General features: G+C 41.5%; 53 protein-coding genes and 3 tRNA genes (2 of these 56 cut by a window edge). 18 read left to right on the forward strand and 38 right to left on the reverse strand.

The annotated features are described in order from the left end of the window. Positions 1-608, reverse strand: partial view of an aminoglycoside phosphotransferase family protein gene (locus AC6CHI_RS13220; protein ID WP_498121788.1) — the 5' portion only. The gene continues 409 nt to the left of window position 1, outside the view; only the first 608 of its 1,017 coding nucleotides appear in the window; it begins with the start codon at positions 606-608; its stop codon lies off the left edge, out of view. Positions 609-728: 120 nt separating this feature from the next. On the opposite strand from AC6CHI_RS13220, the gene AC6CHI_RS13225 reads away from it, so the two are divergent. After that, on the forward strand, positions 729-3,173 hold the full coding sequence (locus AC6CHI_RS13225; protein ID WP_498121790.1) for an LPS-assembly protein LptD: 2,445 nt from the start codon (positions 729-731) through the stop codon (positions 3,171-3,173). Positions 3,174-3,189: 16 nt separating this feature from the next. Then, positions 3,190-4,500 (forward strand): peptidylprolyl isomerase, encoded by a 1,311-nt coding sequence (locus tag AC6CHI_RS13230; RefSeq protein ID WP_498121792.1) that lies wholly within the window; start codon positions 3,190-3,192, stop codon positions 4,498-4,500. A 195-nt stretch (positions 4,501-4,695) separates the two neighbouring features. Here the strand turns inward: AC6CHI_RS13230 and hfq are convergent, their stop codons facing one another. The 4 genes from hfq to tsaE all read right to left on the reverse strand — a co-directional run bounded on the left by hfq (position 4,696) and on the right by tsaE (position 8,672). Beyond that, on the reverse strand, positions 4,696-5,220 hold the full coding sequence (gene hfq / locus AC6CHI_RS13235; protein ID WP_498121794.1) for an RNA chaperone Hfq: 525 nt from the start codon (positions 5,218-5,220) through the stop codon (positions 4,696-4,698). Between the two features lie 94 nt (positions 5,221-5,314). Then, complete coding sequence (gene miaA, locus AC6CHI_RS13240; RefSeq protein WP_498121795.1) at positions 5,315-6,259, reverse strand: tRNA (adenosine(37)-N6)-dimethylallyltransferase MiaA; 945 nt, start codon at positions 6,257-6,259, stop codon at positions 5,315-5,317. 6 nt (positions 6,260-6,265) lie between these two features. Further along, positions 6,266-8,203 (reverse strand): DNA mismatch repair endonuclease MutL, encoded by a 1,938-nt coding sequence (gene mutL / locus AC6CHI_RS13245; protein WP_498121797.1) that lies wholly within the window; start codon positions 8,201-8,203, stop codon positions 6,266-6,268. Continuing rightward, on the reverse strand, positions 8,193-8,672 hold the full coding sequence (gene tsaE / locus AC6CHI_RS13250) for a tRNA (adenosine(37)-N6)-threonylcarbamoyltransferase complex ATPase subunit type 1 TsaE (RefSeq protein ID WP_498121799.1): 480 nt from the start codon (positions 8,670-8,672) through the stop codon (positions 8,193-8,195). Before tsaE ends, mutL begins: the two co-directional genes overlap by 11 nt. A gap of 132 nt (positions 8,673-8,804) precedes the next feature. Between tsaE and AC6CHI_RS13255 the strand changes: the two genes are divergently transcribed. The 3 genes from AC6CHI_RS13255 to AC6CHI_RS13265 all read left to right on the forward strand — a co-directional run bounded on the left by AC6CHI_RS13255 (position 8,805) and on the right by AC6CHI_RS13265 (position 10,703). Then, positions 8,805-9,710 carry an RluA family pseudouridine synthase gene (locus AC6CHI_RS13255; protein ID WP_498121800.1) on the forward strand — a complete coding sequence of 302 codons (906 nt, stop codon included), beginning with the start codon at positions 8,805-8,807 and terminating at the stop codon, positions 9,708-9,710. A 109-nt stretch (positions 9,711-9,819) separates the two neighbouring features. Continuing rightward, positions 9,820-10,167 carry a type II toxin-antitoxin system RelB/DinJ family antitoxin gene (locus AC6CHI_RS13260; RefSeq protein ID WP_498121802.1) on the forward strand — a complete coding sequence of 116 codons (348 nt, stop codon included), beginning with the start codon at positions 9,820-9,822 and terminating at the stop codon, positions 10,165-10,167. 92 nt (positions 10,168-10,259) lie between these two features. After that, positions 10,260-10,703 carry a GNAT family N-acetyltransferase gene (locus AC6CHI_RS13265; RefSeq protein WP_498121804.1) on the forward strand — a complete coding sequence of 148 codons (444 nt, stop codon included), beginning with the start codon at positions 10,260-10,262 and terminating at the stop codon, positions 10,701-10,703. Here the strand turns inward: AC6CHI_RS13265 and AC6CHI_RS13270 are convergent. Continuing rightward, the gene (locus AC6CHI_RS13270; protein WP_498121892.1) at positions 10,696-11,406 is read right to left on the reverse strand and encodes a pseudouridine synthase; all 711 of its coding nucleotides are present in this window, start codon (positions 11,404-11,406) and stop codon (positions 10,696-10,698) included. The genes AC6CHI_RS13265 and AC6CHI_RS13270 overlap by 8 nt on opposite strands. Positions 11,407-11,532: 126 nt before the next feature. Between AC6CHI_RS13270 and AC6CHI_RS13275 the strand changes: the two genes are divergently transcribed. Beyond that, the gene (locus AC6CHI_RS13275; protein ID WP_498121806.1) at positions 11,533-11,985 is read left to right on the forward strand and encodes a DUF441 domain-containing protein; all 453 of its coding nucleotides are present in this window, start codon (positions 11,533-11,535) and stop codon (positions 11,983-11,985) included. 70 nt (positions 11,986-12,055) lie between these two features. Here AC6CHI_RS13275 and AC6CHI_RS13280 read toward each other — a convergent pair whose 3' ends face one another. Further along, positions 12,056-12,976, reverse strand: a complete 921-nt coding sequence (locus AC6CHI_RS13280) for a LysR family transcriptional regulator (protein ID WP_458892313.1) — start codon at positions 12,974-12,976, stop codon at positions 12,056-12,058. 1,015 nt (positions 12,977-13,991) lie between these two features. Here AC6CHI_RS13280 and AC6CHI_RS13285 point away from each other — a divergent pair. Then, positions 13,992-14,936, forward strand: coding sequence for a 3-carboxyethylcatechol 2,3-dioxygenase (locus tag AC6CHI_RS13285; RefSeq protein ID WP_498121808.1), 945 nt, complete (start codon positions 13,992-13,994; stop codon positions 14,934-14,936). Between the two features lie 241 nt (positions 14,937-15,177). Then, a complete protein-coding gene (locus AC6CHI_RS13290; protein WP_498121809.1) occupies positions 15,178-16,419 on the forward strand; it encodes an MFS transporter in 1,242 nt (413 codons plus the stop codon). Between the two features lie 81 nt (positions 16,420-16,500). Here the strand turns inward: AC6CHI_RS13290 and AC6CHI_RS13295 are convergent, their stop codons facing one another. The 3 genes from AC6CHI_RS13295 to AC6CHI_RS13305 all read right to left on the reverse strand — a co-directional run bounded on the left by AC6CHI_RS13295 (position 16,501) and on the right by AC6CHI_RS13305 (position 21,495). Then, entirely contained in the window at positions 16,501-17,484 is a 984-nt protein-coding gene (locus AC6CHI_RS13295) for an ion transporter (RefSeq protein WP_498121811.1), read from the reverse strand. A 99-nt stretch (positions 17,485-17,583) separates the two neighbouring features. Continuing rightward, positions 17,584-19,299: an AAA family ATPase gene (locus AC6CHI_RS13300; RefSeq protein WP_458892308.1), complete on the reverse strand. Its 1,716-nt coding sequence runs from the start codon at positions 19,297-19,299 to the stop codon at positions 17,584-17,586. 177 nt (positions 19,300-19,476) lie between these two features. Then, on the reverse strand, positions 19,477-21,495 hold the full coding sequence (locus tag AC6CHI_RS13305; protein ID WP_498121813.1) for a hypothetical protein: 2,019 nt from the start codon (positions 21,493-21,495) through the stop codon (positions 19,477-19,479). A 285-nt stretch (positions 21,496-21,780) separates the two neighbouring features. Here AC6CHI_RS13305 and mdh point away from each other — a divergent pair, with 285 nt between their 5' ends. Then, positions 21,781-22,992, forward strand: a complete 1,212-nt coding sequence (gene mdh / locus AC6CHI_RS13310; protein WP_498121815.1) for an iron-dependent methanol dehydrogenase — start codon at positions 21,781-21,783, stop codon at positions 22,990-22,992. Positions 22,993-23,209: 217 nt separating this feature from the next. After that, complete coding sequence (locus AC6CHI_RS13315; RefSeq protein WP_498121817.1) at positions 23,210-24,178, forward strand: alpha/beta hydrolase; 969 nt, start codon at positions 23,210-23,212, stop codon at positions 24,176-24,178. Position 24,179: 1 nt separating this feature from the next. Here AC6CHI_RS13315 and AC6CHI_RS13320 read toward each other — a convergent pair whose 3' ends face one another. Continuing rightward, on the reverse strand, positions 24,180-25,370 hold the full coding sequence (locus tag AC6CHI_RS13320) for a transcriptional regulator (protein WP_498121819.1): 1,191 nt from the start codon (positions 25,368-25,370) through the stop codon (positions 24,180-24,182). A gap of 196 nt (positions 25,371-25,566) precedes the next feature. Here AC6CHI_RS13320 and exaC point away from each other — a divergent pair, with 196 nt between their 5' ends. Continuing rightward, positions 25,567-27,078: an acetaldehyde dehydrogenase ExaC gene (exaC, locus tag AC6CHI_RS13325; RefSeq protein WP_498121821.1), complete on the forward strand. Its 1,512-nt coding sequence runs from the start codon at positions 25,567-25,569 to the stop codon at positions 27,076-27,078. Between the two features lie 125 nt (positions 27,079-27,203). Here exaC and AC6CHI_RS13330 read toward each other — a convergent pair whose 3' ends face one another. The 4 genes from AC6CHI_RS13330 to AC6CHI_RS13345 all read right to left on the reverse strand — a co-directional run bounded on the left by AC6CHI_RS13330 (position 27,204) and on the right by AC6CHI_RS13345 (position 30,276). Next, positions 27,204-28,154 (reverse strand): DMT family transporter, encoded by a 951-nt coding sequence (locus tag AC6CHI_RS13330; protein WP_498121823.1) that lies wholly within the window; start codon positions 28,152-28,154, stop codon positions 27,204-27,206. Further along, positions 28,151-28,729, reverse strand: a complete 579-nt coding sequence (locus AC6CHI_RS13335) for a TetR/AcrR family transcriptional regulator (RefSeq protein ID WP_498121825.1) — start codon at positions 28,727-28,729, stop codon at positions 28,151-28,153. Before AC6CHI_RS13335 ends, AC6CHI_RS13330 begins: the two co-directional genes overlap by 4 nt. A gap of 172 nt (positions 28,730-28,901) precedes the next feature. Next, the gene (locus AC6CHI_RS13340; protein WP_498121827.1) at positions 28,902-29,495 is read right to left on the reverse strand and encodes a 2-hydroxychromene-2-carboxylate isomerase; all 594 of its coding nucleotides are present in this window, start codon (positions 29,493-29,495) and stop codon (positions 28,902-28,904) included. Between the two features lie 28 nt (positions 29,496-29,523). Further along, positions 29,524-30,276 (reverse strand): SDR family oxidoreductase, encoded by a 753-nt coding sequence (locus AC6CHI_RS13345; RefSeq protein WP_498121829.1) that lies wholly within the window; start codon positions 30,274-30,276, stop codon positions 29,524-29,526. Between the two features lie 90 nt (positions 30,277-30,366). On the opposite strand from AC6CHI_RS13345, the gene AC6CHI_RS13350 reads away from it, so the two are divergent. Further along, positions 30,367-30,927: a TetR/AcrR family transcriptional regulator gene (locus tag AC6CHI_RS13350; protein ID WP_498121831.1), complete on the forward strand. Its 561-nt coding sequence runs from the start codon at positions 30,367-30,369 to the stop codon at positions 30,925-30,927. A 78-nt stretch (positions 30,928-31,005) separates the two neighbouring features. Further along, positions 31,006-31,719 (forward strand): glutamine amidotransferase, encoded by a 714-nt coding sequence (locus AC6CHI_RS13355; protein WP_498121833.1) that lies wholly within the window; start codon positions 31,006-31,008, stop codon positions 31,717-31,719. Between the two features lie 106 nt (positions 31,720-31,825). On the opposite strand, the gene AC6CHI_RS13360 is transcribed toward AC6CHI_RS13355, so the two are convergent. After that, on the reverse strand, positions 31,826-32,410 hold the full coding sequence (locus AC6CHI_RS13360; RefSeq protein ID WP_458892296.1) for a YceI family protein: 585 nt from the start codon (positions 32,408-32,410) through the stop codon (positions 31,826-31,828). Positions 32,411-32,699: 289 nt separating this feature from the next. Next, positions 32,700-34,688, reverse strand: a complete 1,989-nt coding sequence (gene tkt / locus AC6CHI_RS13365; RefSeq protein WP_498121835.1) for a transketolase — start codon at positions 34,686-34,688, stop codon at positions 32,700-32,702. An 840-nt stretch (positions 34,689-35,528) separates the two neighbouring features. Here tkt and metK point away from each other — a divergent pair. Together metK and AC6CHI_RS13375 are read left to right on the forward strand one after the other, a co-directional pair. Next, positions 35,529-36,695 (forward strand): methionine adenosyltransferase, encoded by a 1,167-nt coding sequence (gene metK / locus AC6CHI_RS13370; RefSeq protein ID WP_458892294.1) that lies wholly within the window; start codon positions 35,529-35,531, stop codon positions 36,693-36,695. 339 nt (positions 36,696-37,034) lie between these two features. After that, positions 37,035-37,238, forward strand: a complete 204-nt coding sequence (locus AC6CHI_RS13375) for a hypothetical protein (protein ID WP_016167644.1) — start codon at positions 37,035-37,037, stop codon at positions 37,236-37,238. 301 nt (positions 37,239-37,539) lie between these two features. Here the strand turns inward: AC6CHI_RS13375 and AC6CHI_RS13380 are convergent. The 5 genes from AC6CHI_RS13380 to AC6CHI_RS13400 form a co-directional block, all read right to left on the reverse strand. Further along, positions 37,540-37,624 (reverse strand) — tRNA-Leu (locus tag AC6CHI_RS13380). A 34-nt stretch (positions 37,625-37,658) separates the two neighbouring features. Continuing rightward, positions 37,659-37,732, reverse strand: a tRNA-Trp gene (locus AC6CHI_RS13385). Between the two features lie 31 nt (positions 37,733-37,763). Further along, positions 37,764-37,848, reverse strand: a tRNA-Leu gene (locus AC6CHI_RS13390). A 108-nt stretch (positions 37,849-37,956) separates the two neighbouring features. Continuing rightward, complete coding sequence (locus AC6CHI_RS13395) at positions 37,957-38,793, reverse strand: protein kinase domain-containing protein (RefSeq protein ID WP_498121837.1); 837 nt, start codon at positions 38,791-38,793, stop codon at positions 37,957-37,959. Further along, the gene (locus AC6CHI_RS13400; protein WP_498121839.1) at positions 38,771-40,282 is read right to left on the reverse strand and encodes a DUF3336 domain-containing protein; all 1,512 of its coding nucleotides are present in this window, start codon (positions 40,280-40,282) and stop codon (positions 38,771-38,773) included. The genes AC6CHI_RS13395 and AC6CHI_RS13400 overlap by 23 nt, the downstream gene beginning before the upstream one ends. Positions 40,283-40,460: 178 nt before the next feature. On the opposite strand from AC6CHI_RS13400, the gene AC6CHI_RS13405 reads away from it, so the two are divergent. Then, positions 40,461-41,333, forward strand: a complete 873-nt coding sequence (locus tag AC6CHI_RS13405; protein ID WP_498121841.1) for an ATP-binding protein — start codon at positions 40,461-40,463, stop codon at positions 41,331-41,333. A gap of 199 nt (positions 41,334-41,532) precedes the next feature. On the opposite strand, the gene AC6CHI_RS13410 is transcribed toward AC6CHI_RS13405, so the two are convergent. Together AC6CHI_RS13410 and tsaD are read right to left on the reverse strand one after the other, a co-directional pair. Beyond that, positions 41,533-42,156, reverse strand: coding sequence for a class I SAM-dependent methyltransferase (locus tag AC6CHI_RS13410; RefSeq protein ID WP_498121843.1), 624 nt, complete (start codon positions 42,154-42,156; stop codon positions 41,533-41,535). A 555-nt stretch (positions 42,157-42,711) separates the two neighbouring features. Beyond that, a complete protein-coding gene (gene tsaD / locus AC6CHI_RS13415; RefSeq protein ID WP_498121845.1) occupies positions 42,712-43,737 on the reverse strand; it encodes a tRNA (adenosine(37)-N6)-threonylcarbamoyltransferase complex transferase subunit TsaD in 1,026 nt (341 codons plus the stop codon). A gap of 145 nt (positions 43,738-43,882) precedes the next feature. Between tsaD and rpsU the strand changes: the two genes are divergently transcribed. Together rpsU and AC6CHI_RS13425 are read left to right on the forward strand one after the other, a co-directional pair. Next, positions 43,883-44,098: a 30S ribosomal protein S21 gene (gene rpsU, locus AC6CHI_RS13420; protein ID WP_001136722.1), complete on the forward strand. Its 216-nt coding sequence runs from the start codon at positions 43,883-43,885 to the stop codon at positions 44,096-44,098. A gap of 37 nt (positions 44,099-44,135) precedes the next feature. Further along, complete coding sequence (locus AC6CHI_RS13425) at positions 44,136-44,582, forward strand: GatB/YqeY domain-containing protein (RefSeq protein WP_458892288.1); 447 nt, start codon at positions 44,136-44,138, stop codon at positions 44,580-44,582. A 73-nt stretch (positions 44,583-44,655) separates the two neighbouring features. Here the strand turns inward: AC6CHI_RS13425 and AC6CHI_RS13430 are convergent, their stop codons facing one another. The 14 genes from AC6CHI_RS13430 to AC6CHI_RS13495 form a co-directional block, all read right to left on the reverse strand. After that, on the reverse strand, positions 44,656-45,021 hold the full coding sequence (locus AC6CHI_RS13430) for a hypothetical protein (RefSeq protein ID WP_458892287.1): 366 nt from the start codon (positions 45,019-45,021) through the stop codon (positions 44,656-44,658). Positions 45,022-45,094: 73 nt separating this feature from the next. Continuing rightward, positions 45,095-45,460, reverse strand: a complete 366-nt coding sequence (locus tag AC6CHI_RS13435; RefSeq protein WP_498121847.1) for a GFA family protein — start codon at positions 45,458-45,460, stop codon at positions 45,095-45,097. 50 nt (positions 45,461-45,510) lie between these two features. After that, complete coding sequence (locus tag AC6CHI_RS13440; RefSeq protein ID WP_498121849.1) at positions 45,511-46,950, reverse strand: M48 family metalloprotease; 1,440 nt, start codon at positions 46,948-46,950, stop codon at positions 45,511-45,513. A gap of 84 nt (positions 46,951-47,034) precedes the next feature. Next, a complete protein-coding gene (locus tag AC6CHI_RS13445) occupies positions 47,035-48,000 on the reverse strand; it encodes a 2-hydroxyacid dehydrogenase (RefSeq protein ID WP_498121851.1) in 966 nt (321 codons plus the stop codon). Beyond that, positions 47,993-48,682: a hypothetical protein gene (locus AC6CHI_RS13450; RefSeq protein ID WP_498121853.1), complete on the reverse strand. Its 690-nt coding sequence runs from the start codon at positions 48,680-48,682 to the stop codon at positions 47,993-47,995. The genes AC6CHI_RS13445 and AC6CHI_RS13450 overlap by 8 nt, the downstream gene beginning before the upstream one ends. Positions 48,683-48,779: 97 nt before the next feature. Then, positions 48,780-50,660 carry a M48 family metalloprotease gene (locus AC6CHI_RS13455; protein WP_498121894.1) on the reverse strand — a complete coding sequence of 627 codons (1,881 nt, stop codon included), beginning with the start codon at positions 50,658-50,660 and terminating at the stop codon, positions 48,780-48,782. A 100-nt stretch (positions 50,661-50,760) separates the two neighbouring features. Beyond that, complete coding sequence (gene purF, locus AC6CHI_RS13460; protein ID WP_458892283.1) at positions 50,761-52,302, reverse strand: amidophosphoribosyltransferase; 1,542 nt, start codon at positions 52,300-52,302, stop codon at positions 50,761-50,763. Positions 52,303-52,326: 24 nt separating this feature from the next. Then, positions 52,327-52,911: a CvpA family protein gene (locus tag AC6CHI_RS13465; protein ID WP_498121855.1), complete on the reverse strand. Its 585-nt coding sequence runs from the start codon at positions 52,909-52,911 to the stop codon at positions 52,327-52,329. After that, positions 52,908-53,918, reverse strand: a complete 1,011-nt coding sequence (locus AC6CHI_RS13470; RefSeq protein ID WP_498121856.1) for a quinone-dependent dihydroorotate dehydrogenase — start codon at positions 53,916-53,918, stop codon at positions 52,908-52,910. The genes AC6CHI_RS13465 and AC6CHI_RS13470 overlap by 4 nt, the downstream gene beginning before the upstream one ends. A 90-nt stretch (positions 53,919-54,008) precedes the next feature. Next, on the reverse strand, positions 54,009-54,488 hold the full coding sequence (locus AC6CHI_RS13475; protein WP_498121857.1) for a type II secretion system protein M: 480 nt from the start codon (positions 54,486-54,488) through the stop codon (positions 54,009-54,011). Continuing rightward, entirely contained in the window at positions 54,488-55,630 is a 1,143-nt protein-coding gene (gene gspL / locus AC6CHI_RS13480) for a type II secretion system protein GspL (RefSeq protein WP_498121858.1), read from the reverse strand. The genes AC6CHI_RS13475 and gspL overlap by 1 nt, the downstream gene beginning before the upstream one ends. A 28-nt stretch (positions 55,631-55,658) precedes the next feature. Continuing rightward, positions 55,659-56,114 carry a SixA phosphatase family protein gene (locus tag AC6CHI_RS13485; RefSeq protein ID WP_498121860.1) on the reverse strand — a complete coding sequence of 152 codons (456 nt, stop codon included), beginning with the start codon at positions 56,112-56,114 and terminating at the stop codon, positions 55,659-55,661. Positions 56,115-56,227: 113 nt separating this feature from the next. Next, a complete protein-coding gene (locus AC6CHI_RS13490) occupies positions 56,228-57,301 on the reverse strand; it encodes an NAD(P)H-dependent glycerol-3-phosphate dehydrogenase (RefSeq protein ID WP_458892277.1) in 1,074 nt (357 codons plus the stop codon). Between the two features lie 31 nt (positions 57,302-57,332). Continuing rightward, positions 57,333-57,671, reverse strand: partial view of a nitroreductase family protein gene (locus AC6CHI_RS13495; RefSeq protein ID WP_458892276.1) — the 3' portion only. 237 nt of this gene lie beyond the right edge of the window; 339 of the gene's 576 nt are visible here — the last part of the coding sequence; its start codon lies beyond the right edge, outside the window; the stop codon is at positions 57,333-57,335.

Consider the following 57,671-nt stretch of genomic DNA (forward strand, 5'->3'; position numbering starts at 1 on the left):
CCTTGCTCTTGCTCATCTGCCAAAAGCATTAAATTACGACTATGGAAATCACGGTGCACAATGACTTGAGGCTGCGCCAACGCTGAATTCGCTAAAATCGCAAATGTTCTTTTAATTAGGGCAGACTCTTCATCCGTAGGTTGAATCTGTAAACTTGGCAATAACCAATCAGTTAATAATGACATTTCAGCGAGCAGCTTCTCATAGGAATACGCTGGGAAATGTCCTTCGCCATTAATTGACTGCAATTGAATCAACTGTTTAAAACTTTGCTCATAATGCGCATCAACCGTGTTGTCATCTAGTTGTGTTGACAGCAGCACATCACCAAAATCTTCCAACAATAAAAAGCCTTGTGTTAAGTCTTTGGCCACAATACGCGGCACACGCACGCTATGTGCATCAAAAAATTCATCAATCGACACAAAAGGTACACAATCTTCTTTCTCAGGAGGTGCATCCATCAACATAAATGTTTTATTATTCAAATTGATTCGTGCATAACGACGGAAGCTAGCATCGCCTGCTAAAAAATTAATTTCAAATCGATCTGAACCAAGTACAGATGTAATCCAAGTTTGTATCAATTGTTCACGTTGTGTATTCATTTGCGATAAATTCTAATACAGGCTGAGTTTTTAAAGTACTAAGTGTAGCCACTTATCAACTTTTTCTCTATGATGCGACAATAATTAATTGCGATTAAGCATACTTGGTTAATGATACAAATGAAGCATCAGTTTAAATTCAATCCTTTAGCGACTGCTATTTTCAGCCTCTTATGTGGAAGCTCGATTACGGCATACGCCGATACATCTAATACTGTTTCATCCCTAACCAACGAACAACTTAAAGCAAGCATAAAAGAAGCCTATGCAGGGCAACACTTCTTTGAACAATATTATGTGGATAAATCCGCACCTGAAGCACAACAACGCCAAAGCAAATCCCTGACTGGTGCATATTGCCAAGGGGCTTGGGTGACACCTATTGCCGCCAATGCTGAAACAATAGATCCAAGCAAAGCCACTTCAGTAGTTACTGCTGATTATGGACATTATGATCCAAATGGCGATTCAGTGCTTGAAGGCAATGTGCTGATTGACCAACAAGGTCGCCAAATTCGTGCCGATAAAATTACCATTGATAAGACTCAGACCTATGCTAATGCGCAAGGTCGTGTGCAAATGGCGCAAGCTGGACTGCTCGCTCAAAGTGACCAAATTAATTACAACCTTAAGACACAGCAAGGTGACCTAAGCAATAGCTATTATATTGCTGAAGAACAGCATGCCCATGGTCGTGCAGAAAAAATCGCCCGCACTTCTGAAAGCGTCGTGGTTTTAAGCAATGCAACCTATAGCACGTGCCCACCTGAACAAAAACCGACATGGAAAATTCAAGCGAACAGTATCGAACTTAATCAGGATACTGGTCGTGGTATCACCAAAGGTACCAAACTCTATGTCAAAGATGTGCCCGTTTTAGCGGTTCCGTATTTCAATTTTCCAATTGATGACCGCAGAACCACAGGGATTTTAACCCCTGGTTTTGGTTATACCAACGATGGCGGTATTGAATTTTCAGTGCCAGTTTATCTCAATCTTGCCCCTAATTACGATGCCACTTTAACACCACGTTATATGAGTGATCGTGGTGCAATGATTGATGCTGAATTCCGCTATTTAACGGAAAATTTTGGAGGGGGTAAAATCTGGGGTGGTTATTTACCTTCAGATGAAAGCTATGAAAATCAAGATCGTAAAGACTTACATGTCTTACATCAATGGCAAATCAACGATAGCTTTTCAACCAATCTAGAATATAACTACGCATCGGATAAAGACTATTTTACCGACTTAAATAACAACCCTAACACTAAAACAGACTTAAACCTGCGTCGTGCTTGGGAGCTGAATTATAAAAATGGTGTTCCAGGACTTACAGCACAATTAAAGGTCGAAGACTTCCAGACTTTGGATAAAACCGTATCTGATGAAGACCGTCCTTATGCACGTTTACCACAATTCTTACTGACCTATAAAGGCGGTAATCCGCAAGGTTTCCAGTACGAGTTTAATAACGATACCGCTTACTTCAAGAAAGATATTAATAGCACATCTTCAGCCACTTCTGAGCCGAGTGGTACGCGTTTCTACAATGATTTCGCAGTTCGCTATAACTACCTTAATCAATGGGCCTTCGTTATTCCTGAAGTTTCAGTACGCAGTATCAATACCTTCTATGATCAGGACACGATTACGGCTCAGCAAAACCAGACCACCACTGTTAGCAATGCAGACCAAAATAAATCTGTGGTGGTACCGCAATTTAGTTTGGATGCGGGCTTAATTTTTGAAAAAGATGGTAAATATCTTCAAACCATCACCCCACGTGCATTTTACGCGTATGCACCGTATGAAAACCAATCTAACTATCCAAACTTCGACACGATTAGTGCTTCGATTAACTACGATCAGTTATTTAGTTCAAGACGTTTTTACGGGCATGACCGTTTAGAAGACAATAATTTCTTGTCTTTAGGTTTAAGCTACAGCTTATTTGATGAGATCGGACTTGAGCGCTTAAAAGCCAGTATTGGGCAAAGCTTCTATTTTGATGATCGCCGCGTGACCTTAGACGGTAACACAGACGAGCTAAACACAGAAACCCACACAGGCCCAATTATCAGCCTATCCAGCCAACTCTCAGAGCACTATCGCCTAAGTGCCAACTCAGCTTGGATGGCGAATGGTGATAATGCCCAACGTGATATTCAGCTTTACTATATGGGTGATCAAGGGAATGTTTATGGAGCTGGCTATTTCTACCGTAAAGAAATTGCCAATCGCCAAGATAAATATGACCAATTTGTTGCATCATTTATACAACCCGTTCACAACAACTGGCGTATTATGGGGCACGCTCAATATGACATGGATAACAATGTTGCACGTGAATACCTACTGGGTGTGAACTATGAATCTTGCTGCTGGGGACTTTCTCTCTACGGCCGTTCATACTACAACGACTTAGATGATGTTAGTGATTCAAGTGTTAAACCAAAACGTGCTTTCATGGCGGAAATTAACCTGAAAGGATTGGCTGGTTTCAACAACAAACTTGCATCCATGCTTGAAAATCGAATTTTAGGTTACGATCGTATTAATTAATTTGGACACGATGTTAATGAAGACAAAACAGTTAAAACAATTCTTTAAGGCAACTGCACTTGCGATTGCCCTTTCTTCATCAATGCCGACTTTTGCACAAACATCAGATGAAGTTGTTGCAGTGGTCGACAATAGTGTCATCTTACGAAGTGATTTAGAGCAAAGTGTCGCTGAAGTAAAACATCAACTAGAAGCACAAAAAAGACCTGTTCCACCCCAACAGTATTTGGAGCAACAAGCTTTAGAGCAATTGATTATTCGTCAAACTCAACTTGAGCAAGTCAAACGCTACAACATTAAAGCAGATGAAAAAAGTTTAAATGAAGCCGTTTTAAAAGTTGCCAATCAATCAGGCACCACCTCACTTGAGGCTTTCCAGCAAAAGCTCGATAAGATGGGGCCAGGTACCTATGATGCTTTACGTAGTCGTATTGCTGAAGACTTAGCCATTAACCGCTTACGCCAACAAGTCGTGATGTCACGTATTAAAATTAGCGACCAAGATGTTGCTAACTTTTTAAAAACCCCTCAGGGTCAAGCAGCGTTAGGTAGCCAAGTGCATGTGATCCACGCACGCGTATCAGGTGATACTAATGTCGAAGCGGTAGCCAAACAAGTTCGTAGTGCATTAAGCAATAGCAATGACATTAATGCTATTAGCAAACAATACAGCAGCAAAGATGTGACTGTAGAAGGCGCTGATATGGGCTTCAGAAATCTCTCTGAAATCCCGACAGAACTCGCAGCACGTGTAACGCCTTTACAAGTGGGACAGACCAGTGAGCTAATCACTGCACGTGATGGTATTCATATTATTAAGCTTTTAGAACGTAAAGGTTCTGAGCAGAAAGCCATTATTCCGCAGTATAAAACTCGCCATATTCTGATTCAACCCTCAGAAGTGGTAAGTCCTGATAATGCAAAACAAATGATTGATAGCATCTATAATCGCCTCAAAGCTGGTGAAGACTTTGCCGTACTCGCAGCAACCTTTTCTAACGATGCAGGCTCTGCACGTGACGGTGGTAATCTTGGCTGGGTAAGCCCAGGTGTTATGGTGCCACAGTTTGAAGAGAAAATGAAAAGCACTACAGTGGGTCAAATTAGCGAACCCTTCCAAACGCAGTTTGGTTGGCATATTCTCCAAGTGACAGATACACGTCAACAAGATATGACCCAAGAGTATCAAGAGCGTATGGCTCGCCAAATTTTAGGTGAGCGTCAATTTGATACCGAATTAGACAGCTGGTTACGCGAAATTCGCAACAATGCGTTTGTTGAAATTAAAGATCCTACTTTAGATCGCAAAAATAACAAGACTTCATAAAGTGATTTTGTTTTTTATGAAAGCCAGTCTCCGGACTGGCTTTTTTTTATGGCTTAGACAGCATATTTGAGCAATACCTTTAAATCATATTTTTAGACATAAGCCAGTTAAATAAATGGTTCTTTTAAGAATGCCATCACACGCAGGAATAAAAAAAAGCCTCTCATATTGAGAGGCTTTTCAAGCAACCATCAATTAACGATTGTTATCGTCTTCTTGAGAGTCATCAAATTTAGTTTCGCCATCAAAACCGCCTTGACCACCAAAGCCAGCGCCTTGACTACCAAAGCCACCTTGACCACCAAAGCCGCCGCCTTGACCACCAAAGCCGCCGCCTTGACCACCAAAGCCACCTTGACCACCAAAGCCACCTTGACCACCAAAGCCACCACCTTGAGCACCACCAAAGCCACCACCTTGACCGCCACCAAAGCCACCGCCTTGACCGCCACCAAAGCCACCGCCTTGACCGCCAAAACCAGCACCTTGAGCGCCAGCAGGAGCGCCAGCAGGACGTGGATTACGTGCAGGAACAACCGTAGAAATCGCATGCTTGTAAACCATTTGGCTTACAGTATTTTTTAGTAAAACAACATATTGGTCAAAAGATTCAATATGACCTTGTAACTTAATACCGTTTACAAGGAAGATAGATACAGGAATACGTTCTTTACGGAGAGAATTCAAGAACGGATCTTGCAAAGTTTGACCTTTAGACATGTTATACAACTCCAAAAATATTAAAAATCAGCGCAAAAAACTATCTTTATTTTTCAATTAAAAATTATAAAAAAGACAGTATGTAAATTTTGCTTTATCCGTAACAGTTTCGCAAGTCTTCTTGAGCCTGCTTTATTGTTAAATATGTTTTAAATTTATGCGACTGTTGCAAAGATCTTAACCAAGTATATTGACGTTTCGCAAGTTGTCGTGTCGCAAAAAGGGCTTTATCCTCCATTTCTTTCTTATTTTCGAGACTTTTGTCGCTTTTTAATAAAAAATCTAAGGCTTGTCGGTAACCTACTGATCGCATTGAAGGTAAATCATCAGATAGATCGTATTTTTCAATTAGGGATTCGACCTCATTTAAAAAACCGATTTCCCACATAATTTCCAAGCGTTTTTCAATTCGCTTATGCAATTCTAACCTATCTGGAAGCAAAGCATAATTATGAAAAGTGTAACGATATGGTACATTTTTAGGCTGCTCTGCTTGTAATTGTGTAATCGGCTGCCCCGTGATCCGAAACACCTCAAGCGCACGGATAATTCGCTGCTTATCACTCACTTTGAATTTCTGCCCTGCAAGTGGGTCAACCGCACATAACGTCTGGTAGACAGCTTCCCAGCCCTCACGTTCACCCTGCGCTTCAATTTCTGCACGAATTGAATAATCGGCGCTAGGCAAATTACTCGATAAACCTTCTAACAAGGCTTTGAAATAAAGCATAGTGCCACCCACCAAAATTGGTGTTTTGCCCTGAGCATGGATTTCATCAATCAAGTGAGATGCATCTTCGACGAATTGCGCAGCAGAATAGACTTCTAGAGGGCTGATGATATCGATCAGATGATGTGGGTATTGTTCCTGCTCCGCTTTACTCGGCTTGGCAGTACCAATATCCATATCGCGATAAACCAATGCCGAGTCGACAGAAATCAATTCGAAATTGCCCTGTTCATATAACTCACATGCTAAAGCCGTTTTACCGCTGGCTGTAGGTCCCATCAAATTGATGACAGGCAATTGATTCGACATTTAAATTTACTCTCCTCGAGCAAAAAGTTTATCTAGCTGAGCCAGTGGGAAAGCGCGCCATGTTGGTCGCCCATGATTACACTGACTCGCAAATTCGGTTTGCTCCATTTGACGAAGCAAAGCATTCATTTCGGAAAGACTTAATAAGCGATGCGCACGTACAGCACCATGACAGGCCATCCCTGCCAAAATCTGATCACGCTTAAGCAGCAATCCACGCACTTCATCATTCGGATCTAAATCATTGAGCAATTCAGGAATTAACGCAGAAAAATCCGCCTTATGCAGGATTGCCGGTACACCCCGTACAATTACCTGCTCATCTCCATATTGGTCAATTTCCAATCCTAGACGCGCTAAAGGGGTTTTTAAATCTTCAACGCGCAGTGCTTGCATACGATTGACACTCACTACTTTCGGAATCAACAATTGTTGCGATATCCAAAAATCAGGGTTATCCCAAGCCGATTTCATCTGCTGCAATAAAATTCGCTCATGTGCAGCATGCATATCCACAATAATCAGCCCCTCTGTATTTTGAGCCAGAATATAAATGCCATGTAACTGCGCAATCGCAATACCTAAAGGATGTTCATCCGTTTTGGGAGCAACATCGTTTTCCGCTATTTCCGTCGTAAATTGGTTGGCGGCTCTTAAAGGGGCAAGATAGCTCTCTAAGGCTGCTCGACTTGACTGTGTTGCATTTGCATGCACTTGATAAGCCTTGGTTTCTTGCCCGACATAATGTACTGATTGCGGCTGTGCAGATTCAAAATCAGTCAATAGCCCTGCAGAGGCGGGGTTTGCAGCCTGCTCCACGACCCGATGCAATTGAAACTGCTCTTGATAACGTGGTTGTTGAGTCTGTATTGGGCTAGAAGATTCAACTTTCAAGGCTTGTGCCAAATCCGCGCTCGCAGTTTGAAACTGTGCCAAGGTGTCTTTAGCAAAATGGCGAACGAACTCATGCACTTCACGTTGATTCAGAAAACGAATTTCATGCTTGGTCGGATGGACATTCACATCAATATTTTCAGGGTCAACTTCTAAAAAAAGCAAATAGGCTGCGTGTTGATGACCATGTAGAATCCCTTCATATGCCATGCGCAAGGCATGTGAAATGGTTTTATCTTTAACGATCCGTCCATTTACGTACACGTACTGCAAATCTGCTTGCGCGCGCGCATCAGAAGGATGTCCCAACCAGCCAGTCAAACGCATATTGACGCTATCAGCATCAATCCAGTAGGCATTTTCAGTAAATTGACGCCCCAGCAGCTGCTGTACACGCTGGAAACGCAATGCACCACTATCAGCCACAGGTAAATTTAAACGGATATTATTGTTATGCTCGAGAACAAAGCGAATATCGAAATGAGTAAGCGCCATACGACGCACAATTTCTTCGATATGACCAAATTCAGTACCGGGCTTTTTGAGAAATTTCCGACGCGCAGGCACATTAAAAAATAGATCCTGCACCCGAATTTGCGTCCCCTGTTGTGCAGCAACGGCTTGAATCTCTTGATGCTGAAAGGCGGTACCATTGACTTCAACCTGATAGCCAACTCCATCCTGAGTTTGACTACTGGTTAAGGTTAAACGCGAAACAGCCGCGATAGAGGCGAGTGCTTCACCACGAAAACCCAAACTCACAATCGCATGCAAATCTTCAGCCGTTTGAATCTTACTGGTGGCATGTCGCATGACGGCCAGTGACAAGTCTTCGGGATGAATTCCACGACCGTTGTCTATGATTTCAATCAGCGTGCTTCCCCCCTGTTCTACCCGAATAATCAACTCGGTCGCACCTGCATCAATGGAGTTTTCTAATAACTCCTTGACGACCGATGCAGGACGCTCAATCACTTCGCCCGCAGCAATTTGGTTGGCTAAGGCAGGATCAAGGGTCTGAATGCGACGCAATGCGAGTTCATTCTGCATGCTTAAAAGCCTGTTCTAAAACTTGAAGCATATCCGCCGATTGAAAACTAAGCGTTGCTTGACGCGTAAGCTCATCATCTGATTTTAAAATTTCAATGGTTAAATCTGCTGACGGGATTTCATCTCCGCCTTTACTTGGCCATTCAAATAAAAATAAAGCATGCGGGGTATCCAAATAATCACGGATCCCCATTAATTCAAGTTCATAAGGGTCATTCAGGCGATATAAGTCAAAGTGGAAAACCGCTTTCCCTTGAATCTGATAAGGTTCAACCAAGGTATATGTCGGACTTTTTACTGCACCTTGATGACCTAAATGCTGTAAAAAATAACGAGTGAATGTCGTTTTTCCTGCACCTAAGTCCCCAATTAAATAAACCACACCCTCAGTAAAAGATTGAGCAACAATTTGTGCAAGTTGCTGAGTCTCTGTTTCAGAGTTTAAGGGCAATTGAAATGAATACGACATATGACTCACGACATGATTCAAAAGTAGAAATATGATAGCATCGCCACGCTTTTAAAACCTATGCCATGCATACGAAATGTGTATTTTTAATACAGCACCTGCTTTACACTAACCTATTGTGATTGATAACTTATGCCAACGCATGACTTTGTACCGCCCATGATTCGTGGTGTGACTGCCAGTAAACTGTATTTACCCACACTGCAATCCGCACCTTTGTGTTTGTATGAGTATCTTTGTCAGGAATTTAGCCATATTTCAGCAACTGAGTGGCAACAGCGCTTTGATGATAAGTTGATTTATGCAGCGGATGGCACAATTTTAAGCTTCGACAGCCCATATTTAGCCAACCAACACATTTACTACTACCGCTTTCTTGCACATGAAATACCTGTGCCTTTTCAGCATCAAATCCTGTTTGAAAATGATGACTTATGTGTTGTTGATAAACCGCACTTTCTGACCATCAGCCCATCAGGTCAATATGTTCAAGAAACGTTGCTGGTTCGTTTAAAGAATCAAACCTCGAATCCAGATTTAACTCCAATTCACCGTTTAGACCGAGAAACTGCAGGGATTGTACTTTTTTCCAAACGTCCTGAAACTCGTGGCGCATATCAACAAATGTTTGCGCATCGAACGGTGCATAAAACCTATCATGCGATTGCAGCTTACCAGCCTCAGCTTGAATGGCCACGTACGCTTCAACTGAGAATGGAAAAAGGGCATCCCTTTTACACCATGCAAGTTACTCAGGGTGAAGCCAATAGTGAAACTGTTATTCACCTGTTAGAACACAATCAGACTTGGGCTAAATATCTGCTGCTCCCTTCTACAGGAAAACAGCATCAATTGCGCGTGCACTTGAATTACTTAGGTATTCCAATTCAAAATGATCCTTTCTATCCTGTGGTGCAGCATAAAGCTGAAGATGACTTTTCCCACCCACTTCAGTTGCTCGCCAAGCGCATTCAATTTCAAGATCCGGTTACTGGACGATCTATGGATTTTTCATCCAAATTTGAATTGACACTGTAATATGTTTGTCATTACAAATAAAGCTAGATTTCCATCTAAAAATATTGAAATTACAATCAAATTGATTAAAATGAAGGCTTAAATTTTAATCTTCAAATTTATAAAAATCATGAGAAAAACCGAAGTTTATCAAATTCGTCTTGATTCACAGGAAAAGAAACAGGCTTTTGCGGTATTTAAACAACTGGGGATTACACCGGCGCAAGCAGTTCGCCTGTTCTTCAAACAAGTTGTACTGACAAAGTCTATCCCCTTTTCGATTGAAAATCAGAATATCAATTTAGAGCAATTGATTAAATTAAGACGTCTTAAGCAAGAGCAAAAAGCAGCTGCGCCTATCACTGCTGAAAGCACTGACATTGTGAATCCTCAAAATATTGAAGACTATCTAGACGATGACCATTTAGATTTATTTGAAGAACTCAATGCAATTTTGGGTGAAAGTGACAAAAACTGAGCCTGTTGCATTTTTATACATAATTTAAATTTTTTCATTTAAAAACTTAGGTATGCTTCATGCAAGGATAATAAAAAAGCATGGAGCTATAAATGATTGTAAGAAAAGCGACATTAGATGACCTGAATCAACTTGCTGTTTTATTTGACGAATACCGTCAGTTTTATGGGGCTTCTTCTAATTTAAGTCTTTCTCAACAATTTCTAAAACAACGCTTTGAAAACCAAGAAAGTGTGATTTTCATTCACATTAAAGATGATGTATTTACCGGATTTATTTTACTATATTTAGGTTTCTCATCCGTTGCCTGCTCTACCTATTATATTTTAGACGATGTCTATGTGAGCCCCCGGTTTCGTCGGCAAGGCTCCGCTAAACAACTGATTGATACCGCCATATTATTTGCGCGCCATGAAAATGCTCTACGCATTAGCCTAGAAACCCAAAAGACCAATCTTGAATCACATCGTCTTTACGAAACCATGGGCTTTATTGCGGATGATGAGTTTCGCATTTACCACTGTTTCCTTAAATAGTTTCGCGAGTTCGCGCCAACTCAATCTGTTCAGGATTTAAATACATCCATTCGCCTTGCTCTAATTCAGCACACTGTAATGCACCGATTTGTACGCGATCTAACTGCTCTACTTTATTACCCACCGCAGCCAACATTCTTTTTACTTGATGATAGACACCTTGATGAATCGTCATTTGCAATTCACATTCTGCCAATTTCTTTACATCTGTAGCCGCAAATACCCCTTGCTCATTACGTAATTCAACACCCTGCTCTAACTGTGAAATCTGCTCTGCACTAATCGGGTCTGCCGTCTGCATCCGATAGACTTTTGCCACATGTTTTTTCGGGTGAGTTAATGCCTGTAAAAATTGTCCATCGTCAGTGAGTAATAACAGGCCTGTCGTATCCTGATCCAAACGTCCGACACACTGTAAACCACGATTTAAAAGCACATCATCAAACAGATCAAACACACTAAAGTGATGTGTGGCTTGATGAGAACATTCATAACCTGCGGGCTTATTCAGGGCAATATAGACCTTTTCCCGATATTGAAAAGACTGTCCGTACACCTCAAAGCTCAAGTCCTGTAAATTGAGTTTCTGCTTAGGATTTTGCATAATTTCTTGGTCAATGCTCACAGCACCAGATTTTATCAACTGCTGACAATGCTTGCGTGAACCAAAACCTTGAGACTGCAACATTTTTTCCAAATACATTTTATAAAACCCAATCAATGACCCAAGCATTTTAAACAATTTTGCCAGCTCAGGCTTATTTTCTAGCTGTTCAGGTTTAAAAATCGCTACAATAGTTGCATTTTCACACATTCTCCCCGCTTAATTATGCCCAATATAGATTTGAATTTGATCGTACTTCTGGTTTTATTGGCTTGTGGTATTTTTAGCCATAACACCGCTGTGACGATTGCCGCAGGTGTATTGATTGTCTTTAGAATCACCCCTCTGAGTGAGTTTTTCCAATTATTACAACAACATGGTTTAAATATTGGGATTATTATTCTCACCATTGGCGTTTTAACCCCAATTGCCAGTGGTAAAATTCCAGGGGAAGCGATTCTAAAATCCTTTCTTAGCTGGAAATCTTTACTGGCCATTGCGATTGGGCTATTTGTTGCCTGGTTGGGTGGTCGAGGGGTCAAGTTAATGACCCATCAACCCAATGTGGTGGCAGGGCTATTAATTGGAACTGTAGCTGGGGTCGCCCTTTTACGCGGGGTCCCTGTCGGCCCATTGATTGCTGCTGGGGTATTGTCATTATTTATTGGACAATCTTAGTTGTGTAAACATGATAAGAGTGAGGATATTGCACTGCATAGCCTCACTCTTTATCACCTTCCCCAAAGCATTAAGATAAGTAGTACTGATGACGTTTTTGCGAGAACTTTTCGAGTTGCTTTAAAAAACCTTCAAAGTAATTTTTCTCTTTTTCTTCAGTTCGGTAACCTGCATATAAGGTACGGCGTAGTCCTGTGGCAGAGACACAATCTAAACGACGTGATGTCACCCAACCTTTCTGTTCATATTCATTTACCACCCAATCAGGCAAGGCAGCTATTCCCCTGCCACTTGCGACCAACTGAATCAGCATTTGGGTTAAATCAGTGGTACGGATCTGCTTGGGTTGAATATTTGCAGGAAGAAACAACTTTGCCATGATGTCTAAGCGGTGTTTATCGACAGGATAGGTAATTAAAGTTTCTTCTGCCAACTCTTTCACTGTAATCCGTTCAGCACGCACCAAAGGATGAGTATTCGACAACACTAAGCGTGATTCATATTCAAAAATTGGAAAATAATCGATACCGCTTAAAGCAATCGGATCTGCGGTAATAAGTAAGTCAAATTCGCCATTTTGTAAAAGCTCATGCGGATTTGCCTCAAAGCCTGAAGCGAAATCCAAATCAACATCGGGATATTGCTGACGATATTGGTTCAGCAGTGGCATCAGCCAGTCAAAGCAACTGTGACATTCTGAAGAAAAAATAATCCGCCCAGTTTGACCATGCACAATACGTGTAATGTCGGTTTGTGCAATTTGAATCTGTGGCAAAACATCATCCGCCAGCTTAAGTAAACGCTGTCCGACATTAGAAAAGGTCACTGGACGGCTACGGCGATTGACCACTTCCACGCCATACCAATGATCAAGCTCTTTAAGCTGATGTGAAATTGCCGAAGGGGTCAGGCATAAATCATTGGCGGCGGCAACCAATGAACCATGTTCACGTAAAGCCAATAGTGTTTTTAAATGTCGAATTTCAAGCATGTTTATTTTAAATCCGCAAAAGGTCAAATCAAAAAGTGAGTCAAAAGAGTCATCAACTTTATGAATGAAAGCGCAAAATTAGGAGATCAATATCAAATCAGTGAACTGGCCGAATTTTCATAGCCTATTCATATGAACTGATTATATTCAATAAGTGAATTAATTTCATTTTATCATATAATTATTTAGTTTATTTCATATTTGGTTTTATTTCTTTATGGCTGCATCAAATGCAATCCATATTTAAATTCAGGCTCAGCAATGCAGCTGCAAACTCACATTGTCGTTACCTCATTTAAAGTAAAACCTGTGCGCTATTTTTTATATGACGCTGATTGGAACAGCAAAATCATCGCAGCGGCATTTTAACAGCTACATGACAAAGTATGCCTGCTCAATGTTGATGGATTAATCCCACCGATGGTTTTCGTTTTATCTTCATTTTTTAGGAACTTCGATGTTCTCACTTCTTTTAGTGAATTCTGAATACTTGGATTAAGAAGCGAGGAACAGCCCGTCAAAAGTATACTTAAGAAACTCAGTGCAATAACTGCTTTTTTCATAGGAATCATTTTACTTTTTTCATTTAAATTTCGTTTTAGATACAAAGAGTGTCTGAAAATCAGAGTGTCCAATTAAAAGAAGAATCTATGTCCAGTACGATATACTATTAAGTGTCCAATTGGACAAGAATATACATCTCTCATCTAAAAGCTAAAAGCTAAAAGCTAAATCGCGTGATCAAAACACTTTAGACCAGACAAGATTTTTCAACTTTGGTCGAATCAATATTGCTGGATTGACTCAAAACAAGCCTCAAGTTCGTTCAGATTTAATGACAAAGTCGATTAATAAGTACAAATCTTTACTTTGATTAAGATTTAATTGAGCAGTTATGCTGATTAGCGCTAAGGACAATCTTCCAGCTATGATTCTATCAGGGATAAATATTGTATTTTCATGAGGACTTCATTTTATGCTCAATGCCAATCAAACTGGAATTTGAGTGTAAAACATGGCTGTAAAATTAATTTGTGTTTCACACACCCCGCTTTTGGACTTCGCTTCACCGCCAGCTGAAATTGAAGCTTCTGCACGTGCCGCCTTTTCACAACTTGCAGAACAGGTTAAAGCTTATCGTCCAACTTTAATTATTTCGTTTGGTCCAGACCACTTTAATGGCTTCTTTTACGACTTGATGCCAAGTTTTTGCGTGGGCGTACGCGCAAGCGCAGCAGGCGACTGGAACTATGGTCCAGCAGCTTTAAATGTCCCAGAGCCTAAAGCTTTAGCTTTGATTGAGCATTGTCTAGCGCATGGGATTGATCTCAGCTATTCCTATCGGATGCAGGCCGATCACGGCATTACCCAACCCTTAGATTTATTCTGCGATGGAGCATTAGATCGCTATCCCGTTATCCCTATCTTTATTAATGCTGCTGCTCCCCCTATGCCACCAATCAAACGTGTCATCGCACTGGGGAAAGTGATTGGGGAATATTTAAAAACTCTGGATGAACGCATTCTCATCATTGGTTCAGGCGGCTTGTCACATGACCCTCCAACGCCACAAATCCAAACAGCCCCAGCCGAAGTACAAGAGTTCTTGATTGCAGGACGAAATCCCACGCCTGAAGCCCGTCATAATCGCCAATCCAAAGTGATTGCCGTCGGACAACGTCTTGCCAATGGGGATTTGAGTGCCGCCCTACCACTCAATCCCGAATGGGACAAAGATTTACTGCAACGCTTTAAACACGCAGATTTTGACTATCTGGCCTGCATGACCAGCAAAGAAATTCGTCGTGATGGTGGCCGTGGCGGTCAGGAAATTCGAGCTTGGATCGCAGCCTTTGCTGCATTATCGGCGTTTGGGGAATATGAGGCCGAAATTCAATACTATGAACCCATTCAAGAATGGATTGCAGGTATGGGGATGATGACTGCTGATCCAATCTAAATTACTTCTTTGAACTGAAAATCAGGCAAGTGTGTTATTACACTTGCTTCAGTCGATTACACCTTTCCCTATTCTTAGCCCATGTCATAAGACATATCCCTTGCGTAGTATTGCCTCTGTTTTAAGTGATATTTACAGTAATTTTACAAAATATTTGATAATTCCAAGTGCTTTACTCGGCTTATTTTTTTGCTTTCAATTATAATAACCAACTCTCCCACACCCACTTATATTGATTAAAATGACATCAATAAATACCAATCATTCTATCGATGCAAAGCCGACTTATTCCTTATTTTGGGTGATTTTAGCCCTCGCGGTTGGCGGTTTTTGCATTGGTACTACTGAATTTGTCGCTATGGGACTGATTCAGGAAATTGCACACAACCTGCAAGTGAGTATTCCTATTGCGGGCCATTTCATTAGTGCCTATGCCTTAGGCGTCACCATTGGTGCACCTATCATTGCGATTCTTGCCGCCAAAGTACCTCGTAAAGCTTTATTAATTGGCTTGATGCTTTTTTATGGCGTAGCCAATGCCATGACAGCCTTTGCCACAAATTATGACAGCATGTTGCTCTCTCGCTTTATAGCAGGACTACCACATGGTGCCTATTTTGGTATCGCGGCCCTAGTTGTTGCAGAATTTGCCGGAAAACAAAAACGGGCATCCGCTGTGGCAAAACTGATGATGGGCTTAAATGTCGCAACTGTGATTGGTGTTCCATTTGCCACTTGGCTAGGTCAGCACTATGGCTGGCGTGCAGGCTTTGAGTTTTCAGCCTCCATTGCTTTCTTGACGGTGGTTGCGATTGGTGTGTGCTTACCTCGTATGCCACAGCAGCAGAGCGCAAGTATTCGCAATGAACTGCAAGGGCTTAAAAATACGCAAATGTGGTTAACGCTTGCCGTTGGTGCGATTGGTTTTGGTGGGTTATTTTCCGTATACAGCTATGTATCACCTATCCTCACGGAATACACACATGCCAATATTCAAGTTGTGCCCTTCGCTCTGGCCAGTATAGGTCTAGGTTTAGTCATTGGTGGACTGATCGCAGGACATTTTGCTGATAAAAATTTAAATAAAGCAATTATCTGGGTACTGCTTTCCAATGCCAGCTCTTATGTGATTTGTGCCATATTTATCGGAAATTTATATACTGCTTTTGCTGCCTTGTTCTTGGTGAGTTTTAGCATTGCAGGTTTAGGTCCTTTACTACAAACCAGACTTATGGATGTTGCTGGCAACGCCCAGAGCTTGGCAGCCTCGCTCAATCACTCTGCTTTCAATATTGCAAATGCATTCGGTGCATTTTTAGGGGGCTGGCTCATTAGTCACGGTATGGGTTGGTTAGCCCCGATTTGGATTGGGATAGTTTTAAGTCTGGGTGGTTTGGTCATTTTATTATGGGCATTTCAGCATGAACGAAATTATCCAGTTGAAACGCACATTTGCCAAGAATCTACTGAGCAGCCACTCTAAGACATCAAAGTGAGTCCAACCGATTACAGCAATCAAAGCAGCATCGGCTTTTATTGCTGTATTTAGCCCAAACGAATATCGCTATTCGGGTAATTTTTTCCCACAATGTGGGCAATAAGCATACTGATCACGTTCTTGCCTCATGGATTCTTCTTTTTGCTCTCGAATCAATTGCAAAATAATATCTTGGGTCTGCTCACTGGTTAGCCCCACTTCTTTACGAATCTCTTCAATTTTTTCTTTATCTAAAATAAAATCAATTTCACTGTGCTGAATTAACTCTCGAAAGCGCAATTCTAATTCTTGTTTGCGTAACTCCAATTCATTGGCCAAACCATTCGCCAAAATACCTGCGGGCAAAGCAGCTAAACCAACCCCTAAAATGGTGATTAAAGCGCCAAGAAAACGCCCCAACGGCGTGATGGGTGTCACATCTCCATAGCCCACTGTGGTTAAAGTTACTACCGCCCACCACATTGAGGCTGGAATTGAACTAAACACATCTGGCTGTACGCGGCTTTCAATCAAATACACACCTGCAGCGGCCATAATGATCATGATAACCAAAATAAAAATGACCGCCTGAAAAGATCCCTTTTCCCGCTCAATCACACGCAGCAAAATTTGCAAAGAAACAAAATAACGGGTGAGTTTTAACAGTCGTAGCAATCGCACAATACGTAAGAAGCGTAAGTCGAAATGCACAAAGAAATTGAGATAGGCAGGTAAAATGGCCAACAAGTCAATGATGGCTCCACCACTGGTGACCCATTTCAGACGGTTTTTCCATGCTGATTCAAAACTGTTGTGCTCTGCGATCGACCAAAATCGCAATACATACTCAAGGGTAAATACAACGATTGAAAACAATTCAAAATAATAAAAATAATGATGATAAAGCTCATAATATTTTTGAATCGACTCAATCAGCACCGCTGCCGCGTTCGTCATAATCAGAGTGATCAAAAATAGATTCAACCCACGACTAAAACGCGTTTCATAGTCATCATTGTGCAAATTGTTATAGACAAATCTGCGAAGCGTATACCATGCCGTAAATTTCATCTTTAAACTGTTATTGTTCTTCCATACTCAGCAGTTTAGCTGAACTTTTTAGCAAAGTAAGCAAGAATCTTGCTTGCCTACTTTCGCAATAACATGTTCTTATTCAATATAAAGTAATGCCAACCGTACTTGGTCATATGCCATTCTCGGGTTGGTCGCTTCCACAATTGGACGTAATTTAATTGCGCCATCATCGGCAAAATGATCTGGGCTTTGACGCTTTTGTAAACGTTTATAGATTTTACGCACTTCTTCGACAATTTCTTCTCCCGGATGGGCAACTGAAATATCCAAACCTTGTTCTTTGTGCAACCGCCCCAGATGATTAATGATGGTTGCAGGAGTTAAACCACGTTCCTGCGCAATATCTTCAATGTCATAGCCCGATTCAAATAATTCACGGGTTTCATCCAAAGTGGCGGAAGCATAATTTTGCTTACCCGCATTGCGCGCAATTTTCTTTTCATTGCGTTCAATTTCGACGTCATTCAAAGTACCACCACAATGACGGATAAAGGCCTTATGTTGTACCGTTAAATCCTGTAGTTCAAAATGCGTCTCTGCCTCTTCGGACAATTCCTGAAAACGGCGATCGGCTTTAATGGCCAAACTATCCAGCTCTAAAGCCTGCATATTAAAGCCAAGCAGTTTTAAGCCTTGTAATGACTTTAAACGCGACAAGGCCACATAACCTTGCCCTTTTTCAAAGGTATGGCTTAAATTAATTTCGGCGGCTTCCAAAGTCATCCCTTGCGATTTATGAATAGTAATCGCCCAAGCCAAACGGAGAGGAATTTGCTGTAAGCTGGCAATACTTTTTCCTGCATCATTGTCTACAGACCATGTTTCAGGCTCTACCAATAACACCGTTCCATCGGTGAGTTTAACTTTCGGCAAAATGCCATGATCATCATCTTCTTCAAAGCCAATCACTTCACCTAAGCTGCCATTGATATAGCCCATGTCAAAATTGTTTTTGACAAACATCACTTTGGCATTTTTCTTTAAAGTTAAAGCTTCAGGTGCACGTACAGACGATTTCAAGGTTTCAATTAACTTGTCATTCCCGTCGCAGACTGCCATAAACTCATGACCTTGCTGCTCAATCGCATTTAAATGCTGAAAGTTAATCGAATCGACATCCATATTATGCGTGTACAAACGGGTAAAGGTTTCACCAATATCTTGTGTTCGCGTCTGCTCCAGCGCCTGTAAATGTTGCTGGGTAATACTTTGACTGCGAATGGCGTTAAGAATGTCATTTAAATAGTCATTGCCTTGACGGTGCTGCTCAGTCAGATAACAAACCCGAAACTTGGCTTCCACCCAGGCTTCCGACATAAAGCAGAATTTATCGCGATTGAGTTCTTCTTTTTTTCCGACCGGTGGTAACTGAAAGAAATCTCCAGCCACAATCACCTGAATACCACCAAAGGCCTCTTCGCTTTCTTTAAAGTACTTTAATACCTGATTGACTAAATTCAGTTGTTTGGCATGTAGCATTGAAATTTCATCAATAATCAACACTTGTGCATTTTCTAAATGTTCTTTTAAGTATTTGCGCTCTTTCATGCGCTTTAGGTCGTCGTCGCTTAGGCTATCTTTAATGCCGATACCCGCCCAAGTATGAATGGTCATCCCATTCATATGGGTGGCTGCAATCCCGGTTGATGCAGTAATGGCGACAGGAACTTTACGTGCTTTTAAATAATTGATGTATTGATTGAGGGTATAGGTTTTTCCTGCACCAGCGGAACCTGTAAGGAAAACATTTTCGCCAGCTTTAAGTAGCTTAAGTGCAGTTTCTTGTTTCATAAGACCATTCATCATTCAATAACGGCTATAGCCTAACGAGTTTTTTCGGAAATGTTAAGCCAGAAACAGTTCGCACACTTATATAAGCCGCTCCTGAACTCTGATTTAAAACAGGAAATGAATGTGAATATACAGACTAATCGCTTTAAATTTGATTGGATGGCCTTATTGATCTGACTAAAGTGATTTACTTTGAGCAGAAAACTGCTGATTGAACCATTCGATAAATTGCTCTGCAATTGTGACCAGTAGATGTTCAGCTTTTTGATTATTTGGATATTCCAATTGATCGAACACCAATTTTCCTGATTGTATATAACAGCCTAGCGTTAAAGACTGATCATAATGGGGTGCAGACATATGAAACGCCACATATTCACCCTGCATAATCCGTTCTGCATAACTGACTGCCAAACAGTGATGAAAAATATTCGATTCTTCAATAATTCGCTCAATATGATGTAACTCTTCAAAAGTCCACCCCGAATATTGCAAAATCGTTTGCGGGGAGACGGCGCTCCAAGTATTTACAGCAAAACTCTGTTTTAAACGCGCCAATATTTCATCTTTATGCAATTGCCGATGCCACTCGACCGCATGATGAAACAGGCCTAACCACGTTGTACTTTTAGCAATGTCCCGATTTTCATTAAAACAATAAATCAAATAGTCCCGTACATAGGCATCAAATACCGATACTCTCAAGTTCTGATACTTTAAATAAAATAAGGCTCTAAATTCATTCACTGGAACGTGATGACGGCGTAAGGTGCGATAAAAGCCTCGATTTTGATGGGTACTCGGATGCACATAACTCAGCAATTCTTGCGGTAAGTCCTGCACAATATGATGTAAATGCAGCATATAGGCTTGCATGACCCGACTGATTTTTTTATAGACCTGTTTGACAATCGCTTCATTCTCATCAGCCACATTTCTTAATAGATTCATCCACTCATCTAAATACAAAATTGAGGGGCTAATCGCGATTCTTTGGTCTTCTACCGCTTGCTGCTGGCCTTTTAACACCACGCTTTGATTATTCTGATGTTCAAACCATTGCTCGGTGGTGGCATGCATATCACAACTTTGAATAAACATCCGGGCACAGGTATGCTGAAAATATTGCAAGGTCAGTAAAATAATACAGGGATGAATCTGGCTGGTATCGACAAAACTTAAAGCAGTTACCGCCACACGAACATGACTGTGCTGGATATGAGTACTTAACCAGTCTAGTACCATGGCATCTTGTTTAAACAACCAGTTGACCGTACGTGAATAGTCAAAAATCGGGAGTCGCGCGACTTTCTTTTGCCAAATTTGCGCCTGTGGTTGTAAAAAATTCTGCTTTGCCAGTAAATTATCCTTATGCCAGAGCTCACGGTTCATTAAGCGCACAAAGGCTAAAACATGACTTTGTTGTATGGCATAGGGTTGTAGCAAAGCAAAATCCGCTTGATGATCGAGCAGCTCATCCAAATTAAATTTCTGCTCAAAAGTTAAGGTCGCAATACGGTATAAAGCGGTAGGCAAAAATTGTGCAGCACTATGACAAAGCTCATCATAGCTATCCATAAGTCCTTGCAAAGGCAAAAAATCCTCGCCATTCACAATATGCAAAGCACAAATCTGACTAAAATATTGTTTTAATGCTGGATCTAAACTAGTGTCTAAACCTTGGGCATGCGCAAAGCAGGCATATTTAGCCATCCCCAAAGCAGTCAAACGACGGTCTAATAAGGTGGCTTGCGCATCGGTCATCTGGTTTAAAAAAGCCAATAACCTAGCTGGCCCACCCACCCATTGATAAATCTGCTTGGAAATTAATTCGCGTAATTGCTGTGCCTTATTTTTTAAAAATAGTGAATGTTGCTCGTTCAGATGATCTGTAAGAAAACCCACATCATGCAAAAAGAAATCTTCCAGTAGCTCGGCATGCTGCCCTTGATAGCTAAAATTATGTTGAATAAATTGAGCTGGCATTGCGCCTTGTACTAATTCAAATTTAATCTCAAACATGCCATTCATGATTGAAATACGATGTTGTTCCTGATCAATCTGAAACATATTTTGCGCATTAAGATGCCCCAACAATTGTAATTGTTGTTGTTGCATTGCGCTTAGGTCTGAAGAAAACCCCAGCAGCAGTTGAGCAATTTGACGATGTTGCGGTATTAAACGCTCTTGTTCCATACACGCCCTCATTCTACTTTTGTATAATGCTTCTCTTTATTTTAATCAAATTTTGAAAAAAAACACCTTTCTGAAACATTCTTCATATTTTATTAATTTTCATATAGATAAAAACTAAATTCTCCAATCCATTCAAAAAATTCTCGGTTATTAGGATTCTTGGTGCGAGGTTTTCGATCGGATGGTAGGTATTTGGTAGGTAGGCTTTCACCGACCTTCGGACAATACTCGAATTACGGTGAGAGTCACCGCTCAAAACATAACAATGGTAGAAGGAATCACACCATGGCTTTTAAAAATATTGCGGATCAAACAAACGGTTTTTATATTCCATGTGTTTCACTCTTTGGGCCAGGCTGTGCCAAAGAAATCGGAACGAAAGCTCAAAATTTAGGTGCAAAAAAAGCACTGATCGTGACCGATGCTGGTTTATTCAAATTTGGTGTAGCAGACACCATTGCAAGCTATCTTAAAGATGCTGGTGTAGATAGCCACATTTTCCCTGGCGCAGAACCAAACCCAACCGACATTAATGTACATAATGGTGTACAGGCTTACAATGATCATGCTTGTGACTTCATTGTGTCTTTAGGTGGCGGTTCATCTCATGACTGCGCTAAAGGTATTGGTCTGGTTACTGCAGGTGGTGGTCATATTCGCGATTACGAAGGTATTGATAAAAGCTCTGTACCAATGACACCGCTGATTGCCGTGAACACGACTGCGGGTACAGCATCAGAAATGACACGTTTCTGTATTATTACCAATACCGACACGCATGTAAAAATGGCAATTGTGGACTGGCGCTGCACCCCACTTATCGCAATTGATGATCCAAAACTGATGATTGCTAAACCAGCAAGCCTCACAGCAGCAACGGGTATGGATGCGTTAACACATGCTGTTGAAGCCTATGTTTCTACTGCAGCAAACCCAATTACTGATGCCTGTGCAGAAAAAGCCATCTCAATGATCAGCGAGTGGTTACGCCCAGCAGTTGCAAATGGTGAAAACCTTGAAGCACGTGATGCGATGAGCTATGCGCAGTATCTTGCTGGTATGGCATTTAACAATGCATCACTAGGTTATGTCCATGCTATGGCACATCAGTTAGGTGGTTTCTACAACCTTCCTCATGGCGTGTGTAATGCGGTACTACTGCCTCATGTCTGCGAATTTAACCTGATTGCTTGCCCAGACCGTTATGCACGTATTGCAGAACTAATGGGTGTCAATACTGATGGTTTAACGGTCACTGAAGCTGCCTATGCTGCAATTGATGCGATTCGTGAACTCTCTGCGTCTATTGGTATTCCATCAAGCCTAGCTGAGTTGGGCGTGAAGGAACAAGACCTTGGCATCATGTCTGAAAATGCACAAAAAGATGCCTGCATGTTGACCAACCCACGTAAAGCTACTCATGCTCAAGTGGTAGAGATCTTTAAAGCAGCGTTGAAAAGCGGTGCCTCAGTAGTAGATTTTAAAGCAGCCGTGTAAGTTCTCTCCAATCTCTTACTTTTTGCTTTTGGCAACCCAGTTCTGGCTGAATCAGGCATGGGTTGCAGTCATTGTAGACTAACCAGTGATTGCAACCTAGATTCTCTACAGAAGAAGGCACTGGGTTGCATTTTTTTATTCTGTTTAGAATTCAGTTTGACAAACTCTCCGACTTCATCAAGGATTAAAGCCATAATAAATCCTGATGAGTATAACAATGACCTCACTTAAAATTCCAACGACCTACAAAACAGATGTGCTCGGTCCCGAATACCAACAACTCGTACTTGAATTTCCCGATGATTATGAAGGGAAAGTTATTGCCACCTTAGTGCGTAAAAAAGCAGCCCAAACCACAACCAAAGCAGTACTGTATATTCATGGTTTTATTGATTATTTTTTTCAAACAGAAATGGCCGAACAATTTAATCAACACGGCTTTGACTTTTATGCCCTCGACCTACGTAAATATGGGCGTTCGCGCCTAGGGCACCAACAACTTTATAATGTTCGTGATTTACGGGAATATGATGCTGAAATCAGCAAATCCCTAGAAATCATCCAACAAGAAGGTCATGAGTCGGTTTTGCTGTGCGGACATTCTACTGGTGGTCTGATCACTACGCTTTATGCAGCACATTTCCCCGATCATCCGCTGATTAAAGGCTTATGGGCAAACAGTCCATTTTACGATTTTAATATGAGCGATTTTGAAAAGACCAAAGCCCTCCCGCATCTCAGTAAACTTGGGCAACATTTACCCAACCTGCCCATGCCAAGCGGTCTAAACCCATGGTATGTGCCGAGCCTTCATTGTCATTATTCTGGGGAATGGAATTTTAATCTAGAGTGGAAACTCGCCAAGTATCCAAGGGTAAAACTGAGTTTCATACGTGCCATTCATGAAGCGCAAAAAGAGATTCATGCCGGTGTTACACTGACTGTACCAACTTTGGTGATGCACTCACATCAAACCACCAATCCTAAAAAATGGGGAATTGAAGCACAAACCAGTGACATCATTTTAAATGTAGCCGATATTCAAAAATATGCTGAGAAAATTCAAGGCGATGTCAGCATTGAAAGCATAGAAAATGGGTTGCATGATCTAATCCTGTCAGCAAAAAATGTCCGAGAACAGGTCTATCAATCGCTGTTTGATTGGATCAAAGAAAAAGGGATCTAAATTAAAGATCCTCTCTATCCTTCAGTTTCAAAAGCGTTTGATGGACTGGATGCGATTTTGGCATCAACTCGATCAAACGCTCAACAGCATCAATCGCTTCTGGGAAATGCGCGACATGCTTGAGTAATACATCGGTTTCATTGGCTCTAAAAATCGCATCACTTAACCGTGATTCCAAACAATCTCGCCAAGCACACAAGAACGGACTTTCGGTTTTCGCCAAGAACACACCGGTATACAGTTTAAGTGCTGTTTCCAAATAACCTGCATCTAAAGCCTGTTCCGCCTGTAAAAAGTCTGCATCGACATTCACCAATAAGCGATAAGGTCGTGAGCCTAACATGCCCCCTAAAATATCGCGTAATTGCGACATTTCTGCCTTTAGCGTGCCGATACTGACTTTACGTTCGCCATATAAGGCCTGATGCAAGGTATCTAAGGTTAAACCTTGTGGACAGAGTGCCAAAATCGCCAAAATTTCAATTTGGCGAGGCGTGAGCACCAAGACTTTGCCATTAAACAAAATCTGCGGCACTGCAAATGCCCGAATAAAAAGCTGCTGTTTCTGATGCTCCAATAGCGCCATCTGGATAATCGAAGCACAACGCTCTGCGGCCAATAAACCCAGGCTGTTGTGATTTTTCCAAGTCGTGGAGAGATCAATCACCCCCAAAACCTGCTTGGAGTACGGATCAATAATCGGGGCTGCATAACAGACCCAATCCTGAATCGAGGTCATATAGTGCTCATTCGAGAACACACAACTCGACTGTTGGGTTTTTAAGGACAATGCCAGAGCATTGGTACCAACCAATTCTTCACGCCACTGACCACCTTCAACAAAATGTACACTTTCCGCAGCACTTTGCATTTGATTGCTGGATGCTGACCACACAATGGTACTGCCGATATCACCAACAGCAACCACCATAGAAGACTGTTCAGCAATATGTTTTAAATCTTCCGTGCAGCGTTGTAATGCATGCTCTAATGCGGTGTTTAAACCACGGCGATGCTGATGATTGATCGGTGCTGCCATACGATCTTTCGGAATGGCTGCAGAAGCTGAACGTTGCCATGAACTCGCAATACTTTGCCCTAATTGCTCTGCATGTAAAGGCGAAAGACTGCTACTTTGGCGATACTGATCAATCCTTTGTCTTTTTTCTAATAATGCCTGCTTATTCATCATTGCTTTCTCTCAACAACTAATGATTCGACGTCCTGTACTTAACTGTTTTTGTAAGCATTTGTCGTCCTGTTGTAAACCTTCTACATTCCAACCTTTCTCCAACCTTATGCTAGTTATGCTAAACAAATAATGTACTCATGTACCTTATACCAAAGCTGTAGATGCTTAAATAAACAACAAGCAAAGGAAATTATATATGCGTTATGCCGATCCTAATCAACCTGGTTCTAAGGTTCAATTTAAAGCACAATACGAAAACTTTATTGGCGGGCAATGGGTAGCACCTGTTAAAGGAGAATACTTCGAAAACATCTCCCCTGTCGATGGCAAAGTATTTACCAAGGTTCCTCGCTCAACGGTTGAAGATATCGAACTTGCGCTTGATGCAGCGCACAAAGCTAAGGCTCAATGGAATAAATCCTCTCCTACTACTCGTTCTAACCTGCTTCTTAAAATTGCAGATCGTTTAGAACAAAACCTTGAATTACTCGCAGTTGCAGAAACTTGGGACAACGGTAAACCTGTTCGTGAAACGCTTGCAGCTGATATTCCTTTAGCAATCGATCACTTCCGTTATTTCGCGGGCTGTATTCGTGCGCAAGAAGGTGGTATTTCTGAGATTGACGAAGACACAATTGCTTACCATTTCCATGAGCCATTGGGTGTGGTAGGTCAAATTATCCCATGGAACTTCCCAATTCTCATGGCGGCATGGAAACTCGCTCCTGCCTTGGCAGCGGGTAACTGTATCGTACTGAAACCAGCAGAACAAACCCCTGTCAGCATTTTACTTGTGGCTGAATTAATTCAAGACCTACTGCCTGAAGGTGTTTTGAATATCGTCAACGGTTATGGAGCTGAAGTGGGTCGTCCACTGGCAACTAGCCCACGTATTGCTAAAATTGCATTTACGGGTTCAACCCAAGTGGGTCAGTTGATCATGCAATATGCAACTGAAAACATTATTCCGGTTACTTTGGAACTTGGCGGTAAATCACCAAACATTTTCTTTGAAGATGTAATGGACCGTGAAGATGACTACCTAGATAAAGCCCTTGAAGGTTTTGCTATGTTTGCCTTGAACCAAGGTGAAGTGTGTACTTGCCCTTCACGTGCGCTAGTTCAAGAAAGTATTGCCGACAAATTCCTTGAAAAAGCTATTGAGCGCGTGAAACGTATTAAAACGGGTCACCCTCTAGACACTGAAACCATGATTGGTGCTCAGGCATCTCAAGAGCAACAAGACAAAATCTTGAGCTGTATTGCAACAGGTCGTGGTGAAGGTGCTGAAGTGCTTACTGGTGGTGGTTCACGTAATGAAGTGGGCAGCGGTTTCTATATTGAACCGACCATCTTCAAAGGCAACAACAGCATGAAGATTTTCCAAGAAGAAATTTTCGGCCCAGTATTGTCTGTGACCACGTTCAAAGACTTTGATGAAGCAATCAAAATCGCGAACGACACCATTTATGGTTTAGGTGCAGGTGTTTGGTCTCGTTCTGCTCATACCTCTTACCGTGCGGGTCGTGCAATTGAAGCTGGACGTGTTTGGACCAACTGTTACCACATTTACCCTGCACATGCGGCATTTGGTGGTTACAAGAAATCTGGTATTGGACGTGAAAACCACAAAATGATGCTTGATCACTACCAACAAACCAAAAACTTGTTAGTGAGCTACTCAACCAAACCAGCGGGCTTCTTCTAATTCCTTCTTGAAACTTGTTTCCTTTGCAAGAAAACTGAAAACAGCGAACCACGGTTCGCTGTTTTCTTTTTAAGTTGTTCATTTTATTTCTTTATTTTGATGGCTTTTTTACAATGTCGCAGCCTTTAAGATTCAGCAGTCGGTTGCATCATCTGTTGAACCTCTGTTTGATCTTCAGCTTTAAATAATATTGCTAAACAGACAAAAATAAGTCCCATACCCAACCAACCTAAACCATCCAATTGCTCACCGACAATCAGCATCGCAAATACCGCAGCCATAAACGGTTCAAACAAGGTCAAGGTCACAGCACGACTCGCAGGCACAGTTTTAAGCCCATAGCCAAACAACAAATAGCCCAGAAACATCGGGATTAACATCATGTAGCCAACTACATACACATTGACAGCCTCATCAAACAGATTTGCTCCTGTATAGCATGCGGTTGGTAGCAACAACATCGCTCCGAAACCAAAAATCAGTCCGATGGAGGCTTTGGCATCTACGCCACGATCAATCATTTTCTTGGCTGCCCATGAATACAGCGAATAGGTCAGCCCTGCAACCAAGCCCAAAATGATGCCCAAAATTTTCTGATCAGTCGAATGGGCTTGTAGATTGCTTGAAGTATGAGACTCACCTAAAGACAATAACAGCACCCCCACTATGCCAAAGCAGCAGCTCGCAAACCAGCGTTTTGATAATTGCTTTTGGTCAAAAAACCGCTCGAATAAAGCAGTAAATAACGGCGCAGTACCAATAGAAACCACCGTACCTATGGTGATACCAGCCATATGCATAGAGCTATAAAAAGCCAAGGGATAGATAGCTACAGATACAGCACCTAAGAGCAAAATGCCTTTATGCTGCGGGATGTCGTGGAGATGTTGAATAATCTGTTTTCTTGCCAATAGTGCCTGTAGCAACCCACCACCGCCCATTGCCAAAGCACCAATCGCCAGCGGACTTAGATTCGGTGCAAACGAAGCCGCTGTACCAGTAGTTCCCCACAATACCGATGCAATCAGTACTGCAATAAAGCCATAGTGAGCCGTGAAATCAAATTTCAAGTTCACGTGTGCAACTCCTGCTGCAACAAACGTACAATCATTTGTTTCGCTGCATGCACCTTATTCCCATTGCCCTCCAGTCCTGCACGAGCGATAGAGCCTTCCAAAACAAAAGAAATTAGCAGTGCCAACTCCTGTACTTTGTTCTGGTCTTGCAACATCTCCCCCAAATGCCCCAGCACAATCTGCTCAACTTCATCTTTATGCTGTTTAACCGCCATACGCTCAGGGCTTGCCGCAGGAAATTCCGCGGCTGCATTCAATAAACCGCAGCCTCTAAATCCTTTTTCATAAGCATATTCGGCATGGTCTTGATAAGCATCAAATACCGCGAGAATCCGGTCAAATGGCGTATTGGCCTGAGATAATCGTTTGTCGTATAAATCTAACCATTCTTGATGCCGCGCTTGAATATAGGTCGTAATCAGATCGGATTTTGTCGGGAAATTGTTATATAAAGACATTTTTGCAACCCCAGCTCGCTCGGTAATTGCATTAATGCCAGTATTGGCAATTCCATCGTTATAAAACAAAACTGCTGCCGCTTCTAATATTTTTTCTTTTGCACTCTTATTGCCCATTGCCCCACCAAATAGATATACCGATCTACCTAATTTATAAAAAAGCACAAAAATTTGCAATCAGAAATGAACGCATGAATTTAATCTAAGCGTTTTTAAAGTTTAGAACATAGAAAAAAATAAGCTCTTGTACCACCACTGTCATACAAGAGCACTGAGGCTAATGTTGAATTTAAGCTTTAGCTAAAGCCTGTTCTAAAAAGTGCAGATGGTCGATTCCCCAGTAAATTTCACCTTGATTAAACCACGTCGGTGCTCCAAAAACTCCACGCTCAACGGCTTCCTCGGTCACAAATTTTAACTGCTGTTTAACCTGATCATCTTGCAACCAAACTTGAACCTGCTGCATCTCCAAGCCTAAATCCTGCAAGACTTGCTTTAGCACGTCCAAATCATTGAGATTTTTAGGCTCACCAAACATGGCATGAAAAATTCCTGTTAATACGGGCAAGAACTGCGCTGGCGCGTAAAGCTGTACAGCCGTGAGCAAACGCATAAGTTGCAAGGTATTTAGCGGGAAATAAGGATTCATTTGCATGGGGATATGCCACAGCTTCGACCAGCGCTGCAAATCATTCATGGCATATTGTGATTTTGCAGGGACGGTCATGGGGCTACTATTTCCCGTAGCTTTAAACACACCACCCAATAGCATCGGTTTCCATATAATTTTTGCGTGTTGCGCTTCAGCAATTTTTTGAATGCGATGGAAACCCAAATAACTATAAGGACTGCCTAAATCAAAATAAAACTCAATTTTTTTCATAACTCTCTCCCTGTTTATCTTAAGTCAATTACCAACGTTCCATCCATGGTCTAAGATCAAGCTCATGTGTCCAAGCATCACGTGGTTGGTGCGCTAAATGCCAGTAGTTTTCTGCAATATGCGCGGGATTCAAGATTCCATCTTGTTGTTTCAATGCATAAATTTCAGGAAAAGTGGTTTCAATAAAATCAGTATCAATTGCCCCATCCACCACAACATGCGCAACATGAATATTTCGTGGACCTAATTCACGCGCCATACTCTGCGCCAAAGCGCGTAAGGCATGTTTTGCCCCTGCAAATGCCGCAAAATTTGCTGCCCCGCGAATGCCCGCGGTTGCCCCTGTAAAAATAAGTGTGCCATGTTCACGTTGCACCATACGTTTAGCAACTTCCCGCCCCACCAGAAACGCACTAAAACATGCCATTTCCCAAATTTTAAAATACTTACGGGCCGTTTCCTCTAAAATACTGCAAGGCACATTGGCGCCAATATTAAAAACCATTACAGCAATTGGGCCTATTTCAGACTCGATTTGCTCAATTAACTCGACCACCTGTTCTTCTTGACGTGCATCAGAAGCAAAGCCATATGCAGTGCCGCCAAAATTATGAATCTCGTCAATTAACGGCTGTAACTTGTCTGCATTACGTCGTGTCATACACACGGTATACCCACCTCGCGCAAATCGTTTGGCAATTTCACCCCCTGTTGCGTCGCCTGCACCAATAATTAAAGCAACCCCTTGTGGGCGATTTCCCTGCTTATTTTCTTCTTTCATTTTAAAAGCCCATTAATATAACGATCGTTACTATAACGAATACTATGTTATTATTTTCACATCGTCAAACCTCCTTTTGGGTCTAGTGCTATGCGATATAAACCGGGATATAAACAAGAAAAACGCAAAGAATTGCTACAGATCAGTGGTCAACTGGCGAAACAACAAGGTTTTGCAGCGACAGGCGTAGATGGTTTTATGAAAGCTGCTGGCGTAACCAGTGGTGCCTTTTATTCGCACTTTTCATCCAAACATGAATTGTTTAAGGCACTGGTAGAAGCCGAGCTACAACACAGTCTGCGCATGTGGCAAGATAACCCTCACGATAATCCTCAAGACTGGATTGATTTTGAACTAAACCGTTATTTAAATATCAGCCATCTGCAACACGCTGATCGAGGCTGCATGTTGCCTGCTCTAGCCAGTGAAGTTGCGCGTTCTGATACAGAAGTGAAACAGCTTTATCAGCAAGAATTACAACGTGGTCATGCACTTTTTGCCCAGCATTTAGGCTGTGAAATTAAGGCTTGGGCTGTTCTCAGCCAACTGGTTGGTAGTATTACGCTTGCACGCGGCATGGCTGATTTAGCGTTACAAAAGCAAATCCTAGAATCTAGTCGCACATTCCTGAAAGCCAGCTTATTTAACTAAACAGAATTCCTTTCGGATTCAGCAGCATTTGATTTATAGTCAGCTGAATCTAATCGTATTTCTGACGAACCAAACCGCATGAGAACAACAGATCCCGACTTTCCTGAAACCATTTACGCCATTCAGCATCTTGCTTTTGAAGACCTCGGGGCTTTAGAAGATACTTTTTATCAACTCGGCTTTCGCGTGCGCTATGTCGAAGCGGGTGTGGATGATTTGACTAAAGCCCTTGAACACCCAGGCTTAACCGTCATTTTAGGTGGACCGATTGGTGTCTATGAAACAACAGACTACCCATTCCTTACACAAGAAATTGAACTTCTCAAGCAACGACTGACCCTTAATTTACCCACACTCGGTATTTGCTTAGGGGCACAGCTGATTGCCCATGCGCTTGGCGCTAAAGTCTATGCCGGTGCGCAAAAAGAGATTGGCTGGAGCTGTTTAGAAATTAAACCTGTCGCTCAGAACCCGCTCGCATTGCTTAAGGAGATCCCTGTTTTACACTGGCACGGCGATACCTTCGATTTACCCGAACATGCTGAACTTTTGGCCAGCTCCGCCCTCTACCCGCATCAAGCCTTTAAGCTAGGTTCTAATATTCTGGCTTTACAATTTCATCTCGAAGTGGCGGCAGATGCGATGGAAAAATGGCTGATTGGTCATACCTGCGAATTACGCCATGCCAACATAGATATTCAAACCCTACGGGCGGATAACCAACGCTTTGCACCTGCTTTAGAGCAAAATGCACCGCAAGTGCTTGAGTTTTTTATGCAACATATTGAGTAAAATTGCTAGATCAAATCGATCCTCCATGTCTTTCTAGTAATAAATAGACATAAAAAAGGCACTCCATCCGAGTGCCTTTTACTTTCCCGAAGAAATCGTGGGGAGATTATTTCTTCGCAGGAACTGATGCTTCAGTGGTAATGTTTACAGTAATTTTATCACCGACATTTGGTACATAAGCACCCACACCAAATGCAGAACGGTCAAACGAAGTTGTGGCATTAAAACCAATGGATTGTAGTTTGGTCATCGGATGCTCACCTTGTTTGTTCATTACCGCATCAAGCACCACAGGTTTAGTCACATCTTTAACAGTTAAGTTACCTGTAATTTTATATTGGTTATTGCCTAAAGCTTCAACTTTGGTACTTTTAAAGGTGATGTTTGGATAATTGATGGCATCAAAAAATTCAGCTTTTTTCAAATGTTCATCCAACACTTTTACATTGGTGTTCAAACTCGCCAAAGGAATCGTTACATCCACTGATGAATTGGCGGGCTTTTCATTATCGACATTAATAGTACCTTGAATATCGCTAAAGTTTGCAGATGGTGTAGAAAAACCAAAATGGCTCCATGAGAACACCGTTGCCGTGTGGGTCGGATCAATTTTATAAGCCACTGGCTTTGCCATCGATAGTGTTGCTACAGAAGCAACCGCCAAACCTAATGTTAATGTTTTCAAGTTCATATGATTCTATCTCATCTCAGAATGATTATTAGTGTATAGCTTTCCATTTTTTATTCACTGTTATGGATAAGACGATATGTTGCAATTATAGAACAGTTGATTGAATTTAGATTTTTTAAGATAAATCGCAACAATATTGATGACTGACAGCGAGTTTTAATCATGATATTAAAATACATGAAAAACAACTGAAACCGCCCATAATTAAACTTTAATTGTTCTGATTTAGATTTTTTTAACCATAAAAAAACGCCTCTAATTAGAGGCGTTTTTCTTCAGAATCAATAGATTAAGCTGTTAATTCTTTTACTGCATTTACAACCGCTTCAGTAGTAATACCGAAGAACTGGAATAAATCTTTCGCAGGTGCAGATTCACCATACGTTGTCATACCAATCACTTTGCCGTCTAGACCAACAAACTTCCACCAGTAATCAACGTGAGCTGCTTCAACCGCAACACGCGCACGAATATGCGCTGGAAGTACGGCTTCACGGTAAGCGGCATCTTGCTTCATAAATTCTTCAGCACATGGCATAGAAACGACACGTACGCCTTCTAATTGCGCATAAGCTTCCATCGCTAACGATACTTCAGAACCCGTCGCAATAATAATTGCTTTTAATTCGCCTTTTTCTTCAGCCAATACATAACCACCTTTCGCGACGTTCTCAATTTGTGCTTGAGTACGTGTTTGGAATGGTAAGTTTTGACGAGAGAAGATTAACGCTGAAGGACCGTCTTTACGCAACAATGCAGACTTCCAAGAAACTGCTGTTTCTACGGTGTCTGCTGGACGCCATGTATTTAAGTTTGGCGTACCACGTAAAGATGCAATTTGTTCGATTGGCTGATGCGTTGGACCATCTTCACCCAAACCGATAGAGTCATGGGTATACACATGAATGACACGTTGCTTCATCAATGCCGACATACGTACTGCATTACGCGCATATTCCATGAACATTAAGAATGTAGCCACGTAAGGAATGAAACCACCATGCAAAGCAACACCGTTTGCCATTGCAGTCATACCAAACTCACGCACGCCATAGTGTACGTAGTTACCCGCTGGGTTGTCTTGAACGCCTTGGCAACCTTTCCAAAGCGTTAAGTTAGAACCCGCTAAGTCCGCAGAACCACCCAACAATTCAGGAAGTAGTGGACCAAATGCTTGTAGAGTATTTTGGCTTGCTTTACGCGTAGCAATTGTTTCTGCTTTAGCATTGGTTTCTGCAATGAAGGCATCCGCTTGAGCAGCAAAATCTGCTGGTAAGTCACCTTCAATACGACGTAATAATTCAGCTGCTTCTGTCGGGTACTTCGCATGGTATTGAGCAAATACTGCATTCCAAGCCGCTTCAGCTTCAGAACCTTTAGCTTTTGCATCCCATACTGCATATACGTCAGCTGGAATTTCAAATGCACCTTCTGTCCAGCCTAATGCTTCACGCGTTAATGCAATTTCATCATTGCCTAACGGAGCACCGTGACAGTCTTCTTTACCTTGTTTATTTGGAGAACCTAAACCAATAATTGTTTTACAAATAATGATGGTTGGCTTTTGAGTTTCAGCTTTAGCATCCAAAGTCGCTTGACGAATTGCCGCAGCATCATGACCGTCTACACGAAGTACTTGCCAGCCATAAGATTTGAAACGTTGTTCTGTATCGTCAGAGAACCAACCTTCAACTTCACCATCAATTGAAATGCCGTTGTCGTCGTAATAAGCAATTAACTTACCAAGACCGAGTGTACCTGCAAGAGAACATACTTCGTGAGAAATACCTTCCATTAAGCAGCCATCACCTAAGAAACAGTAAGTGAAGTGGTCAACAACAGTAAGGTCTTCTTTGTTGAATTGAGCCGCTAATGTTTTTTCAGCTAAGGCAAAACCAACCGCATTGGCAATCCCCTGACCCAATGGACCCGTTGTCGTTTCAATACCAGGTGCATAACCATATTCAGGGTGACCCGGTGTTCTAGAATGAAGCTGACGGAATGCTTTTAAATCTTCAATTGAAAGGTCATAACCCGTTAAATGTAATAATGCATATTGCAGCATTGAGCCATGACCATTCGACAATACAAAACGGTCACGGTTTGCCCATTGTGGGTTCGTCGGGTTATGGTTTAAAAATTCGCGCCACACGACGTCTGCAATATCTGCCATCCCCATTGGTGCACCTGGATGTCCTGAGTTGGCTTTTTGCACAGCATCCATAGCCAATACACGAATTGCATTTGCAATACGACGTTCGTTCAAAGGGGTTGTCATAGATCAGAGTCCAATTAAAACAATTTAAAGAAGATGAATATCACATTCAAAACTAGGCACTATTGTCTTAAAAAAAGTGGGATGGGTAAAGCCTTATACGCAATTTTTACCGATTAAATGCTACTTAAGTGGACTTGAATGAATCAAAACTTTGGGATTCTGATTTCAGCTGCAAACAATGGGCTTAGTGCTTTATCAACACCATAAAATTTTTGATCTTTTAATTGTTATACTTTTTACAAAATCAGATTCCAAACGCATTGTGTTGGAATAATTGAATGATCAGGAACAATCTATAGGCATATTTTCCAAAGATGCAATGCATTACCTACCTTAGCACTTAGTTAATCTAGTCTTGATAAACGTAACCTCATCTTTTATCCATCTATGTATTTAAACCTCTACCCCCCCATTGAAATCTCCAGTTAATACGATGATGTACTTATTCCACCTAGCTTTAACTAAATAGCATGCGAAATACATTTCAGCACTGCAATTCACACACCACATCAAACTTTTATGTAAATGATTAACTAGAGTTAAAACAAACAAAGCGTTCACCGCAGAGGGCTGAAAAATCACTGTCTAAAAAATACCTTTTCTTGAATGATCCACCCGATGTACAAACACCTCAACTTGTATCAATTTGTGTTTATTTTCATCAATAACACCCCTTTTAAAAGGCAATTAAAGCTTCTTTATCAGTTTTTTAGATGCTTATATCAAATAAAAAGTCATTGAATTGAAATAAATTCATCCTTTTTTATACAAGATGAGCTAGTCCTAAAGTCTAACTCGATGTAACATATTGCGTCTTTAAAATTAACTGTGATAGGACTTATGCGCGAGTACGCTGTATTTACTTCGGAATCTGTAAGCGAAGGCCATCCAGATAAAATGGCTGATCAGATCAGTGATGCTATCTTGGATGCAATCTTAAAAGAAGACCCATATGCGCGGGTTGCTTGTGAAACGCTTGTAAAAACGGGTGCTGTCGTACTTGCTGGCGAAATCACAACAACTGCGAATATCGATGTTGAAGCGATTGTACGTCAAACTGTTAACGGCATTGGCTATCATCACTCAGACTTAGGTTTTGATGGTTCAACTTGTGCTGTCATCAACATGATTGGTAAACAATCTCCTGAAATTGCTCAGGGTGTTGACCGTCAAAAACCTGAAGATCAAGGTGCAGGCGACCAAGGTTTGATGTTTGGTTATGCAAGCCGTGAAACTGATGTGCTGATGCCAGCACCAATTTCATACGCTCACCGCTTAATGGAAAAGCAAGCTGAATTACGTCGCAACGGCTCACTACCATGGTTACGCCCAGATGCTAAAAGCCAAGTCACTTTTGCGTATGAAAATGGCAAACCAGTTCGTTTAGATGCTGTTGTATTGTCAACTCAACATGATCCTGAAATTTCACAAGCGAATTTAAAAGAAGCTGTGATTGAAGAGATCGTGAAGAAAATTATTCCTGCAGAAATGTTCCATGCAGACACTAAATTCCACATCAACCCAACGGGGATGTTTGTGATTGGTGGCCCTGTAGGTGACTGTGGTTTAACAGGCCGTAAAATCATTGTAGATACCTACGGCGGTATGGCACGTCATGGTGGCGGCGCTTTCTCGGGTAAAGACCCTTCTAAAGTTGACCGTTCTGCTGCATACGCGGGTCGTTATGTGGCAAAAAACATTGTTGCAGCAGGTTTAGCTGACAAATGTGAAATTCAAGTGTCTTATGCAATTGGTGTTGCAGAGCCAACTTCTATTTCAATCAACACTTTTAACACAGGTAAAGTGCCTGACGAACTCATCATCCAATTGGTTCGTGAACACTTCGACCTACGCCCATACGGCATTACACGTATGCTAGACCTGATTCAACCTATGTATAAGCAAACGGCTGCATATGGTCACTTCGGTCGTGAAGGCTCAGACACCGCATTTACTTGGGAAAAAACAGACAAGGTTGAAGCGCTTAAATCTTCTGCTGGTCTCTAATATTTTCCTTACAAAAAACGCTCACTTCGGTGAGCTTTTTTTGTGCCATTCGAAAAAAATTCTCATAACAAAATGTTTCAAGTGTTGTTATAGCATGCCGACCTATTCAACTCGCCATATAGAAAAATAATTGAATAAAATCGAAACATTAACCCACAAAGACACTCTCAACCACATCCAATTCAACCATTTCACTGCCATTAGATTCCGCCATTCCAATTTACACATCAGCATAGAAATTAGGCAAAAAAGAGCTTATAAATAAAAAAATAGGTTTTTGCCCTTTAAAAAATTTAGCCTATCCCTATTAAATATTTATATGTTTACAGGAGTTGTCTCGTGAAAAAGGTTGTGAAAGCAAAAAATTTAATCGCATTTCGTATTTGGTTAGAAAAATTAGGTTATTCAGTAAAAAGCTTAGCGGATGATCGCGGCTTTACTTTTAGTTTTAAAAAAGAATATGGCTTAGTAACTTGTGATTTGGCGGGCAATTCTTTAGCAATGCAACTTGGCGAAGAATTTGAAGACCATTTAAAAGCATAACATCTCAATTTTTCTGTTCGACCGTATAAGACCATCACACATCAGCGAGTCGCTATTCCTTTATATTTTAAGCCCTACGGGGCTTTTTTTGTTGAGGAGGAATACCCTTCACCAAACCCTTTATACTGCCCACAAAGCAGCGATTTCATCGCAGAATGGCTTAGATCCGTGAATGCTCCAACTTGTGTATTCTGACCGCAAGATATAAAAACTTTAAGTCATCAGACCCAACCACTTTCTTACAGGCAACAAAAAAGCAAGGTATTAACCTTGCTTCATTATTTTAACCCAAAGTATTAAGTGGTGGGGGCGAAGAGACTCGAACTCTTACACCTCGCGGCGCTGGAACCTAAATCCAGTGCGTCTACCAATTTCGCCACGCCCCCATCATACTGGGTTTCACACTGAGTGTGAAAAATTTGGCAGAGGATCAAGGACTCGAACCTTGACGAACGGTTTTGGAGACCGTCATGCTACCATTACACCAATCCTCTGTTACCTAAACACCATCAACTGATGATTAAGTGGTGGGGGCGAAGAGACTCGAACTCTTACACCTTGCGGCGCTGGAACCTAAATCCAGTGCGTCTACCAATTTCGCCACGCCCCCCGATGGCTGTGTATATTATAGAGATCACTCCCCTCTGGCAAGCCCTTTTTATGAAAAAATCTATTGTTTGATTAAATATAAAACAAAAACTGCAATTATGTACTTTTCTTAAGCAATTTCAGTGACTAAGGCACGTTTTATTGCATAAATATTGTCAAATCTAGCGGCTTTATGCTTTGCCAACATCTTCGACAAAAGTGATTGAAATACTAAATATTTCTCAGGCAGTACAATTTCTAAGCGCTGACAATGTAAATAAGCCCAATCTTGATAATTTTCTGCAGATAAGCGCTGCCCAGACAACCATTCATAGAAGATAATGCCTAAAGCATAGATATCGGTCTGTTCACTTTTAGCATCCCCATGAAACAGTTCGGGGGCCATATAGCGTGGGGTTGCATTCATTGCGATCTGGTTGAGCGCATGCATAGGCTGCGCCTGCTCAAAATCAATCAGCTTGAGCTGCCCCGCATATTCCACAAAATGTTCCCGCTTCAGATCGGCATGCAACCACTGCGCGTCATGCATCAGCTGAACCACGGTTAAGGCACGTAAAAAATGATGCTGAATAGCAGAAATATCCAGCCGCTGTGCATCGACGGCGAAGTATGCTGCTGCATCAGGCACAATCAGGGCTTGCTCGAATAGCGGTTCTGTTTCATTCGCTAGCCCCCATTCAAGCAGTGCCGACTTGGGCAGCGTTTTGAATGGTAAGGTTATTTTGGCAAGTTCAGCGGTATTCTGCCCCTGTCGATAAAACTCAAGCTCACGCTGGAATCCCTGTTGATACATCGGATGTCCCTGCTGTAATTGCAGCTTTAGCCAAAAGTTTTGATTGTTAGCTTGAAAAGAATACAGCCTGCGTCCAAATTGCAGGCTGTTGTGTTTGGTTTTTAATTGCAGAGCTTGCATATCTGAAACTTCAGGCAGTCTGGGCTTGAGCATGTGTTTGTGGATGTGTGAGTTGATAGTTGATTAACTCCAGCGCATGCTGAATCGTTTTGCCAATCCGTGCATGTGTTTCAATACTGGAAATTTTAGGCCATGTGGCGCGCTCACCTTCGCGTTGCAACAGCTTGAACAAATGTGGGCGTGGATTTTGTAGCATATAGCTATAATGCCGCAGACTATAATTTCCAATAATATTTACATCACCATAGTAACGCTGATCAACCACACCATAACCATGATCGAGCAAGCGCCTTACTGATGGAATTTTACCAACACGCTCTCGGGCAAAATCCATAATCCCCTTGGTAATCACCTCACCCTGTCGTCGAATAATCCGTTCAGGCCAACTCAATACATCTCGACGGAAGCGAGATAAATCATCTTGCATGAACGGGACAATATGTGGATTGACTTGACTGGCAATGCTGTAGTTCAAATTATATAAGCGTGCCATTTTTTCCTGCGGGAAATCGCTACGCACACTACCATCGACCCAACGCGTTGTTGCCATATAAGGGGTATGCTCACCATCATAGCGTTTACTGGTCAACTTTACGGGCGGAAATAGAATAGGAACAGCACACGAAGCCAAAACAGCGCTCCAAACCAATAAATCTGGAGATGTATAGGTATTCATAATGCGTGCATCTTGTAAGGCATCATAAGGCGCTACTGCAATATTGATATACAATCCTGATTGTTTATAGGCTTCATCAAAGGTGAGATCGCCCATATTTTCTATCAGGAATTTCTTTAAATACTTCACATCAGCTACGCCACCATTTCGCTTGAGCAAATCACCAAATTTACGAAAATGAAAAGCATCACTAAAGAAGTTATCACCATTTAAAATACTAGAGATATCTTTCGGCTTAGAAACCCCCAGCATCGCGGTCATGATGGCTCCCGCGCTAGAACCCGAAAGCACTTTGGGCATCAAGTCCTGCTCAATCAGCGCCTTACACACTCCCGTATGAAACAACCCTAAAGTTGCTCCCCCAGAAAACATCAATGCTGGCTGCCCATAGGCTTTTTCACAATGTCTAAAGAAATCGAGCTTTTCTTGTAAAGTGAGACAATCACACGCTTCTGAAGCCACGAAAGCCAGACTGGCACTCACCTCTTCAACATAATCTTCAATAATGGTTTTAGTGCCAACATAAGTTGCTGCAAACAACATTGGGTGGGCGATATTGGCAATATCGTAAGTTAAGCCTTCACGCAGCAAATACATCAAATCACGCGAACGGTGCTGAAAGCGGTAGCGTTTTAATAATTTAAGCCGATAGGAAATCATCTCGGCATCAAAATACGGTGAGCAATTGTCATACTTCCATTCTTGTGCACCAGATTCCTGATCAATTTTCAGCGCAATACTTTTCCACTCTTCATAACTTTCAGCTTGTTCTAATTGTCTTTTTAACTTTTTTATACGATAGGCTTGATGCGGATTCATGTCCTGTAAGAAATCTTGAAATAACATAGCTTCCCTCAAACACCTGTTCTTAAATACATAAACTTTAAATCTTCGACATTCATTATTTTGAAATTTACGTTCACGGATTGTGATTCGCTTTCACTCACATAATACTATACAGTCTAAGCCCAAGGCTGATGTTGGTCTTATGTGCTACTTTATCGTAATTATAAGCTGAATGACTATGGCAACTATTGAATTACCTGACGCGATTTTGCAATCCCTCTCTCAAGTGCTTTCGCAATTACAACAAAGCCTTCCTGCGCTTAAACAAGATCCCGATTTTTCTGCTCCTGCATTTAAATGGCAGAATCAACAACTGATTCCGATTTATCATCCCAAGAAAATTGAACTGGATGATTTAAAAGGCATTGAGCGCCAAAAAGCCAAAGTCATTCAAAACACCCTGCAATTTTTAAATGGGCTGCCTGCCAATGATGTCTTGTTGACGGGTTCGCGCGGTACAGGTAAATCCTCTATTGTCCGTGCGCTTTTAAGCCAATATCAAGATCAAGGTTTACGTTTAATTGAAATTGAGCGTGATGATTTATCTGACTTACCGCAAATTCAAGCCATTATTCAAAACCGTCCTGAAAAATTCATTGTCTATTGTGATGACTTGGCGTTTAACGCTGAAGATGAAAACTATCGTAGCCTCAAAAGCGTCTTAGATGGTTCATTACAATCTGGCTCAAGCAACTTTATAATTTATGCCACCAGTAACCGTCGTCATTTGTTACCTGAATTCATGCATGAAAATACGCCTGTGACCCGTGTAGATGTACCTCAATACACGGAACTGCATCCGCAAGAAGCGATTGAAGAAAAAATTTCCTTGTCAGATCGTTTTGGTTTATGGCTCTCCTTCTATCCGATGGATCAAACTCTATATTTAGAAATTGTGACGCATTATTTGGCGAAATCGAATATGCCAATGACCGATGAAACCCGAGCAGAAGCACTCAGATGGTGTCAGGCTCGTGGGCAGCGCTCAGGGCGTGCCGCCTATCAATTCTCCAAACACTGGGTGGGTTCGCAACAGTTAAATCAGCTCTAATTTTTTATAAAATAAGTTCACTTAAACAATGTGTGAAACGATATTTACTTTTATTCGCAATACATCATTTTTATAGCAAAAAGCCCAATCTTTGAAGATTGGGCTAGATTCAACACTATAAGAAATTGATTTATCTTTGAATATAAAAATAATTTCGTATAATTGCTTGTATGTTAATTATTAGAAATAAGAAACATAACTACCCATTAAACTTCCATACACTGGTCAAAAAATTTTGAGCAGAATCCCATGGCGTTTTATGCAGATCTTTTTGAAAATGCACCAAAGTAAAATCAGACCCGAGTCTCGTTTGTAATTGCTCAATACGATATCTTTTGACTGGCAAACCACTGCATTGTGTTGGACCATCCTCAGCAAAAATGGACATAACTAAATATCCACCCTTCTTCAATGCACCTTTTAAGTTTGCTAGATAGTGCTCTTGTTGCTCATCAGTGACCATAAAATGAAATACTGCTCGATCATGCCATAAGTCAAAGCACTGTTTTGGCAATGAAATAGCACAGATATCTCCAACCAACCAATGAATATTTGCTTTTGTTAAGCCTTTATCAACTAACCTTGATTGAGTCTTTTCAAGTGCTGTTTCAGATAGATCCAATACATACAAGTTGGCATATCCAGATTCAACAAGTTGGTCAATTAACATCGATGCACCACTGCCAACATCAATAATTTGTTGATTGTGTTGGATGCTTAATCTTTTTAAAATATCTAAAAATTGATCATCTCTAGCCTGATACCAGCTGACCTGATCCACTTCTTTTGTTTGATAAACATTTTCCCAATGGTTTTGACTCATACTTAATCACGACCTACACCTTCTTCATGCTCTCTAGATTAGCAGCGTTTCAAGTTAATCAGAGTATGTATTTTTCTACGCCATTTAACCTACTCGCAATTATACGAAATTCCCATAGTATCCAAATATAAATCAATACTTTAATTAAAAAGATTAGCCATTAGAAAAGTTTACCTATCTTTCTTTTAAACATCTTTGAAACTTTTAACGAATAAAATAGAACAAAAAACACTCTAAAACTTAATAAATCCAGTTAAATCAATGCTTAACACCCCAAATTTTATCCGCAATTTCTGTGGATAACCCTAGGGGTAAATATTTTACAGTGACGTAATCCAAAGCTTACAACAATTCAGGTTTATAACGGCTACACCTCTATCTCAAATATTTATAGGATTAATCTCATAGAGAACAGGATGTTCCAAAACATAAAACAACAATCATAAGTTCAGCATCAGGACGTGAGGTACGACAGGAGTTATACCTAATTAAGTAATACGAAAAAGCCCGACAGGATGTCGGGCTTTTTTACTTTTCTAAACAAAAATTGGTTTTTTATATTCCTGATGTATCAGCAGGATTCGACAATTCAGTCATTGGCCAACGCGGTGTTGTGGTAACTGACAATCCATCATGCTGCCCAGCCTTCAAACGTTGGTAGCCTGCAAAAGCAATCATGGCACCGTTGTCCGTACATAAAGCGGGTTCTGCATAATACACTTGCCCACGAATCTTAGTTAAGTCGGCTTCTAAACGCTCACGTAAGCGTTTATTCGCACTTACACCACCTGCAATCACTAAACGCTTTAAACCTGTCTGTTTCATTGCTTTTACAGATTTCTTCACCAAAGTATCAACCAGCGCCTCTTGGAATGACGCAGCAATATCGGCTTCGCGCCCTTCGCCTTGCACTTTTTTTAACTGAACAGAAACAGCTGTTTTTAGACCACTAAAAGAGAAATCTAAACCTTGATGTAACATTGGACGCGGGAATTCAAACGCAGTGCTGTCGCCTTGCTCAGCCAATTTAGAAATATTTGGACCGCCTGGATAAGGCAAACTCATCATTTTCGCCACTTTATCAAAAGCTTCACCCGCAGCATCATCAATTGACTCACCGAGTAATTCATATTGCCCAATACCGTAGGCTGCCATTAATTGGGTGTGCCCACCCGAAACCAGTAAGGCCACAAATGGAAATTCAGGCGGAGTTGCAGACAACAATGGTGCCAGCATATGTCCTTCCATATGATGCACGCCAATTGCAGGCTTATTCAAAGCAAAGGCCAAAGTTCGTCCAAATAACGCACCTGTCATTAATGCCCCCATTAAACCCGGTCCACGAGTATAGGCAATCGCATCAATTTCAGATTTTTTTACGCCACTGTCTAACAACAGTTGATCTAACAAAGGAATAAGTTTACGCACATGGTCGCGTGAAGCCAATTCTGGAACAACTCCGCCATATTCTGCATGCAGCTTAATCTGACTATACAAAACCTGCCCGCGTAAGCCGTTTTCACTGTCATACAGTGCCAAACCTGTTTCGTCACACGATGTTTCTAAGCCTAAAACGATCATTAAACTGCCTACAACCTATATCAAATCTAAAGCGAAACCTATTATAGACTTGTGATATGAGATGTAAATGAGTAAAATACTGACCTTCACTTGTGATCAAGGCAATCATGCCGAGATCTTATCCATAACTTAATGAGGATTCTTCATGCCACAAGTTAAATTGAAAGAAGGCGAACCAGTAGACGTAGCTATCCGTCGTTTCAAACGTTCATGCGAAAAAGCGGGTGTTTTAGCTGACGTACGTAAGCGCGAGTTCTACGAAAAACCAACTCAAGAACGTAAGCGTAAAAAAGCTGCTGCTGTTAAGCGTTACCAAAAGAAATTGGCGCGCGAATCAGTTCGTACTACACGCCTTTACTAAGATTTATTTGTGATTGATTGACGACTTGGAAAAATAAATGACTACTTTAAAAAACCAAATAACTGAAGTTTTAAAAGCAACAATGCGTGCTAAAGAAATGGATAAGTTAACGGTCATTCGTAGTCTACAAGCCGCAATCAAGCAAATCGAAGTCGATGAGCGCAAAGAGCTTGACGATGCTCAAACTCTTGCGGTCATTGAAAAGCAAATCAAACAACGTAAAGAATCGGTTAAAGCCTTTGAAGGCGCTGGCCGTGATGATTTAGCTAGTAAAGAACAAGCCGAAATTGAAATTTTATCTCAATTTCTACCAGAAGCTATGACTGAGGAAGAGCTTGATTCTATCATTGAGCAAACTATTGCTGCTCAAGAAGCTACTAGCATGAAAGATATGGGTAAGGTGATGAACTCTCTGCGTCCGCTCATAGCCGGGCGCGCCGATCCTGCTCAAGTTTCTGCTAAAATTAAAGCAAAACTCGCATAATCTTTCCTAAAATTCCCTTCTTTATCGTTGAACTGCCTTAATAATCAATAAGACAGTTCTTAGATAACAGCTTTTAAGTCAAGTTACACTGCACATTATATTTCTTCAAAATCATCATTTCTTTTGATGACATGACTTGTTGAATGACATCCTGTTTGTTGAGATTTCGATACTGAGCATCTAGCGAACTTCTATTTTTATCCGCTGCTGTATAAAGCTGATTGACATAACGCCCCACTATGCTGCAATAACGCACCTGCTGGTCTGCCGTAAAACTGGTCTGCTGCGGACTCAATTGACCAAAAAATTGACGCATATCCGCCTTGTAGGTCTGATTAATCTTATCCACCGCAATCACATAGTCTTCAACACTAGCAACTGCCGAACCAGAGCACAGAACAAGTGAAACTGCCGCCCAAAATCGTATTTTATTTTTCATGCGAACCATTAAAAATCAAAAAAAATGATTAAATGCCATCATACCGTTCTCAGTATTGCAAAACTAGCGTTGTTTATTTAATTTGAATAAAATCAGGCTTATATTGCTTATATGCTTCTTCAGTTGGTGCTGGTATCTTGCCCAAGGTTACCGTACCTAAGCGTAGTCGAATTACATCTGGCAGGTCTACTCGATATGAAAAAATAGGACTTCCACATTCCTGACAAAATACCCGTGCTTTATTTGGACTATGAAAATATTCCTTCAGCACCTTGACCCCGCGCACAATTTCAAACAAAGACTTCTGCAATGGACTATTCCAACCCGCAAAACCGCCTTGCGCTCTCTGACAATGCAGACAATAACATAAAATCGATTTTTCAATTTCTCCATGATAGCGATAGCTCACCGTACCGCATAAACACTGCCCCTCAATCATTTTTTACTCCTTTATTCTTATCTATTATTGGTATTATTTTATTCACAGCATTAGATTTTATACTGACGCTCTTTTTGCATTTGATCAATACGTTGTTTTAATTTCTCAGACATCGCCATATTGTCTTTGGCCAACCGCTGAGCGTGTAACAACGATTTGATTGCTCCCTCTTCTGAACCACTCCAATACTCAACCTCAGCACGATAACGCAATACATTGACTGCTCTAAGTGGAGAGTCCAGATCTGCATTTGCGGCCTGCTGCAGCAAATACCAACCCGTGATATCTCTAGGATTTTGCTTCACAAAATTTTGCACCAATGTCGTCGCTTGTGCAGCTTGCTTTTGCCGAATCAATACTTCTGCCAACTTATACGCCAATGCTCGGTTTTCAGGCATAATTCGTGCAGGTGAAGCAATGGTCTGATACGCATCATCCAACTTATTTTGCCCCAAATAAATATCTGTTTGAATTAAAGTCTGCAAATTATGTAACTTTTTTTGTTTCTTCAATTGCTCAAGCTGAGTTTGTGCAGCTGCAAAATCTCCCTGTTGTGCATAAAAAGCCGCTAAAGCCAACTGTCCTGCATAATCGCCTTGCTTGGTTAAGGTCTGCAATTGAAGCTCGGTAGCCTGATTCGTGACCACTAGGGTATACCATTTCAAAACTTCAAAATTTTCATCGCGCATCTCACTTTTAACTTGCGGAAGCTGATTTGCACGTAATCGCGCTTCGCTCATACGCTCTGTGGTCAGTGGATGTGTTAACCAAAAATCCGGTAAAAAACTGACTCGGCTGGTGGCACGGTGCATAACTTCAAAAAAATCAGCCATGCTTTGCGGATTATAGCCAGCAGTATACATATATTGCATCCCGATACGGTCGGCTTCTCGTTCCTGATTGCGACTATAGGTTAACTGGTTATCCAGTAAAGCTGCTTGAGAGCCCATTATTACCGCAGCACCTGCATTACCATCGGCCTGTGAAGCCACCAATGCACCAACCAGAATTCCAGCCAATGCCAGCAAGCCTTGCCCCTTAAAGGCCTCTTGCGAACGACTGTAATGTCGCTGTGTCACATGGGCAATCTCGTGTGCCATCACCCCCGCAATTTCATCCATATTGCGGGCAGAGGTAATCAGACCTGTATTTAAGGCAAATAATCCGCCAGGCACAGCAAACGCATTAATTTGCGCATCATTAATCAAGACCATCCCTATAGGCTGTCCCAATTGCGTCTGACTTAAAATATTTGAAAAGACACCAAATAGCTGATCTTCCAACCAAGGATTATGCGCAACAGGCATTTGCCGCTGCACTTCCCGATACACTTTCTCGCCAATCATTTTTTCATTTTGGCGATCAATCAAACCGATACCACTTCCGATTTCAGGAACATTAAACTGAGGAGATGATGAAAAATGTGTAACCTCCGCCCATGCTACATGGGAAAGTACACACAAACTACCTACAAGCAAAAACCGTTTCAATGTTAAGTCTCAAAATCATCCGCGATCTGCATAAACTATAACATTGAAACTCAGTCTCATTTGCAATGATGTGTTATCAATATTTTAAAATTCTGGATTCACCAGATAGCGCGGCTGTTTACCTTGCAAAGCATCGACCAAATTACGATAAGCCAGTTCTGCCATTTTTTTACGTGTTTCTGCCGTGGCTGAGCCTACATGAGGTAAAGTTACCACGTTGTCTAAAGTAAACAATTCAGAATGTTGCAGCGGTTCCTTTTCATAAACATCCAGACCTGCCGCAAAAATTTTTCGCTCCTTAAGAGCCTGAATCAATGCTTGCTCATCAATCACTGAACCACGGGCAATATTCACCAATACCGCATGCGACTGCATAAGCTCCAATTGAGCCGAAGAAATCAATGCTTTAGAGTCTGCATTTAAATCCACCGCAACCACCACAAAGTCTGATTGCTGTAACAACTGCTCCAATGAGCAATATTGTGCATTCAACGGCTGCGCAAGCTCTAATTTTTCTCGGCGACTATGGTACAGAATATTCATATTGAAACCATACAAGCCACGACGGGCAATTGCAGCACCAATATTACCGAGACCAATAACCCCTAAGGTTTTCCCATAAATATCTTGACCAAACTGCGCCTGTGAAACGGTGCGTTTCCACTCTCCCTTTTTAGTCCATTGGTCCAAATAAGGCACTTTACGCGCAGCGCTCATTAATAAAGTAAAAGCGAGGTCCGCAGTCGTTTCCGTCAACACATGCGGCGTATGACTTAACCAGATATTTTTTTGGTTTAAATAAGCTACATCGTAGTTGTCATAACCTACACTTACACTGGAAATAATTTTAATTTGTTGCGCTGTGGCAAGGTTCGATTCATTTAACAATCTCCCCGCCCCAATCATGCCATCAGCATCCTGCACCTGTTGTTGAATTTGCTGATTAACATCCCCTTGTTTCGGATCAATCACCACAACCTGAAACTGTGCTTGTAAGCGTGTAAGAATTTCAGGATCAATTTGACTAAAAACAACAACTTTCTTATTCATCAGGCATCCGTGTATTTAATGATTTTTGCATAAACTGCCACAACCGTTTTTTTAAGATCGGTTGATCCAACATCTCTTGTAAGCCAGCCAAACGATGCACATCTGCCTGCTGTAAATATGGAACCGCTCCCAAAGCAATCAGATCTTTGTCCACACTGATTGCATCAACAAAACCTTGCACATAACAGCTAGCACCCCGCCCATCTTGCATTTCTGCAAGTGGAAATGGCCACTTAAGCTCTGCATATTCAGCAGGAATGGCCTGTTGAATATTCAACCAAAGCTCGGCTTGCGCTTCCGTGAGTGAACTTGTATCCAACAGAATGGTACAACTGGTTAAACTGATTGCCTGAATGGCAAAGGCAGCAATTTGGATTGCAGGTTCAGGTTGTAACTCGGGAGGCTGTGGCGCTATTAACTGTTCATCTCTATTCTGTTCTGGCTCAACTTCAATAAACTGTGTGAGTTCAACTGCAATATCCTGCTTCTGCGGGGTCACCAACTCAGGAGAAGCAAGCACAGTTTGCGGCAATTCAAGTAAAGGCTCAGGTAATGCCTGATCACGCCACAATGTAGATGACGGTGATTGTTGCAGACGAGCAGCATGCTGAGGAATCCAAATATCAATTCCCATCGTTGCCAATATATCGCGCTGGTGCCCCATCATCTGTACATTCAACATCTCAATCTTTGACGCTATTTTAACGACATTTGCACGAATTTGCTGTGCTTTATTACAACACTCATTTATACCTATGCAGCCTAGAGCTATTGATAAATTACATAATCATTAAACTATTCTTTTTCTGCATTTGCTCTACAATTTCAGAGGTTTCGAAACCAAACCGCCAGTACAACAACTCCAAGACATCCAGCTCATCTTGGGTAATGATACGATCATTCCATAAGCACAACTCAGCAATCCCCAAGATAATTAGACGGTCTCGCAATAGCAATCCAGAAATATCATGAACAATTTCCGCCAAATCAATTGGCTCATCTGAAATTTCTTCATAAATTTCCAGTTCTTCAGGCGTTAAAATACGCTTCAGAATTTTTTCTCGCACGTCTAACTGATTATCACTGTTAATTTGTTGTACATGCAGCAAAGCATCGATCAGCCGGACAATTTGCGGCTTGACCTCATCTAATGCCGTAGGGGTATGCACTGGCAATAAATTGAGTTCTAATTTAACGCGTTCCAAAAGCAGCGCATCGAGTAATCCAATTTCACCATCTTCCTGAATAATTCGTGCCAGTTTAGTCACAAATTGGCGCGCAATAGTTGCAGGCATTCCCCCAATATTGGCGCAGGCTTCATGAAAAATGGATAAATGCACTCGCCCATCTAAATGCAACAAAGCATCAATAATCGCGCGACTGACTTCGGCTTCCGCAGGAATAAATTCACGATACTGGCGAATCATTAAAATCGCCACCATAACCTCTCTAGAGCCCGTCGCTGTTTGTAGAGCACGCTCTATCAACTCAGGGCGTTGCATATTGCTGCGCACATCTGGGTTTAAGGGTTTAATCGCATCTTTAATCGCAAAACTAATTGGCGATAAGCGCAATAGTGGCAGCGGCTGTGGTGAACTCCATGGGGTATGGTATTCCGCATTAGTTTCTTCCAAAGAACGAAACAAGCTAAATAGTGGCTGATTACGTAAACGCTTAAGATTCTCCAGCTGTAAATCTTGCACCAAACCTGAATTTAACTCATAAATGCGTTGCTCAATACTCGGATGAATATTCATCCAGCTTTGTGGGCTTAAGGAGTTAGCAAAGCACATGTGTGAAATCGATTCTGAGTATTCACTATGAATTTGTGAACCAGCATGATGCACATAAATCCTCAATAGGGTTTGAATATTGGCATCATTCTGAATGAGACGTTTGGTTCTTAAATCATTTTTAAAGGTTCGGCTTCCCAAGGTGAGGTATTTAATGAAACGCGTCATTAACACCCCTAGACTACCCACCAACCAAACAACACCCCCCAAGGCCACCAAAATGGTTTCAAATTTTTGCGGCTGATCATATCCGTGCCGGCTAAAACCCAGTTTAGCCACCTTACTTCCCCACTGGCTAAACGTGGTCAAACCACTATATAAAATTTTCAGGCGAGTATTGTCTGCCGTTTCTCCAGAAAGGATTTGATTAAATTCATGACTAAGCAGCCCATACAATTCAAACTCATCTAAATTCTGTAAAGCACCCCACGTTAAAATAATCGCAATATCTCGCGGCAAAAAACCAGCGGTCAAGGCATTCACGCCAACTTCATCAGGTAAAACATAGACTGCGGGTGTATCAATTAAAAACCGTTCTGAAAGTTGTTCCGTAATTTTGAGTGCAACAAATTCTTCAGGGGTACTTTCAATTAGACTTAAACGTCTCGCACGCAATTGCTTGGCGAGCGAATGCCCACCAGAACGAAATACATAAAATTCATATAAAATTGATGAGCCAATGATCAGCAGCAACAACCCAATCACATAAGGACTCAGCTGATGCCAGACGATAGATTGCGTTTGATCAAAATAATAGACCAATAAACCAAGTACGGTATTAAGAATAAACATGGTCAATAGGACAGCCAAAGCACAAATACTGGCAGACCACAGCATATTTTTATTTTTGATCAAAAAGCCACCCATTTCTGTCAATGTAAAGTTCCTTCATTACATTGTAATTCAGCCACATCATAAATGAAAAAGGCGGGTAATACCCACCTTTTTCACGCAGAATAATTGAAAATTATTGCTCGGTCACACCGGTTAAATCTACCGATGCCGCATCGATATTTACATCAATATAACCATCTTTAGATTTTTTCGCTGAGTCATTGCGCTTCTGTTCCAATTCATCCAGATACGCAGCATCAATTCCACCAGCCACGTAAACACCATCAAATACAGAACAGTCAAATTCTTGTAAATGCGGGACTTTGCTGGTACGAATAGCCGCTTTTAGGTCTTCCAAGTCTTGGAAAATTAAGCGATCAGCTTCAATAATTTCACGAATTTCTTCAACACTGCGTTCAGAAGCAATCAGCTCTTTTTTCGCAGGCATATCAATACCGTAAACGTTTGGATATTTCACCATTGGCGCTGCCGAAGCGAAGAATACTTTTTTCGCACCTGCATCACGTGCCATTTGAATGATTTCATTACACGTCGTACCACGTACAATCGAGTCATCTACCAGCAAAACATTTTTGCCTTTAAACTCAAGCTCTACAGGGTTGAGTTTTTGACGAACCGATTTTTTGCGTTGCTGTTGACCTGGCATAATGAAGGTACGACCGATATAACGGTTTTTCATAAATCCTTCACGGAATTTTACACCCAAGGTATTTGCCAATTCTAAAGCTGAAGTGCGTGATGTATCTGGAATTGGAATCACCACATCAATATCATGCTCCTCACCCCATTCGCTCAGAATTTTGTGCGCTAACTTCTCACCCATTTTCAAACGCGCTTTATAGACAGAAATACCGTCAATCGTTGCATCTGGGCGGGCAAAATACACATATTCAAAAATACATGGACGATATTCTGGGTTTTTAGCACATTGCTGTGTGAACATTTCCCCATTGGCATTAATAAAAATTGCTTCACCTGGCGCAATATCACGCTCAACTTTAAAGCCAAGTGCAGTAATCGCAACGGACTCCGAAGCAATAATATATTCTTTCTCACCGGTTTCAATTTCACGCGAACCATAAATCAGTGGACGAATACCATTTGGATCACGGAAGCCCACAAGCCCCTGACCCGTAATCATCGCTACAACACCATAAGCACCTTTACAACGCTCATGTACACGTGAAACTACATGGAAAATATCTTCTGGAGTTGGCTCTAATTTGCTACGTTTTTGCAACTCATGTGCAAACGCATTCAATAACACTTCAGAGTCAGAATCGGTATTCATGTGACGTAAATCTGTTTTAAACAAATCATCATGAATTTCTTCAGCATTGGTTAAGTTACCATTGTGTGCCAAAGTAATACCGTAAGGTGAGTTTACATAAAAAGGTTGAGCCTCAGCACTGCTCGATGAGCCTGCTGTAGGATAACGCACATGACCAATACCGTAATTACCTAGTAATGCACGCATGTGACGGGTATGAAATACATCACGTACCATGCCATTGTCTTTGCGAAGAAATAAACGTCCTTCGTGGCAAGTTACGATCCCAGCTGCATCTTGTCCACGATGTTGTAACATCGTTAATGCATCAAACAACATTTGGTTAACGGGTGATTTACCAGCTATACCAACAACTCCACACATAGCAACCTCGCAGACAAGCTAGGATTAATAAAAAGGATTATTTGTTGAGTTGCCTGAACGCGAATGATCTTTTTGCGTTGGTTCAGACAAGGAGTGGGAAGATTGCTGAGCACCTTCCGACTGAATATGTTCAAGCGCTTCGTGCGCTGCATCTTTTGACATTTGGGCAGCCCATGGCGCATAAGGCAATAATGATTGCACCACTTTAGATTGTTTCCAATGCGGAGAACTTTCTACCCATGGACTCAGGCCCTGCATGGTAATTAGAACCACCAACAACCCCTTCAGCGTACCAAATGCACCACCCGCAAGGCGGTTCAAAGGTCCCAACTTCAAGCTGCTGAGCAAACCATTTAATAGTGCCGTAGCCAACCACGTCAGTACAATAATGACCAATACAATAAAGGCAAATGCTGCTATTTTCTGAACCACTGGATCTTGACTGAGCACACTCATTGAGGGAGCAATGATAGCGGCATATTTAGCACCAACAATGAGTGCAAAAATCCAACCCACCAAGTTCGCAAAGGCTTTAACAAATCCTTGTCGCAAACCGTTTAGCCCTCCAATGAGCAAAATGATCAGTATGAAGATATCAATGGTATTCATTTTGCAAGCATAGCATCAACACAATCTTTAATCAGCTTTGGTCCTGTATATATGAGGCCACTATACACTTGTACAAGTGTTGCCCCTGCATTTTGCTTAATCAGTGCTTGTTCACCAGCTAGAATCCCGCCTACCCCGATTAATGGGACTTGACCATTCAAGGCTTGCGCAAAAGCCGACAAACAAGCTGTGCTCTTTTCAAATACTGGTGCACCAGAAAGACCACCTGCTTCATCACCTTGAGGTAGATTTTCTACACCTTCACGGGATAGCGTCGTATTGGTGACAATCAAACCATCAATTTTGTTTGCAATCAGTTGCTGTGAAATAAAAGTAATATCTTCTGGAGTTAAATCTGGCGCAACTTTCAAGACCAAAGGCACATAATGCTGATGCTCATCCGCCAATTCAAGCTGACGTTTCTTTAACGTCACCAACAATTCGGTCAGCGCATCACCGCTTTGCAAGCTGCGTAGGTTTTTGGTATTTGGAGATGAAATATTAACGGTGACATATGAAGCGTAGTTATAGACTTTTTCCAAGCAGATTAAATAATCATCTACTGCTTTTTCTACAGGGGTATCGGCATTTTTACCAATATTAATCCCTAATACGCCTTTAAATTTGGAAGCTTTGACATTTTCAATCAGCTTGTCCACACCATCGTTATTAAAACCCATACGGTTAATAATCGCTTGTGCTTGCGGCAAACGGAAAAGACGTGGTTTTGGATTACCTGCTTGAGGACGCGGTGTAATGGTACCAATTTCGATAAACCCAAAACCTAGACTAGCCAAGGCATCGATATAAGCACCATTTTTATCTAAGCCAGCAGCCAAACCTACAGGATTTGGGAATTCAATCCCCATGCAGGTCACAGGTTTTGCCGCAACACTTTGTCGCATCAAACCCATCGCATGAGCTGATTTTAGCAAGGATAATGTGAGCTCATGTGCACGCTCTGGTGCTAAAGAAAACAACAAAGGGCGGGCTAGAGAATACAACATATCTAGAAAAGTCTACTGCTTTTTAAGTCGGTACATTATAGGCATAGCCCACTCAAAACACCATGCTTGGCAACTGTTTATTTTGACCTATTATTGTACTGTCGCTGTTAATTTAATCTGCCCTGCGGTTGACTGAAGTTCCATTTTTTCAATGCTTAAACCTATCTGCGCCAATTGAGTCAGGAAATTGGCCAAAACAGAATAGTTCGCATGAGTTACAACAACTTGAATTTGCTCACCCATTTGCTGTGATGCGACACCCAAGCCTTGCTGCTGGGCAACACGTTGCACTTTTTCCGCAGCACTAAGCTGCACATCACCCGCAGGTTTCATGGTGACCGCATTGCTTTGCATCCATACCACCAAATCCTTCAGCTCGCTGACACGTTGCTGTTGATACTCAGCAGCCTTATGCATATACCATAAGGCCGAGCCAAGCGCGGCAAATAACACAAAAATGATGGTAAAAATGACCATGACACGCTCACGAACAGACAAGCGCTCTAAGTATTGGGCAAATTGCTCATAAGCCGAATCGAATGAGTTGCTCACTTTTTCTAATACTTTCATTATTGTATTTTCACCGATCCAATCACACCCGTACCATTCGGCTGAATATTTCCAAGTTCAACCTTAAAACCCTGTTGACTCAGTTGCTGGGTTAAATTTTGCAATATTGCAGATGAACTGGCCTTTAAATCCAGATTTAATCCTGCTGCATCAGAATAGACACGATCCGCAATAATCTTGTTTTGCATTAAAATCGGACCGACCCGACTTAACAACTGCAAGCTGTTATTCTGCCCGATTTGATTGCTTCGCATTTGAAATTCAAACTGGCTTTTCAAGGTTTGTTCAGTTACAGGATAATTTTGCCCAAACCAGTATTTAAATTGAGTAACGGCTTGCTGCGCAGTTTCATCTGCGACCTTTTTGTTTTTATACCAACGACTAGCATCATAGCCAAACTGCACCACCAATAGAGCCAATGCCACCACTCCACAGGCTTTCCAATACCCCGAAAGGTTCGATTCCGACTTAAGCTTAGGCAGAACATTAAAAGGATGCTGCTTTGGTTTTTTTAACGGTGTAAAAACATAGTCAAAATGACTGATCTGATCTTGAGTTACACGCGCCTCTAAAGCTTCATGCTGCCTATCATTTAGATGCGCTATATGGTAGTGGCGATTGGCATTCTGATAATCCAAATACAAAGATAAATCATCGACTGAGCAACCCAAATACTCATTTTCACGGACTAGTAAACGCCCATGCAAATTTAAAAGCACTGTTTGATCAGGTTGTTCTGGTTGAGGCACTGCATAAAAATCTGGAATAAGTACAGCTATTTTCACCGGCAATAATGCCAGCGAATGCTGTAGATTTTCGACCAAATACTGTGAAACTCCAAGTAACGTTAATTGATCTGGATTTTGAAACTGATGCAATACCTTCATACTATCAATTGGAAAAACAATATATTCCTCCAAAAGATATTTAATCCCCTCTTGCCCCAATTGCTTGTACTGCACTTTATTGAGGCTATGTTGCAGCATCTGTATATGCCGACTCGGAAAGAACACGGTTGCTTCTTGAGCGGCAAACGGTTTTAAGTCTTGAATCAATTGCTCCAAACTTAATGCCGAGTGCCAAGTTTCCCCTGCTGACCACTGCCATGCGTCATTGGCTTCTGGCATCCATATATACAACATTTATTTTTATCTGCCGTTTTAAATCTTTTTAAGCCTTAGGAATGAATTGCTTTTTCAGCGTAGACAGCCCAGCCGCAATGACCGTTTGATCATAGCAACGCGCTTCTGAAAGTGCAAAAGGATGAAATGGCTCAGAGGTAAGGACTTCTTCTATATGTGCCACAACATTCATATGACACACCACTACAATCGACTCATACGGTAAATGAGACAACCATTCAACAGCAACCTGCGCATCATCATCTGGTTTAATTGCATTACACAATAAAACGGGCACACCTTTAAAATAAGTCTGAATATGCGCCAAGGTTTCTTGCGCCCTTAATAATGGACTAACAATAAAAATATCAGGTTGCACTAAATCTTTTAAGAAATCTGCAGTTTCTTGAGCTTGTTGATGACCACGCGCTGTCAATGGACGTTTAAGATCATTACCATCAATAGGTGGCGAAGCTTCACCATGACGGACTAATGTAAGCAACATAATATTTCCTTATTATTTCAGAGCACTCAACCGATGTTTTAAAAATAGTTGGTGCTCATTTATGAAGTATATACAGTATTTATGACAATTCTAATGCATTCAATGAATTAAACTTAAACCGCATGATGTGGCAAAACAAACTCCACATCACTACGATGTCCATTTTTCATTAAGGATACCGCAATAGATAACGGTGGAGCCCCTTCAAAAATCACATCATATAAAGCACAAGTAATTGGCATATAGACATCAAGTTCCTGAGCACGAGCTTTCACCTGCACAACGGTATTAATCCCTTCCGCGGTTTGTCCAAGTTCCTTGGTGGCCTGTTCTAAAGTTTTCCCCTTACCCAAGGCATAACCGATTTGATAATTGCGACTCAAAGGACTATTACAGGTGGCAAATAAATCACCGACCCCCGACAAGCCCAAGAATGTTAGCGGGTTTGCACCAAGCTTTACCGCAAAACGACTCATTTCTGCCAAAGCACGGGTTAGAATCATACTCTTGGTATTTTCTCCCACGTTAAAAGCAGCAGCCATGCCCATAGCGACCGCATAAATATTTTTTAAGGCGCCACCCAATTCAACGCCATGCACATCATCACTTGCAAAAACACGGAATAAAGCACTGTGTAATGCCTGTTGCACTGCATAACGCACTAACTCAGAATCACTCGCAATGACTGTACCTGCTGGTTGTCCAGCAACAATCTCTTTGGCCAAATTAGGCCCAGAAAGCACACCAAAAGGCACTTCTGGCAATTCTTGCTGAATAATATCGCTCATAAAGCAAAAGGTATTTGCTTCAATACCCTTGGTTAAAGAGATCACGGCTTGCGAACTAATATAGGGACGAATTTGCTTCAGAACGTCACGGAACGAATGACTCGGGATCGCCACCAAGATAATATCTCGATCTCGAACGGCTTTTTCTACATCTGAAACAGCAACCAGACCTGGTTCTAGTTGAAAATCTGGCAAATAACGCTGATTGATATGCGTCCGATTAATTTCATCGGCAATAGCCTCATCACGAATCCAAATCATGGTGTCACAACCATTTCGTACTGCTGTATTTGCCATTGCAGTACCAAAACTACCACCACCCAATACGGTCACTCGTAATGCCGTTTTACGGTCAATTACAACAGGTTCAACCAAGTCACTAAAATTTAATTCAGACATTTATTTTTATATCCTAAAGCGTATTTCAAACTTATTTATTCCAATAACTCACATATTGTTCGGTATGAATTTCAGCACGCGCTGGAATCGCTTTGGCTGCTGTTCCAATATAAATAATACCAGAAACAAGATCTTGCGCTGTGAGCCCCAAGGCCTGTTTTAACAAGGTAGATTCAACCACCGCCCCACTCCGCCACATAGTCGAAAAACCTTGCGCTTGCAAAGACAGTAAGAAATTTTCAATGGCAGCACCGGTACTTAACGTCTGCTCAAAATAAGGAACTTTGGCGTGATCTTTAAACTGCGTTAAGGCCAAAACCAACACTGGCGCTCGAAATGGATGCTGCTTCACGCGATCTAATTGGACTGG

This window comes from Acinetobacter sp. GQ146 (genome assembly GCF_059758585.1).

What these genes read in the sequence shown, in the direction of transcription:
- AC6CHI_RS13225 (WP_498121790.1), top strand. Translation starts at nt 729, where the DNA reads ATGAAGCATCAGTTTAAATTCAATCCTTTAGCGACTGCTATTTTCAGC.
- AC6CHI_RS13230 (WP_498121792.1), top strand. Translation starts at nt 3,190, where the DNA reads ATGAAGACAAAACAGTTAAAACAATTCTTTAAGGCAACTGCACTTGCG.
- hfq (WP_498121794.1), bottom strand. Translation starts at nt 5,220, where the DNA reads ATGTCTAAAGGTCAAACTTTGCAAGATCCGTTCTTGAATTCTCTCCGT.
- miaA (WP_498121795.1), bottom strand. Translation starts at nt 6,259, where the DNA reads ATGTCGAATCAATTGCCTGTCATCAATTTGATGGGACCTACAGCCAGC.
- mutL (WP_498121797.1), bottom strand. Translation starts at nt 8,203, where the DNA reads ATGCAGAATGAACTCGCATTGCGTCGCATTCAGACCCTTGATCCTGCC.
- tsaE (WP_498121799.1), bottom strand. Translation starts at nt 8,672, where the DNA reads ATGTCGTATTCATTTCAATTGCCCTTAAACTCTGAAACAGAGACTCAG.
- AC6CHI_RS13255 (WP_498121800.1), top strand. Translation starts at nt 8,805, where the DNA reads ATGCCAACGCATGACTTTGTACCGCCCATGATTCGTGGTGTGACTGCC.
- AC6CHI_RS13260 (WP_498121802.1), top strand. Translation starts at nt 9,820, where the DNA reads ATGAGAAAAACCGAAGTTTATCAAATTCGTCTTGATTCACAGGAAAAG.
- AC6CHI_RS13265 (WP_498121804.1), top strand. Translation starts at nt 10,260, where the DNA reads ATGATTGTAAGAAAAGCGACATTAGATGACCTGAATCAACTTGCTGTT.
- AC6CHI_RS13270 (WP_498121892.1), bottom strand. Translation starts at nt 11,406, where the DNA reads ATGTATTTGGAAAAAATGTTGCAGTCTCAAGGTTTTGGTTCACGCAAG.
- AC6CHI_RS13275 (WP_498121806.1), top strand. Translation starts at nt 11,533, where the DNA reads ATGCCCAATATAGATTTGAATTTGATCGTACTTCTGGTTTTATTGGCT.
- AC6CHI_RS13280 (WP_458892313.1), bottom strand. Translation starts at nt 12,976, where the DNA reads ATGCTTGAAATTCGACATTTAAAAACACTATTGGCTTTACGTGAACAT.
- AC6CHI_RS13285 (WP_498121808.1), top strand. Translation starts at nt 13,992, where the DNA reads ATGGCTGTAAAATTAATTTGTGTTTCACACACCCCGCTTTTGGACTTC.
- AC6CHI_RS13290 (WP_498121809.1), top strand. Translation starts at nt 15,178, where the DNA reads ATGACATCAATAAATACCAATCATTCTATCGATGCAAAGCCGACTTAT.
- AC6CHI_RS13295 (WP_498121811.1), bottom strand. Translation starts at nt 17,484, where the DNA reads ATGAAATTTACGGCATGGTATACGCTTCGCAGATTTGTCTATAACAAT.
- AC6CHI_RS13300 (WP_458892308.1), bottom strand. Translation starts at nt 19,299, where the DNA reads ATGAAACAAGAAACTGCACTTAAGCTACTTAAAGCTGGCGAAAATGTT.
- AC6CHI_RS13305 (WP_498121813.1), bottom strand. Translation starts at nt 21,495, where the DNA reads ATGGAACAAGAGCGTTTAATACCGCAACATCGTCAAATTGCTCAACTG.
- mdh (WP_498121815.1), top strand. Translation starts at nt 21,781, where the DNA reads ATGGCTTTTAAAAATATTGCGGATCAAACAAACGGTTTTTATATTCCA.
- AC6CHI_RS13315 (WP_498121817.1), top strand. Translation starts at nt 23,210, where the DNA reads ATGACCTCACTTAAAATTCCAACGACCTACAAAACAGATGTGCTCGGT.
- AC6CHI_RS13320 (WP_498121819.1), bottom strand. Translation starts at nt 25,370, where the DNA reads ATGATGAATAAGCAGGCATTATTAGAAAAAAGACAAAGGATTGATCAG.
- exaC (WP_498121821.1), top strand. Translation starts at nt 25,567, where the DNA reads ATGCGTTATGCCGATCCTAATCAACCTGGTTCTAAGGTTCAATTTAAA.
- AC6CHI_RS13335 (WP_498121825.1), bottom strand. Translation starts at nt 28,729, where the DNA reads ATGGGCAATAAGAGTGCAAAAGAAAAAATATTAGAAGCGGCAGCAGTT.
- AC6CHI_RS13340 (WP_498121827.1), bottom strand. Translation starts at nt 29,495, where the DNA reads ATGAAAAAAATTGAGTTTTATTTTGATTTAGGCAGTCCTTATAGTTAT.
- AC6CHI_RS13345 (WP_498121829.1), bottom strand. Translation starts at nt 30,276, where the DNA reads ATGAAAGAAGAAAATAAGCAGGGAAATCGCCCACAAGGGGTTGCTTTA.
- AC6CHI_RS13350 (WP_498121831.1), top strand. Translation starts at nt 30,367, where the DNA reads ATGCGATATAAACCGGGATATAAACAAGAAAAACGCAAAGAATTGCTA.
- AC6CHI_RS13355 (WP_498121833.1), top strand. Translation starts at nt 31,006, where the DNA reads ATGAGAACAACAGATCCCGACTTTCCTGAAACCATTTACGCCATTCAG.
- AC6CHI_RS13360 (WP_458892296.1), bottom strand. Translation starts at nt 32,410, where the DNA reads ATGAACTTGAAAACATTAACATTAGGTTTGGCGGTTGCTTCTGTAGCA.
- tkt (WP_498121835.1), bottom strand. Translation starts at nt 34,688, where the DNA reads ATGACAACCCCTTTGAACGAACGTCGTATTGCAAATGCAATTCGTGTA.
- metK (WP_458892294.1), top strand. Translation starts at nt 35,529, where the DNA reads ATGCGCGAGTACGCTGTATTTACTTCGGAATCTGTAAGCGAAGGCCAT.
- AC6CHI_RS13395 (WP_498121837.1), bottom strand. Translation starts at nt 38,793, where the DNA reads ATGCTCAAGCCCAGACTGCCTGAAGTTTCAGATATGCAAGCTCTGCAA.
- AC6CHI_RS13400 (WP_498121839.1), bottom strand. Translation starts at nt 40,282, where the DNA reads ATGTTATTTCAAGATTTCTTACAGGACATGAATCCGCATCAAGCCTAT.
- AC6CHI_RS13405 (WP_498121841.1), top strand. Translation starts at nt 40,461, where the DNA reads ATGGCAACTATTGAATTACCTGACGCGATTTTGCAATCCCTCTCTCAA.
- AC6CHI_RS13410 (WP_498121843.1), bottom strand. Translation starts at nt 42,156, where the DNA reads ATGAGTCAAAACCATTGGGAAAATGTTTATCAAACAAAAGAAGTGGAT.
- tsaD (WP_498121845.1), bottom strand. Translation starts at nt 43,737, where the DNA reads ATGATCGTTTTAGGCTTAGAAACATCGTGTGACGAAACAGGTTTGGCA.
- rpsU (WP_001136722.1), top strand. Translation starts at nt 43,883, where the DNA reads ATGCCACAAGTTAAATTGAAAGAAGGCGAACCAGTAGACGTAGCTATC.
- AC6CHI_RS13425 (WP_458892288.1), top strand. Translation starts at nt 44,136, where the DNA reads ATGACTACTTTAAAAAACCAAATAACTGAAGTTTTAAAAGCAACAATG.
- AC6CHI_RS13430 (WP_458892287.1), bottom strand. Translation starts at nt 45,021, where the DNA reads ATGAAAAATAAAATACGATTTTGGGCGGCAGTTTCACTTGTTCTGTGC.
- AC6CHI_RS13435 (WP_498121847.1), bottom strand. Translation starts at nt 45,460, where the DNA reads ATGATTGAGGGGCAGTGTTTATGCGGTACGGTGAGCTATCGCTATCAT.
- AC6CHI_RS13445 (WP_498121851.1), bottom strand. Translation starts at nt 48,000, where the DNA reads ATGAATAAGAAAGTTGTTGTTTTTAGTCAAATTGATCCTGAAATTCTT.
- AC6CHI_RS13450 (WP_498121853.1), bottom strand. Translation starts at nt 48,682, where the DNA reads ATGTTGAATGTACAGATGATGGGGCACCAGCGCGATATATTGGCAACG.
- AC6CHI_RS13455 (WP_498121894.1), bottom strand. Translation starts at nt 50,660, where the DNA reads ATGGGTGGCTTTTTGATCAAAAATAAAAATATGCTGTGGTCTGCCAGT.
- purF (WP_458892283.1), bottom strand. Translation starts at nt 52,302, where the DNA reads ATGTGTGGAGTTGTTGGTATAGCTGGTAAATCACCCGTTAACCAAATG.
- AC6CHI_RS13465 (WP_498121855.1), bottom strand. Translation starts at nt 52,911, where the DNA reads ATGAATACCATTGATATCTTCATACTGATCATTTTGCTCATTGGAGGG.
- AC6CHI_RS13470 (WP_498121856.1), bottom strand. Translation starts at nt 53,918, where the DNA reads ATGTTGTATTCTCTAGCCCGCCCTTTGTTGTTTTCTTTAGCACCAGAG.
- AC6CHI_RS13475 (WP_498121857.1), bottom strand. Translation starts at nt 54,488, where the DNA reads ATGAAAGTATTAGAAAAAGTGAGCAACTCATTCGATTCGGCTTATGAG.
- gspL (WP_498121858.1), bottom strand. Translation starts at nt 55,630, where the DNA reads ATGTTGTATATATGGATGCCAGAAGCCAATGACGCATGGCAGTGGTCA.
- AC6CHI_RS13485 (WP_498121860.1), bottom strand. Translation starts at nt 56,114, where the DNA reads ATGTTGCTTACATTAGTCCGTCATGGTGAAGCTTCGCCACCTATTGAT.
- AC6CHI_RS13490 (WP_458892277.1), bottom strand. Translation starts at nt 57,301, where the DNA reads ATGTCTGAATTAAATTTTAGTGACTTGGTTGAACCTGTTGTAATTGAC.